Consider the following 56,448-nt stretch of genomic DNA (forward strand, 5'->3'; position numbering starts at 1 on the left):
GTCCCGAACCCCCACCGTCACCCTGGCAGCATGACCACCCCAAACAACCCCATACCCGGCACCACGTCCTTGACGGAGGACATAGAGACACCCCCGCCGCCCGAGGGACCAACCGGAGGGGGCCGTACCGATTGGTTGGATGATCATTGTCTGCGTACTGTCCCGATGGGGCCCCGGCGGGCGCTCGCGCCACCGATGTCCCATCGGACCTCATGCTTCGACAGAGAGCGAGTGAGCAGACAGATGCAGCCGACCCCGACCTTCGTGCTGGTGCACGGTGCCTTCGCGAACTCCTTCTCCTTCGCGCCGCTCCAGGCGGAACTCGGCCTTCTCGGGCACCGCTCCGTAGCCGTCGACCTGCCCGGCCACGGATTCGGGGCGAGCTACCACCGCGCCTACCAGGCACCGCAGGATCCCGAAGGCCTCGCCGCCGCGCCCGGCTCGATCCGGGGCGTCACGCTCGCCGACAACGCCGCGTACCTGATCGGCGTCCTGGCACGGGCCAAGCAGAACGGGCCGGTCATCCTCGTCGCGCACAGCCGCGGCGGGGTCACGGCCACCGCCGCCGCCAACGCGCGGCCGGACCTGATCGACCGCATCGTCTACGTCGCGGCCTGGGCCCCGGTCGACCTGGAGGTCGGCGGCTACTACGCCGAACCGGAGATGGCCGAGGTCGATGCCGCATCCCTGAGCCTGGCGCTGGCCGGCAACCCCGCAGAACTCGGTGTGCTGCGCGTCAACTTCCGCACCGCGGACCCGGCGGCCCTCGCCGCGTTCAAGGCGGCCTTCCTTGCCGACGGCACCGACGAGCAGTTCCTGACCTTCCTCAACACCTTCCAGCCCGACGAGAACCTCGACGTCGGCACCTCGGCCGACCGGGCGCAGGCCGCGACCTGGGGTCGCATCCCGAAGACCTTCGTGCGCCTGGCCGACGACGCGAGTCTGCCGCTGGCCATGCAGGACCGGCTGATTCGCGAGGGTGACGCCCTGACGCCGGACAACCCCTATGACGTCCGCACCCTCGACGGCAGCCACCTGAAGTGGCTGGTCGACCCGGCGCCGGCGGCCCGGGTGCTGGGCGAGATTGCCGCGCTCACCGTGTCGGCCTGACGGTCCCGGGCCGGGCCGGGCCGCGGCCGCCGCCCCCGTGCCCGTGCGGGGCCTCGGCTCGACGCCGTCGGCAGGGGCGGGGGCGCGGTGCCACGCCATCACGGTGCCGTGGGATCATGCGCATCGCAGCTTGAGGAAGGCGGCAGCCGCATCACCGTGTTGCGCAGGGCGGCGTCCGGTGTGCGGGTGAGCTGCCGGCCCGTGTGCCCCGCCGGTCCTCACGCGGGCCGGGCGTAGCCGATCAGGGCGACGCGGCCGACCGCCTACGGGGGCGAGGGGCGTGCGCGGCTCGTGCACGTCGGATGGAGCACGGCGGAGCGACGGGTCGCGTCGGGCAGCGCGGGAACCGGTTCGAGCCCGTCGCGGAATCGGCGGCGCAGGCCGGCCGGGGGCGGGTCCACCGGCTGGCCGCTGCCGATCGCTCGCATGCCCGCTGCGCCTGCGCCCTGGAAAGCGGCCGCGCAACCCCGAGCCGCGCCCGATCCGGGTGACCCGCGAGAAGGCCGGCCGGGGGGCCGTCCGCCTCCTCCTGGCCGAGCGCGGCGTGACCGGGCGTCGGGAACCGCACCCGCATGGTGCTGACCTGCTGACCTGCTGACCAGCGGACTCGCTGATCAGCTGACCTGCATCGACGGGTCGGCCCTCCGATGCCTCGCCGCGGACGCTCTGCGGAGCCCCGCCCGGAGTGCACCTGATCACTTCCACGCCGCGGGATGCGGCCGGAGCCCGGACCGGGGGCGGTCGTCCGGGCTCCAGGCCGGAGTCTTCCGCCCCGGCGACTTCGTGGAGGCGTTTCAGGCGGAGGCCAGGGCCTCCAGAGCGGGGACCGTCTCGGCCGGGGTCGGCAGAGCGGCGTTCTCCGCGCGGAGGCGGTCGGCGGCCTCGCGCAGGTCCGGGTCGGCGGTCAGCCGGGTGATGAGCGCGGCGTCGACGTCGTCCGAGGCGGAGCGCAGGGCGGCACCCGTCGCTGTGAGGGCGTCGGCGTTGGTGAAGTGGTCGGCGCCCTGGGGGAGGAGGAGTTGAGGCAGTCCGGCCTGGAGTGCGGTGAGCAGGGTGCCGGAGCCGCCGTGGTGGATCAGTGCGTCGGACGCGGTCAGCAGCTCGGCGAGCGGGACCCAGGGCAGGGGGCGCACGTTGTCGGGAAGGGTGCCGAGCGGCGCGAGGTCGGTGTCGCCCACGGCGAGCAGGAACTCTGCGTCCACCGAGGCGGCGGCCTCGATCAGGCGGACGATGGCGCGCACGCCGTCCATCTCGGTGAGCACCGTGCCCAGGGTGACGGCCACGCGCGGGCGGGCGCCGCGACGGAGCAGTTCGCGGGGGACGAAACCGCCGCCGTTGTACGGGATGTAGCGCATCCGCAGGCCGTCCGGGTCACCCCCGAGGGAAGCGGGGACGATGTTCAGGGCGGTGGTCTCGGCAGGGCCGGCCACCCCGTACGTCTCGTACGCCTCCGTGAAGTTGGCGGCGAGCCGGGCGACCATGTCGTGGCCGGAGGTGACGCCGAAGTTCTGGATCACGGACGGGATCTTGAGCTTGGCGGCGACGAGCGGGGCCGAGGCCTGGAAGGAGTCGTGGACGAGCAGGTCGGCGCCCCAGCTCTCGGCGACGTCCAGCAGGCCGTCCACGGTGGAACGGGACAGCAGCGCGAAGCCGTGGGCCGCCCTGTCGAGGATCTGGTCAGAGGTCAGGTCGGTCGTCACGTAACGCACCTCCTCACCCGTGGCCTGTTCGAACACGTCCCGGATGGTGCGGCCGTCGCCTATCTCGACGACCGGAAATCCTGCCTGGCGCAGCTGGTGCAGCGGCTGCGAGCCTGCGAACAGCACTTCGTGCCCGGCGGCGCGTAAGGCCTGCGCGGTCGGGATCATCGGAAAGAGGTGGCCGGCCGAGGCCGGGCCTGTGAAGAGGATGCGCACGGTTTCTCCTTGCCAATGTCTGCCGGTCGAGGACGAGCGGTGCGGGCTCGCCCCGGTTCCATCCGATGAACTGCTATGACCGCACGCGGTGTTCCCCGGAAGAGATCGAAAACCAGACGTTCTGGGAGCTTCGTGGGGAAGGCGCCCCCACCCCCGGTGGGCCTTGCCGATCATGCCGGGCTTGCCGGACCCCCGGGGCGTCTCTTTCGGGTCTTGCCGGGCCCGCGCCGCCCGGCACCGCAGCTCACCGCGTTGTCGGGTCGCCCGGGACGTCCAGCGGGCCCGACCGACACGTTCCGAAGGAGACCACTGGCTGTTCCCGCGCTGCAGAGGAAGTCCTCGACAGTGCGGTTACCGGTGTTTCCTCGCATCACAAGGGGGGTTGGGGCCGACGATGCGGGATTCCCCCTCCACCGAGAGCCGGCTGTCCAGCGACGCAACCTCCCTCCTTCTGCCGGGGGCGCGGGCCGGGTGGCCGCACCAGAACGACGTGACGGTTTTCGTCGGCCGGCCGGCCGGCCCCGGAAGGTGAAACGAGTAGGCCTCACCTCCGGCCCGGTCGTGGCCACGGCCTGCGGCTCGGAGTCCCTCGGGACGACCGGATCGCCGATGCCGATGCCGATGCCGATGCCGTGCCGGTGCCGAAACGGACGTACGTATCCCCGCCACCGGGCCGGGCCGTGGTGCCGGTCGGACTCGGGCTGCGGACGGGGTGGCGCCGCCGGGCGCATCCCGGGCACCGGAGCGGCGGGGGCGCCGGACGCGGCCGGGCGTCCGCCCTGGTCCGCGCCGCCGGAGTCACAGGCCGCGGATGAGGAAGCGCTGCGACGACACACTTCCTCGGGGGTGGGGGCTGCCGGTTCTTGCGGGCGGTGCGCACGACTGACGGCCCCAGTGCGCCTGCACATGGCTCGAATGGTGCCGCCGACGCTGCGGTTCGGTACTACGGGACGACCGGAATCCACCGTCTTCGGGACCGTTACATGCTTCTGACGTGAAGGACAGCGTTGCGTTCCCCCGGCCACGGGCCCCGTCCGCTCTCGGGACACGCCGCCCTGGCACGCGGGGCTGGTACTCCCAGGGGGCCGGGTGGCGGTCCACGCCGTCGAGCACAGGACGGGGCGGCCCGTGCCGCTTTTGCACGGCGCCGGTGCGACCACCGCGAGGCCGAGGCCTGCTTCGAGCCGGCCCTCGACGCAGTGGCGGGACTGCGGCGGATCCATCCCTACCTCCCCGGGACGGGCCGGACGCCCGCACCCGAATTCCCCTGCCGGGAAGCCGACTTCGTCAACACACTGCTGCGCTTCGCCGACGAGGCCTCGGGCGGGACCTCGTACCTCCTCGTCGGCCACTCGGCCGGCGCGTACTTCGCGCAGGCGAAGGCTGCACGGCGCCCGGCCCAGGTCGCCGGCCTGGCGCTCGTACGCCCCCTACCGCCCGGAGTGCGCGAACCCCGAGCGCCGCGCGGTCGTCGGATCGGGCAACCTCGGCGACGACGCCTTCCGGCGCTACTTCGTCATCCAGACACCCGTCATGCTCGAACCGTATTGACGCCACGTGGCGTCGGCCGCGGCCCTCGCCGACCGGGCGGCGCTCGAGCGTATCGGTGAACGCCGGGCGCTGACGCGCACCCCGAGCCCGCGCCCGCGTACCCCGGGCTGCCCGTCGTCGTGGCCGGGCGGCTGGATTCGACGGTCGGCCTTGCCGCCGCGGTCGACCTCGTCCGCCACTGCCCGCACGCCTCGCTCATCGTGGTCGACGACGCGGTACACGCCCTGCCGCACGAGCAGCCGGAACGCTGTGCGCCTTCCTCGCCGAGTGGCTCATGCGCGTCGAGCACCGGCTCTCCCCCGTGCGTGGCCGGCCGGCCCGCGACGACGTTTTCCGGACGTTCGTACGGACCGGCGCCTCCTCCGTGACAGCGCGCCGCGGTTCGGGGCATGCGCGGACATGGCTGCGACGCGCAGACCGTGTGACACACCAGCGAACAGGAAGGAACGGCCATGCTGATAACGGTCACCCGCTCCGGAGGCTTCGCCGGCGGCCTGGAGAAGCTCAGCGCACTCGACACGACCGGACGCGCGGACGCGGCGGATCTGGAGGAGCTCGCCCAGAGGGCCGTCGCCCCCGTGCCCGACGGTTACCGCTACCGGATCACCGTCGACGACGAGGTGCTCGACCTCCAGGACCCCTGCCTGTCCGACGCCCAGCGGACGTTGATCCGTACTGTGCTCGGCGTAGGCGCCTGACCGTCCGCGGAGCCACAACTGCGAGGGCTACGAGGGCGGTACGCGCCGCCGCGGGGTTCCGGCCCGCGGCGGCGCGTCCACCAAGGGCTGCCCGGTCGTCCCCCGCCGGTGCACGACGACAGCTACGGCACCACCCCGCGTCGTCGGAACGCCCGGATACTCTCGGTAGGCGGACGCTTCTCGCCATGCAATGCACCGCATCCGACGCCGCGCGCGCTGATCCGCCGGGGGATGACGGGACAGCCCTTTGCCGTCACCGGCGCGGCCGCCTTCGGCACCGCCGATGACGCCGGACGCCGAGGCTCCGCAAGCGGATCGCGGCCCGGTACTGCGCCGACGGAAGGTGCCACCGAGCCCCGCCCGAGGGCGCTGGGCCCGCTTTCGGACCGAGGGCCTGCCTGCTGCGGGAGCGTGGCCTCGGCGCCCCACGCACCGCAGCGGGTCTCGGTCGCCCTGTTGGGCGCATCCGCACCCTGCGCGAGGCGGTCGAGGCTGGGCGGAACGGCCACGCGCAGTCTGCCCGTCGGGTCCCCTGCAGCCTGATGCAGGACCGGGCCTGACCGTCCATCACGCTCATGCTCAGGCTCAGGCGCGACTTTCGGCTCAGGCTCCCGCGACAGTGCAAGCAAAAGACTTGGGCACCTTGGCGCTGCGGCTGACCTGCATCTTCATCCCCCATGACCCGACGTGGCGTCAATAATGGCTCGACGTGGTGCCATTCATGAGCCATTATGGCGTCAAGGGTGGCGCACCTGTTGGCCGGACAGGCGGTGGGCGCGCGTTCGTGGGAGGGGTCGCATCATGGGGACAGTGCAGAGCCGGCAGCAGGGCACGCAGCCCGGCGCCATCACCGCCTTCGCCCGCTTCGCGCTCTGCGGCGGCGGGGTGGGGGTCGCTTCCAGTTTCGCCGTGGGAGCGCTTGCCTCCTGTGTTCCCTGGGTGCTGGCCAACGCCCTGATCACGGTGGTCTCCACCCTCCTCGCCACCGAGCTCCACGCGCGCTTCACCTTCGGCGCGGGCGGCCGCGCGAGTCGGCGCCAGCACGCGCAGTCGGCCGGGTCCGCGGTGGCCGCGTACGCCGTGACGTGCATGGCGATGGTGGCCCTGCGGCAGCTGGTGGCGGCGCCCGATCCCCTGCTGGAGCAGGTCGTCTACCTGTCGGCCTCCGCGTTCGCGGGCGTGGCGCGGTTCGCGGTGCTGCGCCTCGTCGTGTTCGCCCGGAACCACGCGCAGCCCGCGGGCAGCCTCCACGGCGCCCGCCCTCGGCCCGCGGCCGGGGCCCGCGTCGTCTCTGCCCCGGCGAACCCCGCGCAGCTCTGCCGCGCCGCCTGACCCGTACGGGGGTGCGGCGGGGGAGCGCTGCGCGCAGGTGGCCGTCCAGGGGTGCCCGTCAGCGGGCGCCCCTCTGCAGGTGCCCGTCCATCGCCCCACGCTGCGCTGACGTGGCGTCGGCCCGCGCGCGCCGCCATCCGCCCCCGTGGCCCCGGCTCCGTGCGGCCCGGTTCGCCGTGCGCGGCCTCCCCGGTGCCGCCCGCCGCCTGCTCGTCTCCGCGACCTCCTGAACGTCCGTAGGCGTTGGACCAGGGCCGTTCGGCCGTCGTGGGGAGAGGGAGTCCTGAAGGGCAGAGGCGAGGCGGCTCTAAACGATTGCCGAGTTATGCCCAAAAGGTCACTTTCTGCGGCATGAAACGGTCGGATAGCAATGACGCGGCGCCTGGCGCGGCCCGCCGACCGTCGGCGGCGATCCCGGTGCGCCGAGAAAGGAACGTCTCGTGATCCGCACGCGCTATGCCGTTGCTCTGGCCACCATGGCCGTTACCGCCCTGGCCGTCACCGCAAGTCCCGCCTCGGCGGCACCCGGTGACACGGTCAACATGTGCGCCAGCACGCTCACCCCGGACGGCTGGGTGGACGTCCAGTGGTGGAACAGCGGCGGGTGCGGCTCCGGCTTCACGCCCAACATGAAGCAGATCAAGGACCTGAGGGGCTACCCCGTCGGCACCCAGGTCAACGCCTGCGCGTCCACGTGGCCGCCCGCGGGCTGGACCATCACCAACACCTACTACTCCAGCGGCTGTCGCTACTCCGCCGTCCCCAGCTTCAACCCCAACACCTGGACGCTGAAGCGCACCTCCTGATCGCCCGCCGCCGTGGTCGACTTCCCCGCAGGTCGACCACGGCGGCCGGGCCAGAGCCGACGGGCGCGGTTCAGGGCCGTCGGGCGCGGTTCAGGGCCGGCGGGTCCGGTTCAGGGCCGGCGGGCCCGGCTCCGGGTGCGCGTCGCGACGTATCCGGTCAGGGAGGACAGGGCGAGACACAGCGGCGAGTACACCCGCAGATCCATCGCCGTGTACCGGGCCGGCGCCTGCTGGAGGTCCAGGCCGGATACGACCAGGCCGCCCAGGCCCCGCGCGGCCAGCACGGCCGATACGGTCCACAGCCCCGCCCGTACCGGACGGGCTCGGCCCAGGGCGGAGGCAGGGCGGGCGCCGGCCAGCACGAGGCCCGAGGCCGCGGCCAGCAGGCCAGCGACCGCGGCCGTCGCCGCGGCGGGCGGCAGCGACTCCTGCTCGGTGCCCACCACCACCTCGGCCAGTTCGGCCGGGGAGCCCAGCGGCCACGGCGAGCGGATCCAGACCGCGTGCAGTGCCGCGGCTGCGGCCAGGCCGCCGGCCGCCACGGCCGCCGCCGCCCGGACGGAGCGCACCGCCGCCGCCGAGCCGCTGTCCATGTCCGCCCCCGCAGCAGTTCCCGTCGTCGTGTCCATCGGTGCCCCTTCCCCGTGATGCCCGCCAGCAGATCCAGACAGTGGTGTATGGATTTTCCATACACTACTGTACGGAACATGGCGAAGGGGCGAGTGAGCAAAGAGGACTGGACCATGGCGGCGCTGAGGGCGTTCGCCCGCGGTGGCGCCGCCGCCGTGGCCGTCGATGTCCTCGCCCGCGAACTCGGCGTCTCGCGCGGCAGCTTCTACTGGCACTTCGAGAACCGCGACGCCCTGCTCGTCGCCGCTCTGGAGACCTGGGAGCGGCGTGCCACCACCGAGGTCATCGCCGCCGTCGGCGCCCACGAGGACCCCTGGACGCGTGCCCGGACCCTGCTGCTGGAAGCCCTCGGCGACGAGGGGATCGCCGGCCTCGAGCCCGCGCTGGTAGCCGCCCGCGACGCCCATCCGGCCGTGGCGGAGGTGGTCGACCGGGTGACCCGCACCCGGATCGGATACCTGGAGGTCGTCTTCGCGGACCTCGGGCTCGCTCCCGGCGACGCCCGCCACCGCGCCCTGGCCGCGTACGCCGCCTACCTGGGCTGGCTCGACCTGCGCCGCACCGCACCGGACATTGCACCAGAGGTGACGCCCGGCACGCCGGCCGCCGAGGCGGCACTGGTCCACCTCGTCTCCATGCTGGGGACGCCGCCTGTGCCGGGTGGGGTCATCGGTCGCGGGGGGAGCGGCTGATCTGCGCGGCGCATCGCGCCTGCCAAGCGGCGGGCGCGGCGCCGCGGATCCGGGCCGGGGCCGCGCCTGGCTCAACCGGAGCGGCCGGCCTTTGCCGCCGCGGCACGGGTGCGGACCGGGGCCGGGTAGTCCGCACCGCCCTGCCCCTGGACCGGATCGCGCCGCTCGTCGGCCTGAGCGGTGCCACGGCCCTGGTCCGCGCGTTCAGCCGGTGGGAGGGCATGCCGCCGGGGGCGTACCGGCAGCCGATACCGGTCCGCGTCCCCGGACCGCGCCGGGGAAGGGGGAGGGAGCGGGCGCGGGCGCGGGGTGCGGGGTGCGACGTCCACATCGGGTGGGACCCCGGCCGCGCGCCCGGTGCTAGATTGTCCGGCGGCCGACCCCAGGCCCCGGACGAGATGCGCCGTACCCGGTTACGCACGACGACGCGCGAGGTGCCGCACGAGCGGCGCCGCCCGCTGTCCGCACCCGGGCAGTGTCCTCGTCGAGCAAGATGGGCCGAACGCCATGACCGTGCCACTCACCCGCAGCCTGTACCGGACGACCGCGCACGCCGCCGGGGGCCGCACCGGATCCGTCCGCACGGACGACGGGCGCCTGGACGTCCGCCTCGCCCCGCCGCGCAAGAAGGTGCCCGGCACCACCAACCCCGAGCAGCTGTTCGCGGCCGGCTTCGCAGCGTGCTTCACCTCCGCGCTCGCCGAGGTCGCCGCCGAGTTCGGGGCGGACGCCTCCGCCGCGCGGGTGGCGTGCGAAGTCGAGCTCGGTACGACGGACACGCCCGCGGGATACGGCCTCGCGGTGTGCCTCACCGTCAGCCTGCCTGGATGGCGGGCGGCCGACCTCCGCCCCCTGCTGCACCGGGCGGACGAGGTCTGCCCGTACTCGCAGGCGGTACGCGGCAACGTACCGCTGACTCTGCTGGCCGTGGACGACCACGACGGCCCGACCGCCGCCGCCGATGACCGCGCCTGACGGGGAGCGGGAGCCGGGCAGGGAGCCCGGGGACGGCGTCCCGGTACCGGAACACGGAGCCTGGCGGCGCCGCGGCGTCAGCCGCAACGGCGGGCCGCTCGTCGAGGACCGGGACGACGAAGTGGTGTGGCTCCAGGCCGGGCCCTACTACGCCGACAGCCGGGGATTCGCCGGTACGACCTCCTTCGACGGCTCCCAGGTGCGCTTCCACCACCTCACCGGTGAGCCCGGCGACGACACCGGCACCTTCCGGTGGCACGGTGCGGACCTCGTCGAGCGGGGGGCCAACCCGGACGGGAGCACCTTCCTGGAGATCTGGACCCCATTGCCCGGGGCGGAGGGCGGCACCGGCTCCTGGTCCGGCCCGGACCACCACGTGGTGCGCGTCGGTCGGCACGTGGTGCACGTCGACTCCCGTGCGGGTGCCTACTGGCGGCTCTGACCGTGGCGGCTCCGGAGCTCCGCAGCTCCGGAGCTCCGCAGTCCCCCGGGCCCCGAACCCGGTCTCGGCCTCGGCTTCTTGCCCGAACACCCTGAACGGACGCGACGCGCAGCCGTCCGTGCGCCACGAACGGGCAGGCCCTTCGGAGACCGAGCCGCCCACCTCAAGCTGCCCGCCCCCGTCACCCCGTCACGACGGAAGGCTCATCGGAGTGGGGCGGGCCGGGCGGCAGCGGTATGGGCAGGCGCGCGGCTCACCGGCCGGCGGCCGGGTCCCTTTCCGGCTCCAGCATGCGTGTCAGGCGGGCGGCGAAGAAAACGGCCGCCCCGGCCGCGACGATGCTCAGGCCGTCGGCCACCATGCCCAGGGTCACCGCGTCGAGGAAGGACCCGAGTTCGTCGGCCCGCCGGTGGCGCACGCTCGCGTACCGGCCCAGCAGGAGCGAGCCCGCGAACGACGCCCACCAGAGGTTCAACGGCCAGAAGGGGCCCTTGGCGCCCCGCAGGCCTACCGTCCAGGCCTCGGAGGCGATCCGGTAGGGCAGCCAGAAGCAGGCCACCGGAACGAACCAGCCACCGATCGCCCAGCCCGGGCCCCGCCGGAACGCGGTGGGCGCGAGCACACCGGCCCTCTGCCGGATGCGGTGGAACCAGGTGATGAACACGGCCGCGCAGGCGAGCAAGGCCATCATCTGGAGCTGGTCCACCCTGAAGAACAGCGTGTCGACGGCCTGCCACCGGTCCTCGGAGAGGAAGGCGGACTCCCCGTCCCCTTCCACCGCGGAGTGCGCCCGGAAGCCGGCGTACAGGGAGAGGGCATCGCCTGCGGCGGCTGCCGTCAGCACGGCGTGCAGCACCCCGAGCAGCGCACGTCCGGGACCGGGGGCCGGGTGGGCCATGGGCGGTCGGGGGCGCAGAACGCCGGGATCGGAGACGGACATGATGGTGTGGACCCCCCACGGGCACGGAACGACGGCACCAGAAGCTGAGCGCGCAGAGGGAGACTACGCCAAGGCGCCCCGACACCCCACGGAGAATCCGCAGGTCGGGAGGGCGGGCAGGTCGACGACCCGATGGGGGACGTCCTCGAGCGCGCTCTGGACTTCGGCGACTGGTACGACGAGGGGGACTGACGCCCCGTCGCCCCACCGCTCCGCGCGCCTCCGTGGACGGTGGGCCGCTTCCGCCTGGACGGTGGCGCTCGGTGAGGGCCGGGGACCGGCATCGGCACCGGCCTCGCATCGGCACCGGCACCGGCACCTGCACCAGGCCTGCCTGCCCCGCGACGCATGGATGCTGAGTTTCCGGTGATACGCGCGGGACCAGGCGGTCACGACGGACCGCTCCTGCCGGAAGGAAGCCGGGCGTGACCGACATCTCCCGTACGGACGTACTCCTCGATCCCCGCCACGATGCGCCGCTCGACGGACCGTGCCGCTCCGGGGCCCGGGACGTCTTCGAACGGGGTGCGAATGAGCAGGCCGAGACCGCCCGTGCCCGCGAGGAGGCCGCCAAGGCGGTGTGCCACCGCTGCCCCGTTCGGCTCCCGTGCAGGCGCCGGGCCCTTGCCGATCGGGTCCCGCACGGTGTGCGCGGCGGTCTCACCGCGGACGAGCGCCACCTCCTGCTGGCGAACGGCGGCTGAGGGTCTCGGCGGCAGCACCCGACGAGGCGGCAGCACCCGACGAGGCGGTGGGACCCGACGAGGCGGTGGCACACGACGAGGCGGTGGCGCGAGGCCTGTGGGAACCCTGCCCCCCCCGCAGTGGCCCAGCTTCGGCCGCCCACCTCGAACGCCTCCGCGCGGCATCGCCGCCGCCCGTCGGCTCCTGCGCCGGCTCCTCCTCCTGCGCCACCGAACCGGACAACGCGTTTCCCGTCGTCACACCCTGACCGGCCACCCCGCGGCCGGCCAGCCTCCAGGGCGTGTCGTATTAATCGCGTTATGTCCCAAATGTTCGGCAGGTGGCGGGGAGTGACTCCCGTCACTTGCAGTGACGGATGGGACATGGCTTCCGAGGACTGGGGCAGGCGCGCCCGAGCAGCACCACCGCGGGTAGGCCGCGGTGGCGGGAATCGGAGGTACAGCGCGTCGTGTCCGAGCAGCAGACCATCCACATCGCCGGGACCTGGCGTTCCGCCGTATCAGGAGCCACCCGAGAGGTACTCGACCCGGCGGACGCCACGGTCCTCGCCGTCGTCGCCGAGGGCGGCACCGCGGACACCGACGCGGCCGTCAGCGCCGCACGCTCCGCCTTCGACGGAGGGGAGTGGCCCCGGACCCCCGTCGCGGAGCGGGCCGCGCTCCTGCGCCGCACCGCCGACCTGCTCCAGCGCGACCGCGAACGCATCGCACTGCTGGAGAGCCGCGACGCGGGCAAGACCCTGCAAGAGGGCCGCGTCGACGTGGACTGCGTCGCCGACGCCTTCCGCTACTTCGCCGACCTCGTCGCCGGCGAGAGCGCGGGCCGCGTGGTCGACGCCGGCACCCCCGACGTCCACAGCATCGTCGTCCACGAGCCGGTCGGGGTCTGCGCACTGATCACCCCGTGGAACTACCCGCTCCTCCAAGCCTCCTGGAAGGTCGCCCCCGCCCTCGCCGCGGGCAACACCTTCGTGCTCAAGCCCAGCGAGACCACCCCGCTGTCCACGGTGGCCCTCATCGGCCTGCTGACCCAGGCCGGTCTGCCGGCCGGCGTCGCGAACCTGGTCACCGGCCCCGGAGACCCCGTCGGCGCACGCCTGTCCGAACACCCCGACGTCGACCTCGTGTCCTTCACCGGCGGTCTCACCAGCGGTACGAAGGTGATGCGTGCCGCGGCCGACTCCGTCAAGAAGGTCTCCCTCGAACTCGGCGGCAAGAACCCCAACGTCGTCTTCGCGGACGCCTGCGCCACCGAGGAGGGCTTCGACACCGCCGTCGACCAGGCCCTCAACGCAGCCTTCATGCACAGCGGCCAGGTGTGCTCCGCAGGGTCCCGGCTCATCGTCGAGGAGAGCGCCGCCGAGCGCTTCGTCGCCGAACTCGCCCGCCGGGCCGACCGGATCCGCCTCGGCCGCGGCACCGACCCGGGCGTGGAGTGCGGGCCGCTGGTGTCCGCCGCCCAGCGCGAACGCACCGAGGAGTATGTGGCCTCCGCCCTCGCCGAGGGAGCAGTGCTCCGCTCCGGCGGCGTACGGCCCGACGGGCCCGGCTACTTCTACCGGCCGACCGTGCTCGACCGCTGCCACCGGGGGATGCGCGTCGTACGGGAGGAGGTCTTCGGGCCCGTCCTGACCGTCGAGACCTTCCGCACCGAGGCCGAGGCCGTCGCGCTCGCCAACGACACCGAGTACGGCCTCGCGGGCGCCGTCTGGACCTCGGACCCGGGTCGCGGCCGCCGCGTGGCGGGACACCTGCGCCACGGCACCGTCTGGATCAACGACTTCCACCCCTACCTCCCGCAGGCGGAGTGGGGCGGCTTCGGCAAGTCCGGCACCGGACGCGAACTGGGTCCCTCGGGCCTGGCCGAGTACCGCGAGACCAAGCACGTGTACCAGAACCTCGCCCCGCGCCCCGTGCGCTGGTTCGCGGGCTGAAGGAGGAGCACAGCCATGACCACCCCCACGCACGTCCCCACCCCCGCCCCCGGCCCCACAGGGCACGAGTACGAGCACGAGTACGACTACGTCGTCGTCGGCGGCGGCACCGCCGGCTCCGTGATCGCCTCCCGCCTCACCGAGGACCCGGACGTCACCGTCGCCGTCATCGAGGGCGGCCCCAGCGACGTCGACCGCCCCGACGTACTCACCCTGCGCCGCTGGATGGGCCTCCTGGGCGGCGAACTCGACTACGACTACCCCACCACCGAGCAGCCCCGCGGCAACTCGCACATCCGCCACAGCCGCGCCCGCGTCCTCGGCGGCTGCTCCTCGCACAACACGCTGATCGCCTTCAAGCCGCTCCCGTCCGACTGGGACGAGTGGGAGCAGGCAGGGGCCGAGGGCTGGCACGCGTCCGCCATGGACCCGTACTTCGACAAGCTCCTCAACAACATCGTCCCCGTGGCCGAGAAGGACCGCAACGCCATCGCGCGCGACTTCGTCGACTCCGCGCAGAGCGCCCTGGGCGTCCCGCGCATCGAGGGCTTCAACCGCAAGCCCTTCCACGAGGGCGCCGGATTCTTCGACCTCGCCTACCACCCCGAAGACAACAAGCGCTCCTCCGCGTCGGTCGCCTACCTCCACCCCGTCATGGACGAGCGCCCCAACCTCCGCATCCTGCTGGAGACCTGGGCCTACCGCCTGGAACTCGACGGCACCCGGGCGCGCGGAGTCCACGTACGCGCCTCCGACGGCACCGAATCCCTGATCACCGCACGCCGTGAGGTGCTGGTCTGCGCAGGCGCCGTGGACACCCCGCGGCTCCTGCTGCACTCGGGCATCGGCCCGCGCGCGGACCTCGAAGCCCTCGGCATCCCGCCGGTGCACGACCTGCCCGGCGTGGGGGAGAACCTGCTCGACCACCCCGAGTCGGTGATCGTCTGGGAGACCGACGGCCCGATACCGGAGAACTCCGCGATGGACAGCGACGCGGGGCTGTTCGTCCGCCGCGACCCCGAATCCGCGGGGCCCGACCTGATGTTCCACTTCTACCAGGTTCCCTTCACCGACAACCCCGAGCGCATCGGCTACGAACGCCCCGCCCACGGAGTGTCGATGACCCCCAACATCCCCAAGCCGCGCAGCCGCGGCCGCCTCTACCTGACCAGCGCGGACCCCGAGGTGAAACCGGCCCTGGACTTCCGCTACTTCACCGACGAGGACGACTACGACGGTCGCACCCTCGTCGACGGCATCAGGCTCGCCCGCAAGATCGCCGCGACCGAGCCGCTCGCCGGCTGGCTGGGGCGCGAGGTCTGCCCCGGTCCGGAGATCACCGGCGACGAGGAACTGAGCGCCTACGCCCGCTCCGTCGCCCACACCGTCTACCACCCGGCCGGTACCTGCCGGATGGGTGCCGCCGACGACCCCGGGGCCGTCGTGGGCCCGGACCTGAAAGTCCGCGGACTGCAGGGCATCCGCATCGCGGACGCCTCCGTCTTCCCGACCATGCCCGCGGTCAACCCGATGATCGGAGTGCTCATGGTCGGCGAGAAGGCGGCCGAACTCCTGGCCCGGGACGGTGGTGCCCGATGAACCGGATGAACCCGACGGGCACCACTGCCCCCGCCGCACCCGGCAGCACCGCGGCCGCCGGCGACCCGGCCCGGTCCCCGGTCTTCTCCGTGAACGGCCTCTGGAAGGTCTTCGGCCCCGACAGGGCCGCCGCGAAGGTCCCCGGCTCAGCCGACGCGGGCCTGCCCGCCGCCGAACTGCGCGAGCGCACCGGCTGCACCGCTGCCGTCCGCGACGTCACCTTCGACGTCCGCAAGGGCGAGGTCTTCGTCGTGATGGGCCTGTCCGGGTCCGGCAAGTCCACCCTCGTACGCTGTCTCACCCGGCTCATCGAGCCGACCGCCGGAAGCCTGGCCATCGACGGTGAGGACGTCCTGGCCATGGACGCCACCCGGCTGCGCGCCCTGCGCCGCCACCGCGCCGCCATGGTCTTCCAGCACTTCGGCCTGCTTCCGCACCGCACCGTCCTCGACAACGTGGCGTACGGACTGGAGATCCAGGGCGTCGGACGCGGGGACCGCCGCACCAAAGCCGCCGAACTCGTCGCCAAGGTCGGCCTGGACGGCTTGCAGGACCGGCGCCCCGGCCAGCTCTCGGGCGGCCAGCAGCAGCGCGTCGGCCTGGCCCGCGCGCTCGCGGCCGACCCCGAAGTGCTCCTGTTCGACGAGCCGTTCAGCGCACTCGACCCCCTCATCCGGCGCGAGATGCAGGAGGAGGTCGCCCGGCTGCACCACGAAGAGGGCCGCACCATGGTCTTCATCACCCACGACCTCGCCGAGGCCCTGCGCCTGGGGGACCGGATCGCGCTGATGCGCGACGGCCGCATCGTCCAGCTCGGCACGCCCGAGGAGATCGTCGGCTCGCCGGCCGACGACTACGTCAGGGACTTCGTCCGCGACGTCCCGCGCGAACAGGTGCTCACCGTCCGCACCGCGATGCGTCCCGCCGCCGCGGGCGAGGCCGACCAGGGACCCGCGCTGGCCCCCGCCACCACCGTGGCCGAGGCCATCCAGGCCGTCGCCCGCAGCGGCGGACCGGCCCGCGTCGTCGATGGCGGCCGCTGCCTGGGCATCGTGGACGACGCCGGGCTGCTCGCCGTCGTGGCCGGGCTCCCCGCCCCGACGGGACGGGGGGTGGCGGCATGACCTGCCCCGAGCGTCCCCCGACCCGAGTCCCCGACCTTGTGCGGTGGTGCGCATGACCGCGACCCCGACCCCGACCCACGCACAGGCCGGCTCCCGGGCCGTGGTCCCCGCGCAGGCCCGGAAGTCCTCCGCCCGGCCCGCGGGTCCGGCTTCCGCCCACACCGCGCCCGCCGCGCAGGACCGCCCCCGCAGAGGCCTGCGCGGCCCGGCCGCCGGCCGCGCGTACCTCCTCCCGTTGGGCGTCGCCCTCGTCCTGCTGCTCCCGCTCGCCGCGGCCCACCCCGGCGCCGGCACCTGGCCCGCGGCCCTCGTTGTGGACCTCTCCGGCCCGCTGGGCCGCGCAGGCGACTGGATCATCGACCACCGCGACAGCCACCCGCTGTTCCTCTACTTCTTCGGCCACGTCAGCAACGCCGTCGTGGTGGCCGTCCGCGCCGTGTACCTGCTCCTCCTCGCCGCGGGATGGACCGGGGTCACCGCCCTGGCCGCCCTGGTCGCCTGGCGCCTCGCCGGCATCCGCCTCGCCCTGACCTGCGCCGCCGCGTTCGCGGCCTGCGGACTGCTCGGCATGTGGGTGCCGACCATGCAGACCCTCGCCCTGATGGTCGTCGCCGTCGCCGCCTCCGTCGTACTCGGCGCACTGCTCGGCCTCGCCGCGGGACTCTCCCCGCGGGCCGACCGCCTGCTGCGCCCCGTGCTCGACACCATGCAGATCCTGCCGGCCTTCGCCTATCTGCTGCCGATGGTGCTGGTCTTCGGCATCGGCGTGCCCGCCGCCGTCCTCGCCACCGTCGTCTACGCCGCCCCGCCGATGGCCCGCCTCACCGCCCTCGGCCTGCGCGAAGCCGACGCGGGTGTCATGGAGGCCGCCGCCTCGCTCGGCGCCACCGGCCGCCAGCGGCTGCTGACCGCCCGCCTCCCGCTCGCGCGCCGACAGCTCCTGCTCGGCGTCAACCAGGCCATCATGACCGGCCTGTCCATGGCCGTCATCGCCTCCGTGATCGGCGCGGGCGGCCTCGGCGACCGCGTCTACCAGGCCCTCGCCTCCGTCGACGTCGGCGCCGCCCTCGCCGCCGGCATCCCGATCGTGCTGCTCGCCGTGGTGCTGGACCGCACCGCCGACGCCGCGGGCCGCCGGCTCGGCTCCGAACCCGTACCGCTGGGTGAACAGCACCTGCTGCGGCGGGTGTTCGCCGGCTGGTACGGCCGCCTGCTCACCCTCCTCGCAGCGGTGGCCGTCGCCGTCGTCGGCCGCATGGCCGGCACCACCGTATGGCCGGCGTCCTGGACGGTCTCCCTGGCCGGACCGGTGAACTCCGCCGTCGCCTGGATGACCGACCACCTCTACTCCGGCGTGCCCGTCGTCGGGGGCACCGCCGACTGGGCCGCCCGCTTCACCGGCTGGATCCTCGACCCGCTGCGCAGCGGGCTGCAGGCCGCTCCGTGGTGGCTGCTCCTGCTCGTGGCCGGCGCGCTCGCCCTGCTCGCCGGCACCTGGCGCACCGCACTGACCGCGGTCCTCGCCCTCGCCGCCGTCGGGGTGCTCGGCGTGTGGGAAGCCTCCCTGGACACGCTGTCACAGGTCCTGGCCGCCGTGGCCGTCACCCTCGTCCTCGGCTTCGCGACCGCCGTGGGAGCCGCCCGCAGCGCCCGGGCCGAGCGGCTGCTGCGGCCCGTCCTCGACGTGTGCCAGACCCTGCCGCAGTTCGTCTACCTCATCCCCGTGGTCGCGCTGTTCGGCGTCGGCCGTGCCCCGGCCGCCGCGGCCGCGATCGTGTACGCGCTGCCCGCGGTCGTCCGGATCACCGTCCAGGGCCTGCGCGAGGTGGACCCGGCCGTCATGGAGTCCGCCCGCTCGCTCGGCGCGACCCGCGCGCAACTGCTGCGCCAGGTCCAGCTGCCGCTCGCCCGGCCCGCGCTGCTGCTGGCCGTCAACCAGGCGGTGGTCCTGGTCCTCGCCGTGGTCATCATCGGCGGCCTCGTCGGCGGCGGCGCGCTCGGCTACGACGTCGTCCTCGGCCTCGCCCAGGGCGACCTCGCCACCGGCCTGGTGGCTGGCGCCGCGATCGTCTGCCTCGGCCTGCTCCTCGACCGTGTCACCCAGCCCGCGAAGGAGGCCTGACATGAGCGGCACACACCTGCGGCGCCCCCTGCGCCGCCGACGCGGCGCGGCCGCCCTCGCCGCCGCCACCGGACTCGCGGTCCTCACCGGCTGCGGGGCCGCCGACATGACCCGCCAGTCCTCCCCGTACGCGGCCGCGGAAGGCTCCAGGACCGTCACCCTCTCCGTCCAATCGTGGGTCGGCGCCCAGGCGAACACCGCCGTCGCCTCCTACCTCCTCGAACACGAACTGGGCTACCGCGTGGACACCGTCCAGGTCGACGAGGTGCCCGCCTGGGACGCCCTCAGCCAGGGGCGCGTGGACGCGATCCTGGAGGACTGGGGCCACCCCGAGCAGGAAAAGCGGTACGTGGAGGGCAAGAAGACCATCACCCGCGGCGGGGACCTGGGGGTGACGGGCCACATCGGCTGGTTCGTCCCGACGTACTTCGCCGAGGCCCATCCCGACGTCACCGACTGGAAGAACCTCGACAAGTACGCCGACCGGCTGCGCACCCCGGAGAGCCGCGGCAAGGGCCAGCTGCTGGACGGCTCCCCGTCCTACGTCACGAACGACAAGGCGCTCGTGAAGAACCTCGACCTGGACTACGAAGTGGTCTTCGCCGGCTCCGAGGCAGCCCAGATCACCCAGATCAAGCAGTTCGCCAAGGAGCGCAAGCCCTTCCTGACGTACTGGTACGAGCCGCAGTGGCTCTTCGAGCGCGTCCCCATGACCGAGGTGAAGCTGCCCGAGTACACCGAGGGCTGTGCGGACGACCCGGAGAAGGTGGCCTGCGCCTACCCGCACACGCCCCTGCAGAAGTACCTCAACACGCGCTTTGCGCAGTCGGGAGGCGAGGCGGCCGACTTCCTGAAGAAGTTCCACTGGACGAAGGCCCAGCAGAACGAGGTCTCCCTCATGATCGCCGAGGAGAAGCTGTCGCCGCAGCAGGCGGCGAAGAAGTGGGTGGAGCGCAACGAGGACGTCTGGAAGCCCTGGCTGACCTGACGCCCGCCCCCCGGTGCCCTCTCCCTCCGGGGGAGGGCGCCGGCCTCGGTCGATGACAGGCTGTCCCCCTTGAACACCGAGCCGAGCTCGCCTTCGGACTCCGATACGCGGCGGCGAGGTCCTCGACCGAGGGGAGGACGCCCCCCGCTCGCCGACGATGATTTCCCGGCAGGGTCCGAGCCGGATACCGGAGCGCCGGCGCGTGCGGGTCGCGGAGGGGGGTAGGCCGCCGCCGAACCTGCGCTCGGGGGCGAAGGAGTCGTACGACCAGAGCGCCGCGTGCCGGGGCATCCGCCCGTCGGGCAAGCGCCGGCGGCCCGGCGCGGCCGATGCCGCGGAGGCGCGGCCCGGATCCCGGTTCGGTGTCCGCCGGCGATGGGATGGTCCTACCGCAGACCCTGGGAGGGGCCTCGCTCCGGCGCTGAGCCAACCCGGCATCGTCTCGCGGCACCGTGCCCGTGGACGCCGGTGGAAGGGCCGGGCGCGACGTACGGTCGAGCCGACCGGCCGGGCCTCGCCGCCGTCGGGCGCACGCGGCCGGCGGGGTCGGTCGGCACTCCTCGATGCCATGACCGGAACAGGAGCGGCCGTTGCTTCTCTACGCCCAGACCCCCGCGCGGCGGAACCGTCAGATCCTCGCAGACCTGATCGCACTGCTCCTGATCGCCGCCGCGGTGAGGTTCGCCCTGGCCGTCCACGACGCGATCATGATGCTGGCCGAGCCGGGACGGAAAGTGGAGAGCTCCGGCGACAGCCTGGCCGCCGCCCTCGACGACGCCGGGGAGACGGCCGCAGGGGTCCCGCTCGTCGGTGACCTCCTCAATACGCCGTTGCGGTCGGCGGCGGACGCCGGCAGCGGGCTCGCCGACGCCGGCCAGTCGCTGCAGGACATCGTCGGCCAGGTGGCGTTCCTTGCCGCCCTCGGCCTGATCGTCGTCCCCGTGGCCTGCGTCCTCCTGCTCTGGCTCCCCCTCCGCCTGCGCTGGATCCGCCGCAGCGCCACCATCCGCCGCCTCCGCGACGCCCCCGGGGGCGCCGACCTGCTCGCTCTGCACGCCCTCACCGGACCGCCGGGCGAGCTCGCCGCCGTTCCCGCCCCGCCGGAGGGCCTCGCGGACGGCTGGCGCCGCGGCGACGAGCAGGTCATCTCCGCCCTGTCCCGGCTCGCCCTCCGGCGAGCGGGCCTGCGGCCCTGAGGGCCGTCTGGAAGGATCAAGGGCTACGGTGCCCTTGATCGCTGTTCCCCCGCCCGCCGGGGCGTTCCAGCGTCGAGGGTGCGAGGCGTGGCACCCACCGCACCATCCGAGTGATGAGGAGGATCTGATGAGCATGGCCGACGGGGGGCGGCAGTGGCCGGACGAGGTCAGCGTCGAGAACGCGAGGGCGACGCTGCTGCAGCTCCTTGCGCGGGCGGGGGTCCCGTCCGATGACGCGCGGCAGCTGATCGGGCTCCTGGAGGCGGGCGCACTGGCTCTCGCACACGAGGAGCTGAGTGCCGCCCGGAGCGTGCCGGGGGAGGCGGGATCGGCGGAGGACGGCGCCCGAGCGGTCCTGGAGGAGCTCGGCGCCATCGCCGAACGGAGCCTGGTGCGGGCCGTCGGAGCGGAAGGACAGCAGGGCCCCGCGGGGGAGCGCCCTCGGGCCAGGCGCATGGAGGTGGAGCGGGCGCGGGTGGCGGTCACACCCCTGTACCTGTCGTTCACCGCCGTCTCGGAACTGGATCCCGAGGTGACGGACGAGGTCCTGGCCGCCGTACTCGGCACGATGACCCCCCGGCAGCGGGCCGGGTACGCCGGGCGGCTGACGGAGTTCGCGGCGGACCACCGGGCCCGGCTGGAGCGGATGTTCGCCGGGTTCGGACCGGGCAGCGCCATCACCATGCACGGCCGATATTCGCTCCTCCACTCCGCCACGAGCATCGCCGTCCTGGAGCGGCTCGCCGCCGCACCGCAGGAGCTGCGCGAGGAGTGGGACGCCGTCGAGTTGCCGCCCGCGTGGTTGGACGGGCTCACCACCGCCTGGAACGCCCCGGCCTGACCGCCGCCGACAGGCTACGCACGATCACCGCCTACCGGGGCGGCGCCCGGAGCGCCGCCCCGGCCGCCGCCCGGACAGCCTTGCCGGGCGGACCCACACCCCATCCAAGGAATACCTGCGCCGGGCCCCTCGTTTGCCGGTATAGTTGAATCATAAACAATCTTGGGAAGGGGAGCCATGCAGTTCGGGATCTTCACCGTCGGAGACGTCACGGCCGATCCGACGACCGGACGCGCGCCCAGCGAGCACGAACGCATCAAGGCGATGCTCGCCATCGCACAGAAGGCCGAGGAGGTCGGCCTCGACGTCTTCGCCACCGGCGAGCACCACAACCCGCCGTTCGTCCCCTCCTCGCCGACGACGATGCTCGGCTACATCGCCGCCCGCACCGAGCACCTGATCCTGTCCACGTCGACGACGCTGATCACCACGAACGACCCGGTGAAGATCGCCGAGGACTTCTCGATGCTCCAGCACGTGGCGGACGGCCGTGTCGACGTGATGATGGGCCGCGGCAACACCGGACCGGTGTACCCCTGGTTCGGCAAGGACATACGCGACGGCATCGACCTCGCCATCGAGAACTACGCGCTGCTGCGCCGCCTGTGGGACGAGGACGTCGTCACCTGGAAGGGCAAGTTCCGCACCCCGCTGCAGTCCTTCACCTCCACCCCCCGCCCCCTCGACGGCGTCGCGCCCTTCGTCTGGCACGGCTCCATCCGCTCCCCGGAGATCGCCGAACAGGCCGCCTACTACGGCGACGGGTTCTTCCACAACAACATCTTCTGGCCGGCCTCCCACACCCAGCAGATGGTGAACCTCTACCGCCGGCGCTACGCCCACTACGGGCACGGCACCCCCGAGCAGGCCGTCGTCGGTCTCGGCGGCCAGGTGTTCATGCGCAGGAACTCGCAGGACGCGGTGCGCGAGTTCCGTCCCTACTTCGACAACGCGCCGGTGTACGGCCACGGCCCGTCCCTGGAGGAGTTCACCTCCCAGACACCCCTCACCGTCGGCTCGCCCCAGGAGGTCATCGAGCGGACCCTCTCCTTCCGGGACTACGTCGGCGACTACCAGCGCCAGCTGTTCCTGATGGACCACGCCGGCCTGCCCCTGAAGACCGTCCTGGAGCAGCTCGACCTGCTCGGCGAGGAGGTCGTACCGGTGCTGCGCAAGGAGTTCGCGAACCTGCGCCCGGACGGCGTGCCCGACGCCCCGACCCACGCCGCCCGGGTCGCCGCCGCGACCGCGGCTCAACAGACCCCGAAGGAGGAGACGCAGGCATGAGGATCGTCGTCGTATCGGCGGGACTGAGCTCGCCCTCCTCCACGCGGCTGCTCGCCGACCGGCTCGCGGCCGCGACCCTGGATCACGTGGACGCCGCGACCGAAGTCATCGAACTGAGGGAGCTTGCGACCGAGATCGCCCAGCACTTCGTCACCGGGTTCCCGTCCGCCCGGCTGGCCGCCGCGCTCGACGCGGTGGCCGCCGCGGACGGCCTGATCGCCGTGACACCGGTGTTCTCCGGCTCGTACAGCGGCCTGTTCAAGTCCTTCTTCGACCTGATCGACAAGGACTCCCTCACCGCCAAGCCGGTGCTCCTCGGCGCCACCGGTGGCACGGCCCGCCACTCCCTGGTCACCGAGCACGCGCTGCGTCCGCTCTTCACCTACCTGCGCGCGCTCGTCCTGCCCACCGCCGTGTACGCGGCCTCGGAGGACTGGGGCGGGGAAGGGCTGGCGCAGCGCATCGCCCGCGCGGGAGCCGAGCTGGCACGGTTCACGGCGCCCGCCGCCTACCCCGGCCGCAGCGCCGCACTCGACCTCGACACCGCCGCCGCGACCGCACCCCGTTCGCCGGCCGGAGCGATCACCTCGGCGGACCCGGCCGACGGCTTCGGGGTGACGGTGCCGTTCGAACAGCGGCTCGCCGCACTGCGGGTCCCCCTACGTGGGCCCGGGTACGGGACCGAGCTGGGCGAGCGGCGCCCGTAAGCCGACAGCCGACGGCCCACAGCCGCCTGCCGCGCGCCGCCGCACCCGCGCCTGCACGGGGGATGCTGCACTTCCGGCTCTTCTGCGTGTCTCCTCCCTCCATGGACTTTCTGGGCGTGGGCGGCGGGCCGGAGGTTTCCGGGGCCGCGCCGGCCGCGGCCGCGGCCGTCTGCCGCTGTGGTCTCGGGCGCACGGGTGTCAGCGGGTCGCCTGCGGGCCGATGGCCGACGGCAGGCGTTCGACCGCGGTGCGCGGCAGGCCGGCCGACTGAACGCGGCACGGCAAACACGTCGTTCACCGTGTCCGCGGCCGTCCTTGATCGTTCGAGGTGGTGTGAGGGTTGGCGCTGCCCGGATTCGGGCTATCCGCCGCGGGGCGACCGGCATCGTTTTGGCGGTGTTGTGTGCCAGCGCGTGCGCGCGACCGTCCCAGCCGAAGCTGCCCACGTCGGAGTCGGCCCGCAGTGACCTGATCAAGGCCGCCCAGCAGCTACTGGTGAACCGCTGCCTCACAGCCCGCGGGGCTGCAGGACCACCTCCGCGGCAGGACGTGCTGTTCGGGACTGCCCCCGCCGAGCTTTCGGTCACGCTCGCCACCGGGTACACGGTCCGTACCCACACCGACGGCTGCCTGGCCGAGGCGCACCGCTTCCTCTACGGCGACCAGGCCCGCTGGTTCCGTGCCGAGGTCACCGTCAACAACCTGCGCGCCGAGGCCCAGGCCCGGCTCATGGAAGACCCCGAATACCGGGCGGCTCTCGCACGCCGTGCGGCGTGCGAGGACCACGATGCCCGCTGTATCGGCGCAACCGGCCTGCAAGAGTTGCGCGGCCGGCTGGAGTCCGCCCGCCTCGCCGACGTCCGCGCCGCACACCGCGACGACATCGCCGCCTATGACCGGCTGCGCGATCGCGCCCTGCACCGCGTAGCCCCGCTGCTGTCCGCCGACCACACCCCCCACCGGAAAGGCCACGACCCCTCATGAAGAGCAGGCTGACCACCTCCGCCGCCACCGCGCTCCTCGTCCTCGCCGCGGGCTTCGCCGCAGCCGCGCCGGCCGGAGCGGCCGAATGCCCCGTCGGCGAGTTCTGCGCCTGGACGGACGCCGACCACCAGGGCCAGCGGGCGAACTGGAGCGGCGACGACACCTGGTGGGAGAGCTACATCGCCGACGAGGACTCCTCGTGGGCCAACCACGGCATCTCGGGCCCCGGCATCAAGGACCACGTGCGGGTGTACTCGGCGAGCGGTCTGGGCGGCCACATGACCCTCTGCCTCACCCCCGGCCAGGAGGTCGCCCACAACAGCGCTGCCAACGACGACGGTGACTCCCACACCTGGGCCATGAGCTGCTGAGAGACGCCCCCACACGGCCGCGGACCCCCGGGCCGGCGGCCGTGTCACCGCGCGGGACCGCTCCAGCCCGAACGCGCTCCTTTCCACCGGCGGCCCGCAGCCCCGGCTCGATCGGCGCCCCGGCGGCCTCGCCGTCCCGCTCTGCCGCCCACTGCTCCCCGTCGAGGTCGGCGGCGGAGCCGGACAGCACACCGGCGCACGCGTACCGGGGCTCGACGACGCCGATCGCGCGCCTGACCCGCTCGGCGCCGGGGCGAGGGCGACGAGGTACGGCCCGCCCTCGCCTCCACGGCTCACCTGCGCTACGGGACCTCACATACGGCTCGCCGGTCCGGCACCGAGGCGCGAAAGGCGCGGGACAGCACAGGACGATGCTGGGATTCCTTATTTCAGGCGGCACGGCTCGGACCGGGAGACTAGGGTTGCGTCAGTGAGTCCGGGTCCAACCGTCGGCCTTCAGCGAGGTCTTCCAAGGATCCAGGCACGGGTGGACCACGCAGGGTCCGGATGTCCTGCGTGTGCTGCCAGTGGCCCGAGGACGAGCAACCCAAAGGCATGGCCAAGCCGTTAGAACGCTACGAACAGCCAGAGAATCAGCGACAACACCTGAGTCTCCAGTCACCGGCACGGGAACTCAGTTCAGCCACTCGATGTGGCCGAACTGAGCAATCCTGCGCAGTTCGGCCCAGCGAACAAGGGGATGCCGAACGGTGGATTCAACAGTCGTTCTTTGGGTGCTGGCCTGGTCCGGTGTGGCAACGTTCTCGGTTTGGGCGGCCCGGGAGTTCCTGACCCAGCTACTGCCCCTGATCGACGCCTGGCGTCGGGTGAGGGACGCGCTTCGGCGGGACGCTGACTCCGGTGAGTAACACCGGACAGCGCCCGTACGGCTGCCCGGCGGCCCGGTTCCTCCCAGCGATGAAATCGTTGTTCGGGTTCATCGCTCACCGCTCACGGTCAGCCGCAGCGGTTCGGCCGGCAGGCCGCAGACACGCTCGTGCAGGACCTCCTGCGTTACAGCCCGGCCGGAGCGAAGGCGCTCGGCATGCCGTCGCCCGCGCCGCACCTGGTGCCCAAGAAGGTGTTCCGCCTACGGGCGGGTGAAGAGCGGTTGCTCTTCACCCGCCGGAGCTGCGCGGTTCCCGCGTGCCGGCTCAGGTGTAGATGAGGAGGTGGTCGCAGGTGTCCGTACCGGACGGGAGAGAGGAGTCGCTGTTGAGGACGTAGAAGGTTCCCGTGTAACCGCTCGCCGTCCTCTTCGGTACGACGATCAGGGTCTGGCCCGCCATGTCCAGACCGAACCGCCGCACCACGTTGACGTTCAGCAGCTCGAAGACATTCTGCGTGAGCGTGTCGAGCCGCAGGATCCGGTACGTGCGGTCGCCCGATCCCATTTTTCCCGTCACCAGCGCCTGGAACTGCGCGTCTCCCCACTGCGAGGGCTGAAGGGCGACACGCCCCGCCGCCTCCAGGGCCTGCAGCCGCTGTTGCGTACTGGCCTGGACGCCGGCCATGTGGATGTGCAGCTGGTTGAACTGACGGGCGGCCCGCGAGTTGATGCCCAGACCGATGTTGGGGAACTGGACCGGGACGTCTCCTCCGGGGCGGCCGGTCTCCCACGCTTCGTGCCAGTAGTTCGCGGCGTTCGGCGTCACGATGAACGGGCACTCGATGCCCGTGATGCGGCAGCTGGGCAGGAGGAGGTAATTGTTCGGGGACTGCGGTCGGCCGTGCAGCACCACGTAGTTGGGCATCGTCTTCAGGCAGGTGGGACGGATACCGGACGGCGGGACGATCCCCTGCGTGCAGTACTGCACGTCCTGCCACAGCGGGTCGGTGTCGGCGGGGCTGCCGCAGAGGGGTTGGAGTTGCGAGGGAGGGCACGGGGCCTGGCCGGACCCGGGCGGGTTCGGGTCCGTGGGGCAGGGGCAGCACGGACCAGCGCCTGCCGCGGAACCCGGATGCGCCGCCGCGGCCGCGTTGCCGGCCGCCCCGGTCAGAAGTGCTCCTGCACCCAGGGCGCCGGAAAGGGCCACGAAGTGACGCCGAGGCATGTCGTTGGTCTTGGCGGAGTCCTTCACAGGTGCGCGCTCCGATGTTCGACGATCGCTGATTCGCTCACAAAATAGGCGGTGGCCGGAGCTTTTCCCGGCAGGCGAAGGGGGGGAGGAGCGGCCATTACCCCGGACGGCGGCGGAGCCGCAGCGTCAGGGCGGGGTCGAGAACGAGCAGCAAGGCGCGCGTGTTCGCGAGGCGCTGCTCGCCGGCGGGCTCAAATCCAGTCGCCTCCGGAAAGAATCAACAGGAGGAACAGGAGTACGACCGCGGTACCGCCGAGGCAGGACCACGCAAAGGCCCTCGCGACGCCGTTGCCATCCGGCGGTGGCGGTGGGCGCCGATAAACGTATCCGGGCGGTGGTGGTGGGCCGGGCGGCGGAACCTGGATGGCCATGAATCCCTTCCTGGGGGACAGGGCGCGTATGCGACAGGCGTCAGGAATGTGCGCGTCGCGGCGGGTGGACCATGGCTGCGCAACAGACGGGAGCGAACTCTGTGCGCCTGCTCCTGAGCCGGGTTCATAGACTCGCAAGAAGAATGAACATGTTCAAGCCGCTGGGTTCCGCGTGCCGCCATCCTCGGCCGGATCGGGCCGAGCGGGGAGGCGAGAGGGGCTGGGGGCGTCGTGCCGACTGCGACGCGGACGGCCGGCCGTTCCCCGCTCGCCCCCTCACCTCGCTGATGTGCTGCCGGAGCCTGTCCACGATGTTCTGCACCAGGTGGTGAACATCGCCGAACGTGCCGCCGGCTCGGGCGGGTGGCCCCGGATGGTGGGCCGGGTTCGGCCGTACCGTCAGAAGTGGGCGCGGGCAGGAGGCCCGTTGACCACCGTCCCTGGAAGTGGCAGGGGGCGGCGGCCAGGGCCGCCGCACGGCCGGCAGGATTGCTTCGCCTCGGGCCGTGAGGCCGTCCCGAGGCGCGTCCCCTGCCTCGCATCGGGCGGGTTGCCGAGGCCACAGCACCTGCGCCCCTTCCGGGTGGGCGGGTGGCCCAGCCGCGTCTGCCCTGCCGCGTGCTCAAGCGGTGAGGAAGGCACCTTCGCGGCAAGCGCGGCAGACGAAGACGTAGCCCAGCTGGCCGCCGAGGTTCATCGCGGTCTGCGCGGAGATGCCTTCCTCCAGATGCGCCGCGAACTCCATCGTGCCGGCGCAGGAGGGACATGCGGGCACTCGGTCGTCCTCAAGGTAGGAGGGGCTGCCTCCGACCGAGCCGAGCACTTCGCGCTGCTTCCCGAATCGTTCTTCGGGTTCCCGCTGCCATCCCGAGCGGGCAAGGTCGTACGGGTCAGGCGCGAGTTCGTCGTGGTCGTGGTTCTTCCCGGGGCCGAGCGCCACGGTGTGCGGGCGAATGGCCGAGGTAGCGGGCAGGAGCGTCACTCCCGTCGCGGGCACAGCCACCGGCTGCAGTCCATCACGGGGAAAAAGGTGTACCCGGGTCGCGCCGGAAGCCGGGTCCCAGAACTCACATGCGCCGGGGTCGTTCTGGCACACGAATACCGACAGGACGCCGTCGTCGACGGGAAGGTGAGCGAAGAACTGCAACGGCCCTCCACAGGAGGAGCCGCACATGGGCCACGTGAATCCCGCAGGAGCGAGCGGCACGCCCCCGGTACGCGGGACGTCGGAGTCGGCCGGTGCGGCGCCATCGTAGATCATCAGAGTTGTCTGCATGGGGGCAACGCTACGGGCGGCATACGACATGACCGGTCGCGTCGTCGGCGGCCCCGTCTATGGCCTTCGGCAACTGCATCGACCGCTCTCGGTCCCGCCCTCCGGCGCACCGAGCGCCTCTGAGCATGCGCGGCATCCAGCGCGGGCGCAGCGGGCCTGCGGATGGAGGATCCCGGCGCTAGATCGCCACCCGCCCCCGCGAACGAAGGTCTCGCCGCGAGGTTCCGCGCCGTGGCGGAGGACCGCGGAACAGCTGTGTCACCTGCTGGCAGCGTCGCGCAGTGCGAGGGTGGTGCGGGCGGCGGCGGCGAGGTCGGTCTCGTGGACGTGGCGTACGCCGACGAGGTTTGCGGCGTCGCTCCATGCGCACATGGTCTGGTCGCCGTCGGGGCCGCTCACGTGGCCGCAGGCGAGGCCGCCGCCGTGCCGTCCGGGGTCGAAGCGGGTCACGTCGCGGGCTTTCGCGCCGGCGAAGTAGTTGCGGAACTCCTGCGAGATCGATTTGGTGGCCTTGGACTCGGCGACCTTGGGGTCCCAGTCGGCACTGGTGACCAGGACGAACAGGTCGTATGCGCCGTTCGCGTCCTGGTCGTAGAAGCCGGTCCCGATGCTGTGCGGGAGTTCGCGGCCGGCCAGTGCCTCGGTCTCGGCGCGTGTGGCGTCCTCCCCGGTCAGGAGGCGGAAGCGGTCGAAGAGCTCCGGCAGGACGATGACGGGGTACTCCTCGGTGCCGTCCGCGGCGCGCGTCTCGACGGCGCGGGGTTCGGGATCGTAGGCGGCCGCGGACTTCACGCTCGCGGCCGCGGCGATGAACACGCTCACGCCCGCGATGAACCAGGTCCGCTTCCTCTTCCCCCGCGCAGCAAGCGCCGGATCAGTGCCCGGCGAGGTGGACTCGGCGCGCCAGGCACGGGTCAGCCACCACAGCGCGCCGATGCCTGCAGCGGCGGCGGACAGGTAGGCGAAGGCTTCGCCGACGGCGAAAGGCTGCGAGGTGGGGTCGATGGAAGCAACGATCACGCCTCGGATCGTACAGGTGACCGAAACATGCTGAACTGCAAGGACGTCACGGGCCCCGTTCCATCCCGAATCCATGCCGGAATGCAGCGCGCGGGACAGAGCCGGCCCCCGCTCCCGGGACGCGCTACGGCCGAAGCCGCCCCCGCCGCCGGCCGCCGCACGGTCGGGAGGGCGCAGCGCCATGGCTGGCGCAAGGTCCGCTCCTGTCCGCCCCCGCCTCCGCGACCGGCCGGCCCGGGCAGCTCTACGTCAGCCTCGTACAGCTTGTCGTTGGGAGAACGGTCCAGTCCCGCGGGTACGTCGCCCTCCGCCCCCAGCCGTAGGAGCACCTGGCCTGCGGGCGGGTGCTCCGGGGGGAAGCCGACCCGGACTTGTATGCGGAGTCCGTGCGCGATCTTTGGTGTACCGACCGGCCGCTCGCCGACGCCGCCGAGCGCGTGCGCCCGCTGGAGCGGTTCCCAGAGCTTCAGCCGGAAGAGGAGGGGATCACCGATGTCGCCGACACCTACGCCTTCTCCGCTGTCCTCTGCCTGCGGTATGCCCTGTCGGGGCGCAGGACGGGAAACGCTGATGACGGGGTGTCCTGCGGCTACGCAGCGCTCACCGCGATGGGCATGCTGGACCGTAAGGTGGCGGGTGCCGGCTTTCTCGCCGAGGAACAACGGCTCCAGTCCCTTGCGCTGAGCGGTGACGCCTCAGGCCTGTGGGACGCGAGCGTCACGTCAGGGCGGGAGAGGTTCCGTGCAGTGTTGGGCCGACTGTCCCGCTAGGCATGCTCCTGATCGCTGCCGGTGAGATGCGGCCTCTGGTCATGCGCTGTGCCCACCCCGTCGGGTCGAGCCGGGACAGTGCCTCGTCATATTGACGAAGCAGTGGACTGCTCCCCGCGCACTCGGAGATGACCCCGCCCTCGCCGATCGGGCCGGGATGGTGGTAGGCAGCTCGCGGTCGCGCTGGGCGAACTTTGAACATTGACGGCCGTCAGGGGCTGATGATCAGCCCCACCGTCGCCAAGGCGCCGCCCGCGAGGCCCAGGAGGGCCATTCGCTGGGCGTTGCGCACGTAGCCCAGGCGGCGCTTGCGCTCCCTGCGGACCGCGACCTTCGTCCCCAGGTGCACCCGCCTGGTGTTCTGCGGGTCGAAGACGAGGGGGTAGCTCTGTCCGACGACGTGGGCGTGGCCCACGTTCGCACCCTTTTGGTGCCGACCGGAGCCTTCCGGGGCCTGCCACTCGTAGACAGCGCTCGCGTAACCGTTGGTACCGAACGGCACTAGGCTCACGAGCTCCGCTCGCACCTCGACGCCGGATTCGTACAGCTCGTTCATCTTCTTGAGCTCCGCTCCTTCGCCTTTGATCAGCACCAGGCCGAAGAAGCAGAAGGCCGCGGATGCGAGGGCTGCAAGGACGAGCACGGTCATCACCAGGTTCACAGACGGACGGTAAGGCACCACAGGTTCAATCCGAAAGCCCCGCAGACTCTTCACCAGCAGGGACTTCGCCACCTACGATCACGCGCATGTCGATCTCTTCGCCCGTCCCCGTCCTCCGTGGCGACAGGGGCATCGAACTCCGCTCCACCGGTGAGGAACTGCTGCTGCGGCGTCCGGACGCCGAGCTGCGCATACCGTTCGCCGCGATCGCCCGGGTCCACGCCGAACGGCGCGACATCCTCCTGGAGCTGACCGCTCCGGCGGGAGTCGATCCGACGGTGTACCGCGTCAGCGATGTCAGCGCGGCCGCCGCAGGCGTCTTCGCCGACGCGGTGAACGCCGCTCTGCCGGAACAGACCGCGGACGAGGAGTCAGTCGACGGCTCCACGCTTGTCGTGATCCGGAGCCTGGTCATCGGTGACGAGGGCGAAGACGCAGCGGATGAGAACCTGGTCCAAGTCGGATTGCCCTCCCATGGCATCCGGCTGATGTACACCGGCTGCGCGGCCATCGCAGCCCTGGCCGTCGTCGTCGGTGTGCTGGGCGGGGACTGGAGTCGGGCCATCGCGACGCTGCTGCTCGGGGCGACGGGCGTGGCCTGCTCCTACTTCGGTGTGATGCTGTTCGCGATGGTGTGGCGGGACTGGTACCTGCCCCGCTACGGCATCACCGTGGAGGGCCGGCAGGTGTTCCGGGAGGACGACGGCGACACCGTCCACGCGTTCACGGCCACCGACGGCGTGACCCGCTACATCATCGGCCACAACAAGGGGAGGGCTGCCCGGATCGCCTACCACCCGAAAAACCCCGCCTACGCCGCCGTCTGCCCTTCGACGGGCGACATGGTGCTCATCCTCGTCGTTTCGACGGTCTCCGCCGTCATCGCGGGGTTCATGAACTACGGGACGTACCAGCTCGTGCTCCCCGCCTTCACAGGCTGATCCTCGTCCTGCGCGTCGGGTCGTGCCGCAGCGGCACGGACGGTCGAGGCGTCTAGGAGGGAGGAAGGACCGGGTGCTGGACACCGAGGAGCTCTCCTCACACGCCACGGACTGCAGCCGCGCACGCTCCCGCGCTGCCCTCCCGGTGTCGGTCGACCCGCCACCCTGTGCGCACCTCACCCCGCACTGGACTACTGGCTCGGAGGGCCTCCCTCCTCGATGAGCAGGCGCAGCAGGCAGGGAAGGGCATCCTTCGACGGCGGCGACGGCATTACGCGCGGCCTCGGCACGCCGGTGGACCTTGGCGAGGGCGGGCGGGGGCCGCGCGGGGCGAACGTCGAGGTCGTCGGGTGTGTCGAAGGCGGTGGTGGCCATCGCTCTGCGCACCAGCGACCAGACGGCCTCGACGGGATTCGGGTCGGGTGCACAGGGCGGAAGCCGGACGGTGGTGAGCCAGTCGTGCTCGGCCTCGTGCCGCTTCAGCCGCGCGGACAGATGGGTGTTGAGGTTGTCCCGGACCACCGCGATCGGGCCGTCGAGCTGGATGTGCCCGCACCAGCCGGTCGCAGTAGTCCTTCCGGAAGAAGCTCTTGCGTGCGCCCTTGAGTAAAGGGTGGGTGCGGGACCGACGGATACCCCAGGTGCGGGCGAGGGGCGGCGTCATCGAGAAGCCGGCTTCGGCCTCCAAGACGATCCAGGCCCCGGATGCCGCCGCGAGCTACTCTGCGGCCACATTGGCAGCTGCCGTTTGGTATCGCTGACGCTGAACGACTGGCTGCAGGCCGCAGGCTGGGTGGGCTCACCAACTGGTCTGTTTCTGCCATTCTGTAAGCTGTTCGGCGAGGGTGGATACGGCGTCCTTGTCGCATGACAGGACAACGGAGAGTTTCGTGAGCGTCACGCCTCCAGGTCGCTCGGTGTAGGCCCCCCGCTGGCCGGCGCGCCACAGGCATCCGAAGAAGATTCTTCGGGCGTCGCCGTCCTCGGAAAGCGCGCTCTCGGCGGATTCGATGATCAGAATTCGACTGCCCGCCGAAAGCCAATAAAGATCGCGCACGCAATCGTAGAATGCGTTCCAGTTCCATCCGAAGTAGTCAGGGAACTTCAGCACTTCCCAGAAGTGCTGGAACGTCGATGCCTCGTCGGGCATCTCCTGACCGTTGAGACGCGCAACGTACACACTGCCTGACGCAGGCAGGAGGTCATCGAGAGGCACACCGCCTCCTGGCGCGACGACATGCATCCATGGGGCGATCCGGATCGCCGACATCTCTTCCTTCATCAATCCACCCGTCGGGGGTCCGGTCCACAATGTACGTCTGATAGTGAGCCGGAGTGTAGTAGGTGGACCCGCCACTGATCCGAACGCCCAGCGTTCACCACCCGGTTTGGGATTATCGGGTGACAGGCAAATGCCCTATGTTCCCTGATAGGCGATCGGATTTCCCGAGGGATAGCGGATCACGGATGGGTAAGCAAGTAGCCGCCGTTGTGTCCGTCATTCGCGGACTTCTCGGTGAACCAGCGTCGGCCGGCAGTGCTCCGCCCACGTCGTGCTGTTCAAAACTGATGGTGCGCGAATGGCGAAAAGACGCAAGGCTGGGACGTTCGTGGCCAGTGGCGCCCCGTTGCACGAGGTCGTGCTCCGGGCCCGTCGGCGCCGGCCTGGCAGGCGTCCAGACCGGCGGACGGGGCCGACGTCACGCAGGGACGCCGAGCGGCGGGTGCTCGAGCACGCGGGGCTTGTACTCGACCAGCTGGATGCTGCCGTCGAAGGTGCGGTGATCGGTCATCTCGAGGGCAACGTCCGGATAGCCGTCATAGATGCGTTCTGCGCCCGTGGCCCCGGTGATCACCGGGAACATCACGACGCGGAAGCGGTCGACGAGTCCGGCTCGCAGCAGGGACCGGCACAGGCTGAGGCTGCCGATCGTGCTGAGGAGACCCGAGCCACTCGACTTCATGGCGCGGACCGCCTCTACAGCGTCGCCGCGGACGAGCGTGGAGTTGGACCACGTCAAGGGCTCCTCGAGTGAGGAGGAGAACACCACCTTGGACGCTTGCGTGAGCTCGTCGACGGACGCCTCTTCCTCGGGCCTGAAATCGCCTTGGCCGGACGGGACCTCGCCTGCGGCGAAGCCCGACATCAGGCGGTAGGTGTTCGCTCCCATCAGGTAGGTGGCCTCGGGTTGATCGCCGAGCCACGCGAGGTACTCCGGGCCCTCGAGGCCCCAGAACCCGGGCCATCCCTCTCCCGATGCGTAGCCGTCGAGGGAGGTGATGAAGTCGACGAGAAGCTCCGACATGGCGGTGTCCTTTCCTGGGGTGTCACGAGCTTGGACCGGCCGGGAGCGACAAACTCATCGCCGCGCTGTGAGTGACGGAAAAGACCCGGGCCCGACGTCACGCTCGGCTGAGCGAACTTTTCAGCCGGGCCACAGGCACGGGCGCCGGGCCACCGACCGGAAAGGGGACTGTCCGACCCCTGTGGCAGGGTGACCCGAAGGACGGGGCGGCCGTCCGCGACGGACCGGAAAACCCAGGGAGCAGCACGTGAACGAGCGCAACACCGCCCCGACCGGCCCCGTTCGCGGCAGGGAGCGCAGACGCTCGGACCTCGCCGCGGTCACGGCCTGGTGGCGGGGACTCGGCGACGATCGGTTCCTCGCGCTTCCGCCGCCGACCCGAGGCCGCCACACCCAGACCGACGGTCACGAGGACGCCGCCGAACTCGCCGGGTCCCGGGGGCTCACCGGTCCCGTCACCTTCGCCTACTGGCACTGGCAGTCCCACGTCCGGGCCTTCGACCGCTCCGGCGCCCTGAGGGGCGAACTGCTGCTGCACTGGGGCGGCGAGCACGCCGCCGTCGCCGCCGGGCTCGGCGCCGGACCCTCCGGCTTCCGGATCGTCGACGGCGGGCCGCAGGGTGCGTTCGGGCTGGACCGGATCACCCACCGGGACGACGCCGGCCTCCCCGACCCCGCGGACGTCGACGGCGTACGCCAATTCCTCGACGCGCTCGACGAGCCGGTGGACCGCAGCACAGCCGTCTTCGGGTACCGACCGCTTTCCACCGTCGAGGCAGCGTGGCTCCACGAGCGGCTGCGTGACGCCCCGGACCTCATTGCCGCGGCCCGGTTCGCGGTTCCGCTGGAGCGGCGGGACGGGCTCACGCCCGACGAGACGGAGCGGCTGCTGGGCCCCTGGCGTGAGGAGTACGAAGGACGGCTCACGGAGTGGGCCGCCTGGCGGGAGCTGCTCCACGCCCTGCTGCGCCACGGCCACCGCGAGGCGTGGGACATCGTCTCCGTCCTCGGCTCCCGGGCGGTCGGTGAACTGGCCAGAGTGCCGTCCGAGCCGGGACTGGCCGTCGTACGTGCGACGGCGCTCGCCGGCGACCGCGCCGCGGTCCGCGCCTGGCTGGCACTGCACCGTTCGCTCCGCGAGCCCGATGCCGTACGGGCCGCGGCCGCCCTCGCGGCGGAACTGGTCGGGCACGGCGTGCCGGAGTCCTCACCGCGCGGACTGTACGAGGCGCTGGTCGGGGCCGTCACCGCCGACTGGCGGCGGGAGACGGGGGCGAACCACCGGGCCGGCCAGTCGTACTCCGCCCTCGCAGCCGTCCGCTTCGCCACCGACGAACGCCTACCGCGCGCCCTGCGGGTCCTCGCCGCGGACGCCGCCCGCGACCGGGTGGACCTCGTACGGGAGGAGATGCTCGGGCCCGGCCGCACCGTGCTGCCCGGCGTCGGCACCGCCGACGTGTCGGCCGCCGTGGACCGCTACGACGCTGCACGGGACGCGCTCCTGTCCGGCACCGGTCCGGATCTCACCGCCTCCGAGGGCAGGCTCGGCGACGTGTGGCACCGGTACCGGACCCTCACCGGCGGCGACGTGCGCTGGCTGCGGGACAGGGTGGCCGACCCGGCCACCGGCCTCCAGGGACTCGGCTTCTGCCTGGAGCTCCTCCTCGCCCACGGCCTCGCCACCGAGTCGGACGTCGAGGCGCTGCTGCCACGCCGGTTCAAGGAACTCACCAGGAAGTACCGGACCACGTACACCGAATGGCGCCACCCCCTCGTCACCCTGACCTGTCTCGCCCTCGACCTGGACCATCCGGCGGCGGGAAAACTGGTTGCCTGGTGGAACGGGGCCCGGCCGGTCTGGAAGGACGAGCTGCGGCTCCTCACCCACCTCGGCGCCCCCGACGAGGCCAAGGCCGCCGAACTGTGGGACTTCGTCACCTCGCCCGCCCACGACGTGGGCCAGCTGATGACCTGGGTCCTCGTCCGCGCCCGCCTCGACGGGGAGCACCCGCTGCTCGTGGCGGACAGGCTGCTCGGCACCCCGGGGATCAGCGACTACGTCCTGCACCGCTTGCTGATCGGCGTGGCCGACCCCGGGCAGCCCCTGTGGCACTACGCCGTGGACCCGCGCAGCCGGAGCTGGTGGCAGCGCGCCCTGCAGGTCGCCGACCACCCCGGGCTCTCCGCGGAGGCCCGCGCCATCGGCCTGCGGACCGCCCGCGAGCACTTCCTGATCCTGCACCCGGACCAGCTGAACCCCGCCCCGACCGAGGCGGAACGCGCGGTGGCCCTGGCCTGGATCGACCGGCGTGCCGACGGATGAGGCGGCGGATGTGGCCGCGTTCGGTGGTGGCACCGGACTGCGGCTGCGACCCGAGGCGGACACCGGCTCGGTCCGAAGCGGCATTCCACGGCGCCCATCGGATCAAGGGCGGCGAGTTCACGGTTTCGGGAGTCGGGGACTGCAGGTGGCCAGCCCACTTCTCCGGGCCGAACGGCTCCCGCGTGCCCGTGGACGGCTCCATCGCGGCCGGGAGGCCACCGCCGGTCATGGGTCGGACCGTGACGGCCGGCGACAGCGGCGGCGGCCTGCACCCTGGTCCTCGCAGCCGGCGCCTCCGCTCCCCCGAAGGCCCCGCGTACCCCTGCGCCCCGAGGCCGCGAGGGCCCCGCGCAGGCCCGGGGGCCCGCGTACGAGTCGTACTCCTGCGGCGCGCCGGAGGCGATGCACCGGCGTGGCGGGCCCGGTGCGCGGCACCATGGCAGGCGCCCCGTATGTCCGTTCTCGTGGAGGAGGTGCCGTGCACGTGGCTTCGCCCGCCGGCGACGGTACGACCCCGGAAGCGTTCAAGGGGCTGCTCGCCGATGCCCGCGCCGCCCTGCCCGGCATCGTGGCACTGCGCCGCAGCATCCACCGCCACCCCGAAACCGGCTCCCACCTGCCCCGCACACAGCAGAGTGTCCTGGCGGCGCTGGACGGGCTGGGTCTGGACCTGGCCACCGGCTCGCGCCTGAGCTCCGTCACCGCACGCCTCGAAGGAGCCCGGCCCGGCCCGACGGTCCTGCTGCGCGCCGACATGGACGCGCTCCCCATGGACGAGATGACCGGTCTCGACTTCGCCTCCTCGGTACCGGGCGCCATGCACGCCTGCGGACACGACACGCACACCGCCATGCTCGTCGGAGCCGCCCGGCTGCTCGCTGCCCGCCGCTCACTGCTGGCGGGCCGCGTCGTCTTCATGTTCCAGCCTGCGGAGGAATCCGGCGGCGGCGCCCGGCACATGATCGACGACGGGGTGCTGGAGACCCCCGACGGCGGCGGGGTCACGGCCGCCTTCGCCCTGCACGTCACCACCCGCTTCCCCGCCGGAACCCTGCACCTGCGGCCCGGGCCCACCTTCGCCGCATCCGACGGCCTGCACGTGACCGTACGCGGCCGCGGCGGACACGCCTCGGCACCGCACCGGGCCCTCGACCCCGTCCCGGTGGCGTGCGAGATCGTCATGGCCCTGCAGACCATGGTCACGCGTACCGTCGACGTCTTCGATCCGGCCGTGGTCACCGTCGCCTCGATCCACGCCGGCACGACCACCAACGTCATCCCCGGCACCGCCGAGATCCACGGCACCTTCCGCACCCTCACCCCGGCCGCACGGCAGCAGGTGCGCGACGGCATCACCCGTATCGCGCAGCACGTCGCCGCCGCGCACGGAGCGCACGCCGACATCACGCTGACCGAGGGCTACCCGCCCGTCGTCAACGACCCCGCCCGCACAGCGGCCCTCCACGACGCCGCGGCCCTGCTCCTCGGACCCGGCCGCGTCCACCTGCTTCCCGAGCCGTTCATGGGCGCCGAGGACTTCTCGTACGTCCTGCAGCAGGTGCCGGGCGCGCTGGCCTTCCTCGGGGCCTGCCCGCCGGGAAGCCCACCGGAGCAGGCCCCCGACTGCCACTCCGACCGCGTCGTCTTCGACGAGGACGCCATGGCCACAGGAGCCGCCGTCCACGCGGCCGCGGCCCTGCGCGCCGGGACCCTCCCCGGTCCGGCCACCTGACCGCGATCCGGCCTGCCTCGGGCCTCAGGGCCCTGATGTCGGCATCCGCGGATGCCACTTCGCGCTGCGGCGCCCCGAGAGGCGGGCTTTCGGGGCCGCCGCGCCCGACCGCCCCCGTACCGCCCGGGCACTTCGCGCCGACCGCCCCGCGAACGGAGTAGCGACCGGCCGCCCGGCGATCCGCCGCCCCGCGGTCCGCATGCCGGTCCCGGGCAATCGGGACCGCACGCGAACGGGCCACCGCCGGACTGCGCCGGCCCCAGCAGCGGGATATCAAGGAGCGTGACGGGGAGCGTCAGGCTCCGGCCGTCACCACCCCACGGCTGAGGAGTGCGTCTCGTGGAGTTCGAGGTCAATGGCACCCGGCGAACGGTCGACGTTGACGACGACCCGGCCGCCGTGGAGGTGGTGCGCGACCGCCTGGGACTGACCGGCACCAAGCTGGTGTGCGCGGGCGGCGTCTGCGGGGCCTGCACGATCCAGGTCGACGGCGAGCCCCGGGTGTCCTGCCTGACCCCGGCGGCCCGACTGGCCGGCCGGCGCGTGACGACGGTCGAGGGCCTGTCGGGCCACCCCGTGGCCCGCGCCTTCGCGGCCGAGGACGCCCTCCAGTGCGGCTACTGCACCCCGGGCTTCGTCGTCGAGGCGGCCGCCTTCGTCGAGGGGTGGCGCGCCGAGCACGGCACCACCCCGCCGGGGCGCCAGGTGATCGCCGAAGCCCTCGCCGGCCACCTGTGCCGCTGCGGCGCATACGAGGGCATCTTCAGGGCGGTGGCCGCGGCCTGCGCGGGCGACCACGACACGGCTCCGACCGGCAGGGAAACGGCTGCTGCGCGCACCGAAGCCCCGGAGAAGACCGACGGATCGGCCCGCTACACCACCGACCTGCACCCCGACGGCCTGCTCGAAGGCGTGATCGTCCGATCGCCGCACGCGCACGCCCGCGTACGGTCCCTCGAGGCCGGCGACCTGCCGCTGGTGCCGCTGCTGCCACCCGACGGCATCGTCCGGTACGTCGGACAACCGGTCGCCGCGGTCGCGGCGCCTGACCGGGCCGCCGCCCGGGCGGCCGCCGCCCGCGTCGTCGTGGACTACGAGGTGCTGCCGGCGGCCCTCGACCCACGCCGGGCCCGGGCCGGCGAGGGCCCGCTGGTCTACGAGGACAAGGCGGCGCGCAAACGGGCACCCGGGTCCGGGGAGACCGCCCAGCTGGTCCCCGCCCGCTGGCGCGGCAACCTGCGCGGCCCGTCCGCCATGAGCAAACGCCCCGCCGCGGCCGTACGGCGCATCCAGGAAGCCCGGACGAAGAACCCCGAGCGGGTCGTGGAGGGCGTGTTCACCACCGCCGCCCAGACCCACACCCCCCTCGAACCCCACGCCTGCCTCGCCCACTGGGCCGACGGCACTCTCCACATCCAGGTGTCCACACAGTCCGTGAAACGCGTGGCCGAGCTCGCCGCCGAGCGCTTCGGCGTCCCCGTGGAACGGGTCGTGGCACGGGCCGTCCACGTGGGCGGCGGCTTCGGCTGCAAGATGGGCCTGACCTCCGACGTCGTCGCCGCGGTCGAACTGGCCCGGCTGCACGGCTCCCCCGTACGCGTCGTCCTGGACCGGGACGAAGAGCTCACCGACGGCGGATACCGGCCCGGTACCAGCATCCGGCTGGCGATGGCGGCGGACGCCTCCGGCGACCTGAGCGCCCTGGCCATGGACGCGGACAGCGACGGCGGGGTCTCGGTGGGCGGCTCCGTCGCGGCCCTGGCCCGGTTCATGTACGGCAAGGCCCCCCGCCGGCTCCGCGACTTCGACACGCTCACCCACCGGCCCCCGGGCGCCCCGTTCCGCGGCCCGGGCGGCCCCACCATGTGCTGGGCCCTGGAACAGGCCGTCGACGAGATGGCGCACCGGCTCGGCCAGGACCCGATCGCCCTGCGCCGCCGATGGGACGGCAACCCCAAACGGCATGCCCTGTACGACTGGGCAGCGGCGCTTCCGGTCTGGACGGGCCGCCGCGGCGGCACCGGGCGGTACCGCCGGGGCGTCGGCGTCGCGGCGGGCAACTGGCTGTACTTCCTCGACCCCGCCACCGAGGTCGAGCTCACCGTCGAGGACGGGGTCGTCGTCGCCCGCTGCGCCGTACAGGACATGGGCACGGGCTCGCGGACCGTGCTGCGCCGGGCCGTCGCCGACGCCCTCGGCCTGCCGGAGACAAGGGTGCGCGCCGACGTCGGCCACAGCGACACCGTGCACGGCCCCACCTCCGGCGGCAGCCGCACCACCCCCTCCCTCGTGCCCGCCGCCGCGGACGCCGCCGCCCGGTTGCGCGAAGCCCTCGGCGGATCCGACGTGGCCGGCCGGCTGTCCGCGGCGCACGGCGTACGGGTGACCGGGCGGCGCCCGCGCGACCGCCGCGGCTATGTCACTCCTTTCACCCTGGGCGGGATCGCCGTCGGCCGCGGCTTCACCGGTTCGGTGCAGGTCGCCGAGGTCGAGGTGGACACGCGCCTCGGCCGGATCCGCCCGCTGCGCGTGTGGAGCGGAATCGCCGCGGGCCGCATCCACGAGGACCGGCTCGCGCGCAACCAGTGCGAGGGCGCCGTCGTCCAGGGCATCGGCTACGCCCTGTACGAGGAACGGCGCACCGACCCGCTCACCGGCCGGGTGCTGACCGAGAACCTCGAGGACTACCGCATCCCCGGCATCGGCGACACCCCGGAGATCACCGTCCACTTCCACCAGGAGGGCTTCGAGCACGTCCCCGGCGGCGGCGTCGGCCTCGGCGAGATCGCCACCCTGCCCACCGCGGCGTGCCTGGCCAACGCCGTTCACGACGCGACCGGCTGGCGCCCGTACGACATGCCCATCCGCCCCGACCGGCTCCTGGAAGGACTGGGCACGTGACCTCCGAGCCCGATCGCACCGACCTCACCGGCCTCGCCGACGCCGTACTGGCCCACGGCGGGGAACTGCGCGCCGGCGGCACCGACACCGGCGCCCGGCAGCGCAGTGGTGTCTCCACCGGTCCCTTCACCGATCTCGACGCCGCCGCCGACCTCCACGGCACCACCGTGCTGCCCGACGGCGGGCTGCGGATCGGCGCCCTGACCACCCTCGCCGCGCTGGCCGCCGATCCGCAGGTGCGAGCCGGCTGGCCGGCCCTCGCGGAATCGGCCGGGACCGCGGCCACCCCGCAGATCCGCGCGGCGGGCACCTTGGGCGGCAACCTGCTGCAGCGCAACCGCTGCTGGTACTTCCGCAACCCGCACGTCAGTTGCCTCCAGAAGGGCGGCGCCGGCTGCCCCGCCCGCGAGGGCGACCACCACTTCGGCGTCGTCAGCGGAGCGGGCCCCTGCATCACCCCACACCCGTCGACCCTGGCGATGGCCCTGCTCACCTACGACGCCCGCGCCGAAATCCACGACGAAGAGCCGCGCAGCGTCGCCGACTTGTACGGCGACGGTGACCGGCTCCACCGGGCCGACCACCTGCTGCCGCCGCACCGCATCCTCACCGCGGTCCGGCTGCCGGCACCCCTTCCCGGCGAACGCGCAGCCTGCCGCCGGGCCACCAGCCGGGCCCACGCCGAATGGCCCCTGGTCGAGGCCACCGCCCGGCTCGCCTTCGACGGGGCCACCGTCACGCACGCCGCCGTCGCGGCGGGCGGCGTGGCACGCGTGCCCCTGCGGCTGCCGGAGGTGGAGGCCGCGCTGATCGGCCGCGAGGCCACCCCCGAGGCCCTCGCCGCGGCAGCAGCGACCGTACTGGCCCGCTGCAGGCCGCTGCCGCAGACCGGCTACAAGACCACGCTGTTCCGCGACACCGTCCTGGAGGTCCTCGAACAGGCGGCCGGCGTCACGGCCGCCGCCGAGCCCCACTGACCGCATCCCGCACGCCGGACCCCGCGCTGATTTTTTTGGCATCAGAGGCCAACTATTCGCCCGGCCGCCGCCAGGACGACTACAAAGGTCGAGACCGAACCGAAACCGAAACCGAATCCGGCGATGGGGATCACCTCACCCGTCGGCGATCGGAATATGTCGAAGGCGGTGTATGCGCGTGCGTGAGTACAGCAAGGTCGAACCGATTCCGTTCAGATTACTGCAGAGGAGTCCGGGTTCCGGCTCCTCCACCTGATGCAGGCGGCCATGCTGAAACCCGTGTCGTTTTCCTCGGCGTACGCATCGGTGGACGAGTACCGGCTCCTGACGTCGACCATCAGGTCGAGAGCCGCAGATGCTCACGGTATTTTCAGCATGGCCGGCCCGAGGGGCGAGGGTGAATCCCACCTCCCCCTCCGCATTCAACTCCGGGGCTTGTTCATCGAGCTGTACATCGAGCTCCGCCTGCACGGCGCAGAGCCTCGCATCATCGGATTCCGCAACACCTTCGAGAACGGGCAGGCCCCGCCGGAGGCCTACGTGCGCCATGTGCGGGACTCGGCCCCCCCGCCGGGCATCCGCCGAACCCAGGAACTGCCGTTCGGCGGCCGCCGAACGGACCTGGAAAAGGCCGCGGGCGTGCGGCGTTCGCGGATCCTCCTGGGACGCCGCCCCCTGGGCGACGCGGTCATGCGGCTGCACCGGAACCGTGATCCGATATCCACCGCGCACGGAATGCTCGTGCTCTCGGTGATGCTCTGTGAGGCCGCACGATTCCCCGCCCTGGCCGATGCGATGTCACGCATCTGGATGACCGGGGGCAGGCTGCCGGACGCACTGGGCGCCGGAAAATTATCAAAGAGACACCCATCCAAAGGCGTTGGGGCGCCGAAGAAGGAACGAGTCCCCCGCCGGGGGCTCGTTTCCACCCCGTACGATCTGCGATTCCCGTCCTGGGGATCCACGGAACAGGAGCGAATGTGATAGTCAAGCGCGCCGGTCGCCACGTTCTCGCCGCCGTACCCGCCGCCGTGTTCCTGACCCTCGGTCTTTCGGGACCAGCTCTCGCGGAGGGCGGAAAGGCGTACCAGATCGACCTGGCGCAGCTGAACAAGTCGGGCTCCCGCGGCACGGTGATGCTCAGCCTCAACGGCAACCAGCTGACCGTACAGATCGAATCCGAGGGGATGGTGCCAGGACAGCCGTCGGCCCAGCACCTGCACGGTTCGACGAAGGGGCACGACTTCAAGTGCCCGGACGCGACGGACGACACCAACCGCGACGGGATCCTCAGCAACACCGAGGCCACGCACGACTACGGCGACATCAACATCTCCCTCACGACGACGGGCGACACCACCCCCGCCAGCGGTCTCGCCGTGGAGCGCATGCCCAAGGCCGACAACCAGGGCAAGCTCTCCTACAAGCGAACCATGACCGTCGGCCAGGACGTGGTCGAGCACATCAAGGACCTGCACGTCGTACAGCACGGCATCGACCGGAACAAGAACCGCAAGTACGACTTCGAGGGCGCCGGAAAGAGCGAGCTCGACCCGAAGCTGCCCCAGGAGGCCACGGCCCCGACCAACTGCGGAGAGGTCAAGGGCGCGGCCGTCGGATCGCTCCCGGTCGGAGCCATCGAGACCGGCGGCGGCTCCCCGGAGAGCGCGCAGAGCGCGTCGGTGCCGGTGACGGTCCGCGACGGCGTCGCGATCACCGTCCTCGCGGCGGCGGCCGGTGCGGTGGCCCTCTCCCGGAAGCGGGCCTCCGCCGTCCCCGTCCCCGTCCGCGCCGACCGGAAGAGCACCGGGGGCGGCGCGTGAAGCGGACACCCGCGCCCGTCGCGAACACGTCCACCACGAGGCCCCGTCGCCGCAGCCCACGCCCTCTGGCCGCCGCGGTCCTCGGCGCCCTCCTCCTCGTGGGATGCGGAGGCCAGAACGCCGCGAAGCCGCCCGCCCCGCAGGGGCAGGCCGGGCAGGCAGGGGCAACGGACGCCGCCGCACCCGGCGCGCCGGCTCCCGCCGGCGGTGGCGCCGCGGCACCCGCGGACGCATCGCAGAGCGGTACGGGTGGCGGCGCGGGCAAGGCCGGCCCCGCCCTGGCCCGCTCGGAGCCGCAGAAGATCGCGATCCCCTCGCTCGGCCTGACCAGCACGTTGGAAACGCTGCGGCAGAACGCCGACGGCACCATGCAGACCCCGAAGGACCCCGCGCTCGCGGGCTGGTACGAGCCGGGGCCGACACCCGGCTCCCAGGGACCGGCCGTGATCGCAGGGCACGTCACGTGGAACGGAGCATCAGCCGTGTTCGAGAAGCTGAAGACGATGAAGGGCGGTGACACCATCAAGGTGACGCGCAAGGACGGCAAGACGGTCACGTTCAAGGTGGAGCGGGTCGGCGAGTACCCGAAGGCCGAGTTCCCCACGCTGGAGGTCTACAAGAACCTCGACCACGCGGGTCTGCGCCTGGTCACCTGCGGCGGGGACTTCGACCCCAAGAAGCACTACTACGACAGCAACGTGGTCGTGTTCGCCCGCATGACGGACGCCGCGTAGCCGCCCCGGCACGGCAGGGCCGACAGGACGTCCGCCGGCCGCAGCCACCCCACTGCGGCCGGCGGGCCCATCCGTCGGGTCCGGACGGCGGCCGCGTCGCGAAGGACGTTTCATCCGCCGGATCGTGAGCAGGCGAGCCTTCGTCATCACCCTCCCGCGGAAGGAGCAAGCAATGTCCGACGTGTCGCGACTCCCTGGCCTGGCCGAGCACCACTGGGCGTGGCAGGCGGAAGCGGCCTGCCGGGGCCTGGGCTCGCGCAGGTTCTTCCACCCGGCGGGAGAGCGCGGTGAGGACCGCGCTGCCCGCGACGAGGCGGCCAAGGCGATTTGCGCCGGGTGCCCGGTACGGGCCGCGTGCCTGCGGCACGCGCTGAGCACCGGTGAGGCGTACGGGGTGTGGGGCGGCCTCACCGAGGAGGAACGCCGGGCCCACACGGCCCGCAGGAACGTGAGCGCGGCGGCCTGACGGCCACGACCGGCACCGCCCCCTCGGCCCGAGGATCGAGGAACCGGGCGTCGGGGGCTCAGGGCAGGCCGGCACTCAGGGGCAGGGTCGCTCCGGCGCGTACCGAATTGATGACCGCCTCGTGCAGGGCGCGGCTGGCCTCCTCACTGGGGCAGGGGACGGGGCTTCCGGCAAGCGGAAGCCAGTCGGACGCCCCGCTGTACTGCACCGTGACGTGCGCCAGACCCTCGACCTCGGTCCACGTGGTGTGGATGTCGAGCTCACCGGTGAGGACGGGTCCCCCTTCGCCGGTCACGACACCGTCCCGACCGGCGAAGATCCCGCGAGTGGTCCATGATGCCCAGCTCATCCGGCCTCCTTGCCGCACTGCACGCAGCGCACTGCACTCGTCGTCCTGCCAGTGTGAACGCGTCGGCCGTCGCGCGCCCTGTGGGCGCGGTGCCGTTGTGCCGCGGTCACGGAACGTGCACGTGATCCGGGGTGCGCCGGCCCGTACGGGGCACGTAGGGTCGGCCTGCCTCCCGGTGCGGGGGCGCCTGCCAGAACGTGACTGCGGAGGGAACGACGGGTATGGACCTTCTCCCTTTCGCCGCTGTTCACGCCGCCACGGTCGCCGGCTGGCCGACCTCGGCCCGTGAGGTGGGCCTGTGGTGCGGGCGGCAGGAATTCCCCGTACCCCCGGCGACGATCGCCGACTGGCAGCGGGACGCCGACGTCCGGGCCCACGTCCTCGTCGAGGACGAGACAGTCGTGGGCTACGGAGAGCTGTGGTTCGACGCGGAGGAGGACGAGGTCGAGCTGGCCCGGATCATCGTCGCGCCGGACACCCGGGGGACCGGCCGGGGCCGCGAACTGGTCCGTGGCCTCCTCGCCCGGGCCGTCGCGGCGGGCTTCTCCGAGGTATTCATGCGCGTGCACCCGGACAACGAGAGAGCCCTGCGCTGCTACCGCGGAGCAGGGTTCGCGCGCGTCGACCCCGTCCTCGCCGCAACCTGGAACGAGGCCCAGCCGGTCGCCTACGTCTGGCTCCAGGGCGCCCCCGCATCCCCAGCCGCCCGCACGGGCCGCCAGTGACGAGAGGGAGCGCCCGCGGGCCGGGGTGATTCCTCCGTGTCGCATGGATCGGGCACGGCGCCGGTCCGGCTCCGTGCCTCGAGAAGCCGGCCGTCTGCTCGCCGACCTCCTGCTGACGGAAGGGGGTTCCACCTGCGACGTCCACGCCCTCGCCTCGCTCACCGCCGTCCGGCGCGGTTGCGTCCGCACCACCCTGACCGGCAGAGCCCGTCAAACCGTGGCCCTGTACGGGATGGGGCCTCCGCGGTGAACGGGGGACGCCGTACGGCGTCCCGGCGGTCGCTGCTCCACCGGTCGGCCGTCCGTTCGGCGGACTTGCGGGCCCGCACGGGGTCGCCGCCGCTCCGACGGGATACGGATGTCGTCGCCGTACCACGACCGGCCGTCGCCTATCAGGGAGACTTCGATGAGCTGCATCAACCGACGCGACCTCGCTCTGCTGGCCCTGCGGGCCGGAACCGGAGCGGTGCTCATGGCGCACGGCACGCAAAAGCTGTTCGGGTGGTTCGGCGGTGCCGGTCTCGACAGGACGGCGGCGGCGATGGAGCACATGGGCTATGTACCCGGCCGGCAGAGTGCCCTCGCCGCGGGACTCGGGGAGACCGGGGGAGGGGCACTGCTCGTACTGGGGCTGGCCACGCCGGCGGCCGGCGCCGCGGCCGCGGGCGCCATGGCGGGCGCCGTCGCCGTCCACGCCCCCGCGGGCTTCTTCGCGCAGGGCGGCGGCTTCGAGTACCCGGCCTTCCTCGGGTTCACCGCCGCCACCATCGGCCTCGCCGGGGCGGGCCGCTACTCCCTCGACCACGCCACCGGGCACACCTTCGACCAGCGGTGGACGCTCGGCCTGGCGTTCGCCGCGAGTGCCCTGGCGGCGGCGGCCGTGGTCACGAAGCGCGCCCAGGCCCAGGCCCGGGCACAGGAGGAGAGCGGCGAGGAGGAGTGACGGGGCGGGGAGGAACAGACGGGCTCAGCCGGGATGCGACGGCCGGTCAGTTGACGGCCGTGATCCATCGCACGAGGGCCGCGTTGACCGTGTCGTCCAGCGCGGACAGGGTGCGGATGGCAGCCATGTCACCGGGCCGCGGTGGGATGCCGACGGAGGTCAGCGCCGCATGGAGGTCCAGGCGCCGCCGGTCCCACGGTTTCAGGGCCGCGGCGGGGCACGGGTGGGACGGCTGCCTGTCCGTCTGCGGATCCGCCGTGCCGAGGGGAGGCAGAGCGCTGCTGTCGATCTGCGCCTGCGGTGCGGCATCGAAGGGCACGGACTCGGCATGCTCGGCGCCGGGGAAGCGGTACGGGTCGAGGGCCAGCTGAGGGACCGTAACCGCTGACGGGGAACACTGCCAGGACTCCACACGAACCTCCCGGGGTCGGATGCGCTGCTGTCTGCGAAAAGATCGAGGACGCCGCCTCCGGAGGGGGAGGCGGGCCCGACGGCGTGGGGCGGGGTGATGCGGGGGTCGGGGCCGCGTGCCGCGGCAGGCTGCCGCGGCACGCGGTTTCGGGCGGCCGGCAGCTCACGGTCCCCGACGGTGTGGCTGCCGGCCCGGGTCAGCGGCGGTGGTTGTCGTGGTGTCCGCGGCGTCCCCAGGTCTCGGTGTCGACGATGTTGCCCCGGTCGTCGCGCAGGGTGGCGGTGTCGCGCTCGTCCCAGATCTGGCGGCGGCGGTCCTGGTATACGTCGCTGCGGGTGTCGCGTCCGCTTCCGGTGTGGACCCTGACACCGGAATGGCCGTCCAGGCGGAGGCGGTTGAAGCGGTATCGGTTGCCGTCCCGGTCGGTCAGGGTGAAGCCGTGCAGGTTCACCGGGTGGCGGCCGGTGTTCCTGACCTCGATCCATTCGCGGTTCAGGGCGCGGCCGTCGCGGCCGTGGCCGTCGTGCTGGACGTCGCCGATGACGATCGCGGAGTGCCGGCCGCGGTGGCCGTGCCGGTCGTCGTCGTGGGCGGCGGCCGGGACGGCGGCGGCGCCCACCAGGGCGCCGGCCGCCAGGATCGCGGCGAGAACGCGCCGAGTGGCGGGAGAAGCAGACATGCAGATGACTCCTTCAACAGACGGCCCGCCCCGGCCCTTGCGAGCCGGGCGAGTTCCGTGCGGTCCCCGGCGTCCTGCCGGGGAGCCACACTCTGGCCCGTACCCCAGCCAACCGCCACAACTTGTGATGTGTGTTTCTCAATACGGACATGTCCGTAACACTCGCTTGTAAGAGGCAGGCGTCACACGCCGGTTGACGCCGGTCGGCCGGGACGCGGGCGCCGTCCGCAAGACGTCGAAGTGAGAACGTTTCGGCCGGATAAACAGCTCATTCGCGCCATGCCGTGTGCTCTGCGCCGAATGGGGTCGGGGTCCCGTAACAGGCACTTCCCCATACCGCTGGGACCGACCTCGAGGTCGGCGCCCGCCCTGGTGCCCGAAACCTGCGCCGCGGCCTCGTTCCCGGCGGCGGCAGGGTCTTGTCCACCGACCGGCCGGTGAACAGGACCCTGCCGCCGGTGGCCGTTGGACAAGACCGTGCTGCCGGTGCGCCGCTGTTCGTGTTCCGGTTCACGGCGACGGTCGAAACACGGATGTACGCGCCGCGCACGTTTTCGGCGCCCGGGCCGAGCGCGCGCCGGGGCGTCCGGACCCAAGCGGCTGTCGGTCCCGCCGCTGCTCAGCTCTTGCGGGTCAGCGGCTGCCCGGCGAAGCGCACCCCTGACAGGCCGTGGACCATGAGGTTGCGGATGTTGCTGTGGTCGGTGTCGTCAGGGGTCGCCAGCACGCTGCGGTAGTGCTCACCGAACGCCTGCAGGGCCTCCTCGTCGCTCAGCCCTTCCAGCAGGGCCAGTCCCAGCGTCTTGCAGGAGCCCTCGTTCTCCCCTGCTGCATTTTCCAGTTCGCCGTTGCGGAACGCCTGCGGTTGATAGGTGTAATGCGCGGCGACGAAGGCCAAGGTGTCGGCGAACTGGTGCTCACCGGATGCAAGGCTTGCCCGCAGGGGGTTCAGGTCCGTCATGTGGGGTCCCTCAGGTTGGACGGACGAGCCGATTCCCGTCCGTGACCGGCGGACATTACCTCTCTCAGGCCGACCGTCAGGCATCGGGCCACATGTCGGAACGATCGGCATCTATGCAGGTCACGGCGTAAGACTCGGCGAGTCGGAGATCTGCCGAGAGCCGGTTGCCCCGACGCCGCTGAGGCATCCTGCGGAATCCGGGACCTTGCGGCGGTCGCCGCATTTCGCTCCGTGTTGCGACGAGTGCGGGGTGCCCTGCCGGTCTACCCTTCAGGCCCATTGCCTGGAGGAGTAGGAGACGCCCGTGATGCCGTTCATCGATCTGGAGGCGCAGGCCCGGGTCGTGTCCCGTCTCGTGGAGGGGGTGCCCGGTTCCGGGCTGGCGGGGCCGACGCCGTGTCCCGAGTACGCGCTCGGAGACCTGCTGGACCACATCAGAGGTCTCGCCATCGCATTCCGCGACGCCGCCCGCAAGGACTTGGGTCCCACGACCGACACGGCCCCGGATCCGACGGGCCTGTCCCTGCCCGCGGCCTGGCGCGAGGAGCTGCCCCGCCTCCTCGCCGAACTGGCCGAGGCCTGGCAGGACCCTTCGGCCTGGGCCGGCATGACCCGGGCGGGCGGCGTGGATCTGCCGGGCGAGATCGCGGGCGCGGTGGCGTTGGACGAGCTCGTGATCCACGGCTGGGATCTGGCCCGGGCCACGGGCCAGGAGTATGTGCCGGACGAGGCCGCATTGCGCGCTGCCCATGCGTTCCTCCTCGCGTCCGCTCAGGAGGAGCGCGGCGAAGGGGACATCTTCGGCCCCGTGGTGCCGGTACCGGACGATGCTCCGTTGCTCGAGCGGGCGGTGGGGCTGTCGGGGCGGGATCCGGGCTGGACGCCGCCGAGGCCGTCGTGAGGCAGAGCGGTGATCGCGTGCGTGGTGTCAGTGGTGGGTGAGGGTGGCGAGTGCGGCTTGGTGGTGGGGTGGTGCGGGGAGGTCGGTGAGGTGGTGGCCGGGGATGGTGGGTGGGGTGGGGTGGGTGCTGACGTAGGGGTTGGTGAGGCCGTTGGCGAGTCCGGTGCCGGTGGCTTTGAGGCAGGCTTCTTTGCGGGCCCAGCAGCGGGCGAGTGCGGTGGGTTGTTCGTGGGTGGGGAGGTTGGTGAGTTCTTGGGTTTCGGTGGGGTGGAGGAGGTGGAGGACGTCGGTGACGGTTTGGTGGGTGGGGTGTTCTTCGATGTCGATGCCGACGGGGGTGGTGGCGAGGGCGATGTAGGCGTGGTCGCCGCTGTGGGAGAGGGAGAAGTGGAGGGGGTTTCCGGGGAGGTTGGGGCGGCCGTGGGGTTGTCCGCAGCAGGGGCAGGCTTCGCGGGTGAGTTGGATGGTGTGGGGGGGTTGGTGGAGGTAGTGGGCGAGGAGGATGCGCAGGGCGAGGTGTGAGGTGGTGTAGCGGTGGGTGAGGGCGGGGGTGTGGAAGCGGGTGGCGCGTTCGCGTTCGTTGGTGTCGAGGATGGTGTGGGCGTCGGTGATGTGGTGGCCGCCGACGGTGTCGATGGTGGTGTTGAGGGCCCAGACGATGGGTGTGGTGGGGGTGGGTGGGGGTCCGGGTTCGGGCGGGTTCGCGCCGAGTTGGTTGATGTGCTCGATCACGCGTGTGAGGGTAATCGAGGCGGTCGAGGGCCTCGGCTGAGGAGGTGCGATGCGGGGGATGGGTCGGGGGGCCGGTAGGGGTGTGCGAACCGGCCTTCATCTTCCGCCGGTGCCAGGGCGGCGTTCGATGGGGATCCACAGTTGGGAATCGGTCGTCATACCGGTCTCCACGGGCCGGGTGCGCAGGAGTTCCGGGCCGGGCCGGCTGGTGTAGGGGTTCGAGGGGAACCACTGCGTGAACACGTCACGCCAAAGTTGTTGCAGGGCGCCCGGGTAGGGGCCGCGGTCGTCGAACACGGCCCAGGTGCCGGCTGCGATGTCGAGGATGTCCAGTCCGGCGGCGTTCGTTTCGGGGCGGGTCGCGACACCGACCCAGTAGTCCACCGCGGAGCCCTCCTCGCGGCTGTCGGTGAGGTGTACCGCGGCGGAGAGGATCCCTTCCGGTTCCAGGCCGGCGAGCGTCTTCTTCATCCGTGCGATGCTCTGTTGGTCGAGACTTTCGACGTGTGCGGTCGCGGCCGTGTTGAGCCCGTCGTGCACGAGCGGGACGGTGGCCTTCCTGCCGACGATCCGGAACGGCTCCTTTTCCACGATCCGGTAGCGCATGCTCGTGCTCCCTTCGACGATGACGCGGAACGACATGCGCGGTTGTGCGGTGGGTACCGCACCCGTGCGGCGGGCCTCGCCGGGACCGACGCCGTGTACGGAACGGAAGGCTCGGGCGAACGCTTCGCCCGAGCCGTATCCGTAGCGGACCGCGATGTCGAGGAGCGTCCGTTCCCCGGCCAGCACCTCGGCCCCGGCGAGTGTCATGCGTCGGCGCCGGACGTAGAGCGGGAGCGGCATTCCGGCGAGGGCGGAGAACAGCCGCCGGAAGTGGTATTCGGACACGGCGGCGATCCGGGCCACCTCGGTCATGTCGATGTCCTGGTCGAGGCGGGTTTCCAAGTGGTCGAGTGCCTGGTTGAGCCGTTCCAGCACGCCTGTGCCTCCTTGTTCCGGATCTGCCCCACGGGATCGCCCAGCCTGCCACCGGCCACAGGGGTGCGGGCGTTCGGCGGCGGGCTCCGATCCCGTGTCGCTCGCGCCGCGCGGGCCCGCGGCGGCCATCGGTGTTGTCGCCCCGGACGGTGACGGCCGACCTGGAGGCTGCCGTGGCCGTTGCTCCGGCGATTCACGCCCCCGGCGCCAACCGCTCACGGCCGAGGACGCTGCCGTCGCGGTGCAGGGCGGGACCGGCTACCCGGGGTCGGAGAGTTCGAGATCCCGGATCCTCCACGGGGGAAGCCCGCCGTCGATCAGCTCTTGGGCTTCGCGGGCGTTGCGGACGAAGATCCGTTGGAAGGCGAGCTGCGGTGACAGGACGGCGAGGGCGGGGCATGGCCGAACGATGCCGTAGAGCCCGCCGCCGTGAACGGGCACCCCGTACGCGAAGGCCGGTACACCGTCCCGCGCACCGGGGTTGCTCAGCACGACGCCGTCCTCCTCGGCTTCCTCGCAGACGGCGGCGAACAACTCCTCGACCTGCACGGTCGAAAGGCGATTCCACCACGTGGCCGCGATCCCGGCCGCATTCCGCTCCAACGCCGTCCGCCGGGCCCGTTCCAGCGCCTCACGGGCGAGCCGCTGCTCTTCCTCGGCCTGACGCCGTTGCGCCGCCTCCCGCCGCGCCACCCCACCCCGATCCGCCTCCGCTTCACGGGCCTTCCGCCCTCGCTCGGCGGCCTCCGTCCGGCGGCGCTGGTTCTGAGCCGCTCGCTCGTTCCGCCTGCGAGCGGCTTCCGCCGCCCGCTTCTGCCGCTCCGCTTCGCGTGCCTGTGCCGCTGCCTCCTGCAGCACCCGCAACCGCTCGTACTCAGTTTGCGCGTGCGCCGACTTCCGGGATGTCCACCACAGGTCGCGGACGTAGATCTCGTGGACGTCCTCCACGATTCGTGACACCCGCCGGTAGTCGGGCAGGGCACGGCGAGGGATGAGGGAGCCCCGAAGTACCCAGTCCACGAAGCGGGGGAGCGGCTCGACTTGGAACTCCCAGCAGCCGTCGGCCGCATTGAAGCCGGCGAGTCCGTCGTCCACGATCCACGGGCCGGGTTCGTCCTCCCCCGGAGGACGAACCCGTATGGACGGGACCTCCCCCATCCACAGCGGCGTGCGACCGTGTGGCGACACCCAGCAGACGTCAATGCCGTGCGCGCGGTAGCGGGCCGTCCGCGCCCGGATGTCGTCCACGGTGATCGGGGAGAGCTGGGCCTCCCACGCCATGCGGCGTTCACCGTCCGCGGAAGTGGCCATCACGTCCGCGCGCCACGTCCCGTCAGGGGCCGGAACCTCGAGTTCGACGTGCCATCCCGCGGCGCGGACGGCACCGGCCAGCTCCAGCTTCAGCAGGTGGTGTTCCCACGACTCCTCGGCCAGTGCGCATTCCGGGGGCCGGCCCGCGTCGTGGGCGAACATGCGCACGCGTCGGGGCCGCGGCGTGTGTTTGGCGTGAACACCCCACCCGCATTCGGGGCAGGTCAAGCCGGGCCGGGGGCGGGCACGGTAGATGTCGGACCACACCAGTCCGCCACCGAGGTCGGGCTGTGAGACGTCGAGTCGGCCAGCCTCGGGGTGCAAGGCCGTCAAAGCCATTCCAAGCTCCTTGAGTTCAGGCAACCAGCGCTGGTTGCGTGCGGCGTCCCCAGGATCCGACAACGGGCTGCGGAAGCCCCCTTCAGGGTGTGCCTGGGGTAGGACGCCCGGTGCGCGCAGCGGTAGCGGCCGGGGGACACGCCCTACCTGGCGTTGCAGGCCTGCCCAAGAGCTTCGGCCGAGCCGGAGCCGCCCGCCGGCGCGTGGGGCGCGCCGCGCCGTGCCCGGCGAGCCGGATGCCGTACGGACATGGGCCGCCCCCGTGGGGAGACCCATGCCGGACGGACGTGTCCCCCAAGATTTGTGACAGGAAGAAGGCGCGGGGGTCCCCGAAGAGTCCGGCGGCCGCGACCGTGGGTGCATGACCCTTTCGCGCAGCTTCCGCGCCGGCACCAAGACCGACGTCCCGCTCGACGGCAACGGCGGTCCGGTTCGCGGCCTCCTGGCCTGGTGTGCACGGCGCTGGCCCACCTGGCTCGCCGGGGCCCTCGTATTCGCCACCTTCGCCGACGGTGCCGCGCCGCTCGGGCTGCTCTCGGCCGTCCTCGTCGTCATGCCGCTGTGTTATCTGGCCTTCGGGGCCGCACGGCGGGAACTCGGAACGGAGGGCGCGCTGACAGTCCAGGTCACCGGTCTCCTGGGCTTCACCGCCGTGGCGCTCCTGGCGCTCGTGGTGAGCCTGCCCGGCGCCCGCTACGTCGTGGCGGTCGGGTGGTTCGCCCACGGTGTCTGGGATTTCGTGCACCATCGCTCGGGCAGGGTCGTTCCGCGGGCCTGGTCGGAATGGTGCGGCGTCGTGGACGTCCTGGGAGCAGCGGCGATCCTGCTGACCTGACCGTGCGGCCCCTGGCGCACTCGGCCGGATCGCCTCCCGTTTCCTTTTCGTGGCGCCCCTGAAATCCCACCACCGGGTGGTGGAGAGGACGCTCGACGGTCGCCTGCTCTGTGGAAGACCCATAAGGGCTGCCAGGCGCCGAGCAGGGTGTGTGAGACTTCCTCCGAATGATCACTCGGGGGGAGTTGCGCGTTGAACACGCTGCTGAAGAGGGTTTGGACAGGGCTGGTCGCAAGCTTGATCGTTGGTCTGGCCGTCGCGGTCCTGCCGGACCACTACCAAATGGACGACGAGGGGCACATCCAGCTGCGCGCGCCCGCGCCGACGCCGTACCCCTCCGAGGGGGCGCCGACACCGGAGTCCACCGCACCACCCCTGGCACGGGACGCCGTGGACGAGGTGATCCGGACCGCGGTCAGGGCGGCGGGCCTCGACCCGGCGCAGGGCCGTCCGACCGTGGCGCCCGGCGGCAACTCGGACAGGACCGGCTGGATGGCCGTCCGCGAGAAGACCTCCGCACAGTCGGAGATGAACGCGATCTGCGCCGACCTGGAGCGCCAGGGATGGACGCTGAACCCGAACGGCGACCGCCCCGAGCTCTCGCGCAGCTACAAGCGCGGGGGCTGGTACCTGCTGGTGAGCACGCGCGGGAAGACGCAGGCGCCGTCCACCACCTCGGCCCTGACGGACTCGCAGACCTACCTGACCCTGACCGGGCTCCAGCTGAACCTGTCCGACATACCCCTGCCCGAGATCACCGTCCGCATCGGCTGACCCCTCACAGAGAACCCCACACCCTCTTCACGGGACACCCGGACACCCCGGGCCCGGGCCACTCGGCCGAGCCCGGGGGCGGGAACACTCGTCCCCCCGCATCCGTCCGGATGCGACAGCCCCGCGTCAGAGGCCCCTCTCATGCCGCGTGCTCTTCGGCGAAGAAGCCGGCCAGCACGGGGGCCAGCACCGTCGGGTCCACTGCGTGCTCCTGGCCGGGGAAGACCCGCAGCGTGAAGTTGTCGCCCGCTGCGCAGAGTTCCCGGGCACCGGTCAGCATGTGCGGCGCGCCTGCGTCTCCGCTGCCCACGAGGACGGGCATGGTCACGGAGTCCCAGCGGTCGAGGGGCAGGGGGCGGCCGGACATGGTGTCGCCCATGATCCGGCCGTCGTAGGGGAGTGTGGGGGCTACGGCTTCCATGCCCGCCCAGAACGGGGCCTGGCGCATGCCCGCGACGACCTCGTCGGGCAGGCCGACCGCCGCCGTCATGAAGTAGGCCACCGCCTCCCCGTACGCCTCGCGGCCCACGAGCTCGGTGAGGTGCTCCACGTAGTGGGCGGGCAGCGGGGGCCGGCTGTCGTCGGTGACGAACGGCGGCTCGTACAGCGCGAGGCGCGATACCGATCCGCTCAGGGAGGCGGCTGCCTCCAGGGCGAGGACGGCACCCGAGGACATGCCGAAGAGCATCGCCGACCCGTCGGCGGGCCCCTGGATCAGCGCGTCGAGGTCCTCGATCTCACGCCGCACGTCGTACGCCGGCCCGTCCCCGCTTCCTCCCCGGCCCCGGCGGTCGTACGTGATCACCGTGAAACGCCCGGCCAGCAGGCCGGCGAGTGCGGCGGAATCCCCACGCGTCATGAAGGCGCCGCCGACGAGCACCACCGCAGGGCCCGAGCCCTGTCGCTCGAACGCGATGGCCGTGCCGTCGGCCGAGAACACCTTGTCCATGTGAAACCCCCATGTGAGCGCAGCCCAGGCAGAAGCCCGACCTTTCGGAACTGGACGGTACAGTACTCATATGAGTACTGGTCAGTCCAGTACTCTCCTCGGAAGGGAATCCGCCGAACCGAGCACAGAGAGGGGAATCGATGATGGACAGCCGGTCAGCGCGCAAGCACCAGGCGATCCTGGACGCCGCGACCGCCGTGTTCCTCGACAAGGGATACGGGGGCAC

At 72.3% G+C, this 56,448-nt stretch carries 53 protein-coding genes, 1 pseudogene and 1 riboswitch (1 of these 55 only partly in view); of the genes and pseudogenes, 36 read left to right on the top strand and 18 right to left on the bottom strand.

Annotated features, from left to right (window positions below):
* Positions 1–243: 243 nt before the first annotated feature.
* A complete protein-coding gene (locus ACZ6JS_RS34665; protein ID WP_469304058.1) occupies positions 244–1,110 on the top strand; it encodes an alpha/beta hydrolase in 867 nt (288 codons plus the stop codon).
* A gap of 794 nt (positions 1,111–1,904) precedes the next feature.
* Here the strand turns inward: ACZ6JS_RS34665 and ACZ6JS_RS34670 are convergent.
* Positions 1,905–3,026, bottom strand: coding sequence for a nucleotide disphospho-sugar-binding domain-containing protein (locus ACZ6JS_RS34670; protein WP_469303971.1), 1,122 nt, complete (start codon positions 3,024–3,026; stop codon positions 1,905–1,907).
* 1,199 nt (positions 3,027–4,225) lie between these two features.
* On the opposite strand from ACZ6JS_RS34670, the gene ACZ6JS_RS34675 reads away from it, so the two are divergent.
* The 4 genes from ACZ6JS_RS34675 to ACZ6JS_RS34690 all read left to right on the top strand — a co-directional run bounded on the left by ACZ6JS_RS34675 (position 4,226) and on the right by ACZ6JS_RS34690 (position 7,413).
* Positions 4,226–4,636 carry an alpha/beta fold hydrolase gene (locus tag ACZ6JS_RS34675; protein ID WP_469303972.1) on the top strand — a complete coding sequence of 137 codons (411 nt, stop codon included), beginning with the start codon at positions 4,226–4,228 and terminating at the stop codon, positions 4,634–4,636.
* A gap of 393 nt (positions 4,637–5,029) precedes the next feature.
* Complete coding sequence (locus tag ACZ6JS_RS34680; protein WP_350997202.1) at positions 5,030–5,275, top strand: protealysin inhibitor emfourin; 246 nt, start codon at positions 5,030–5,032, stop codon at positions 5,273–5,275.
* 801 nt (positions 5,276–6,076) lie between these two features.
* Positions 6,077–6,607: a GtrA domain-containing protein gene (locus ACZ6JS_RS34685; RefSeq protein ID WP_469303974.1), complete on the top strand. Its 531-nt coding sequence runs from the start codon at positions 6,077–6,079 to the stop codon at positions 6,605–6,607.
* 440 nt (positions 6,608–7,047) lie between these two features.
* Positions 7,048–7,413, top strand: coding sequence for a hypothetical protein (locus tag ACZ6JS_RS34690; protein WP_469303977.1), 366 nt, complete (start codon positions 7,048–7,050; stop codon positions 7,411–7,413).
* A 110-nt stretch (positions 7,414–7,523) separates the two neighbouring features.
* Here ACZ6JS_RS34690 and ACZ6JS_RS34695 read toward each other — a convergent pair whose 3' ends face one another.
* On the bottom strand, positions 7,524–8,042 hold the full coding sequence (locus tag ACZ6JS_RS34695; RefSeq protein ID WP_469303979.1) for a DUF3995 domain-containing protein: 519 nt from the start codon (positions 8,040–8,042) through the stop codon (positions 7,524–7,526).
* A 78-nt stretch (positions 8,043–8,120) separates the two neighbouring features.
* Between ACZ6JS_RS34695 and ACZ6JS_RS34700 the strand changes: the two genes are divergently transcribed.
* The 3 genes from ACZ6JS_RS34700 to ACZ6JS_RS34710 all read left to right on the top strand — a co-directional run bounded on the left by ACZ6JS_RS34700 (position 8,121) and on the right by ACZ6JS_RS34710 (position 10,152).
* Positions 8,121–8,735, top strand: coding sequence for a TetR/AcrR family transcriptional regulator (locus tag ACZ6JS_RS34700; protein ID WP_469303981.1), 615 nt, complete (start codon positions 8,121–8,123; stop codon positions 8,733–8,735).
* A gap of 369 nt (positions 8,736–9,104) precedes the next feature.
* Positions 9,105–9,167: riboswitch (guanidine-III (ykkC-III) riboswitch) on the top strand.
* A 75-nt stretch (positions 9,168–9,242) separates the two neighbouring features.
* The gene (locus ACZ6JS_RS34705; protein WP_469303982.1) at positions 9,243–9,710 is read left to right on the top strand and encodes an Ohr family peroxiredoxin; all 468 of its coding nucleotides are present in this window, start codon (positions 9,243–9,245) and stop codon (positions 9,708–9,710) included.
* Complete coding sequence (locus tag ACZ6JS_RS34710) at positions 9,697–10,152, top strand: hypothetical protein (protein ID WP_469303984.1); 456 nt, start codon at positions 9,697–9,699, stop codon at positions 10,150–10,152. Before ACZ6JS_RS34705 ends, ACZ6JS_RS34710 begins: the two co-directional genes overlap by 14 nt.
* A 253-nt stretch (positions 10,153–10,405) precedes the next feature.
* Here the strand turns inward: ACZ6JS_RS34710 and ACZ6JS_RS34715 are convergent, their stop codons facing one another.
* Positions 10,406–11,092, bottom strand: a complete 687-nt coding sequence (locus ACZ6JS_RS34715) for a DUF4328 domain-containing protein (protein ID WP_469303986.1) — start codon at positions 11,090–11,092, stop codon at positions 10,406–10,408.
* Between the two features lie 425 nt (positions 11,093–11,517).
* Between ACZ6JS_RS34715 and ACZ6JS_RS34720 the strand changes: the two genes are divergently transcribed.
* The 12 genes from ACZ6JS_RS34720 (at position 11,518) to ACZ6JS_RS34775 (ending at position 24,949) form a co-directional block, all read left to right on the top strand.
* Positions 11,518–11,796 carry a WhiB family transcriptional regulator gene (locus tag ACZ6JS_RS34720; protein WP_469303987.1) on the top strand — a complete coding sequence of 93 codons (279 nt, stop codon included), beginning with the start codon at positions 11,518–11,520 and terminating at the stop codon, positions 11,794–11,796.
* 449 nt (positions 11,797–12,245) lie between these two features.
* Positions 12,246–13,730, top strand: a complete 1,485-nt coding sequence (locus ACZ6JS_RS34725) for an aldehyde dehydrogenase family protein (protein ID WP_469303988.1) — start codon at positions 12,246–12,248, stop codon at positions 13,728–13,730.
* A 15-nt stretch (positions 13,731–13,745) separates the two neighbouring features.
* On the top strand, positions 13,746–15,329 hold the full coding sequence (locus ACZ6JS_RS34730; RefSeq protein ID WP_469303990.1) for a GMC family oxidoreductase: 1,584 nt from the start codon (positions 13,746–13,748) through the stop codon (positions 15,327–15,329).
* A gap of 5 nt (positions 15,330–15,334) precedes the next feature.
* Positions 15,335–16,453 (top strand): quaternary amine ABC transporter ATP-binding protein, encoded by a 1,119-nt coding sequence (locus ACZ6JS_RS34735; RefSeq protein ID WP_469304060.1) that lies wholly within the window; start codon positions 15,335–15,337, stop codon positions 16,451–16,453.
* A gap of 52 nt (positions 16,454–16,505) precedes the next feature.
* Positions 16,506–18,575 carry an ABC transporter permease gene (locus ACZ6JS_RS34740; protein ID WP_469303992.1) on the top strand — a complete coding sequence of 690 codons (2,070 nt, stop codon included), beginning with the start codon at positions 16,506–16,508 and terminating at the stop codon, positions 18,573–18,575.
* Between the two features lies 1 nt (position 18,576).
* Positions 18,577–19,563, top strand: coding sequence for an ABC transporter substrate-binding protein (locus tag ACZ6JS_RS34745; protein WP_469303994.1), 987 nt, complete (start codon positions 18,577–18,579; stop codon positions 19,561–19,563).
* Between the two features lie 590 nt (positions 19,564–20,153).
* The gene (locus tag ACZ6JS_RS34750; protein ID WP_469303996.1) at positions 20,154–20,759 is read left to right on the top strand and encodes a hypothetical protein; all 606 of its coding nucleotides are present in this window, start codon (positions 20,154–20,156) and stop codon (positions 20,757–20,759) included.
* Between the two features lie 127 nt (positions 20,760–20,886).
* Entirely contained in the window at positions 20,887–21,600 is a 714-nt protein-coding gene (locus tag ACZ6JS_RS34755) for a hypothetical protein (RefSeq protein ID WP_469303997.1), read from the top strand.
* Positions 21,601–21,777: 177 nt separating this feature from the next.
* Positions 21,778–22,887, top strand: a complete 1,110-nt coding sequence (locus ACZ6JS_RS34760; RefSeq protein WP_469303999.1) for an LLM class flavin-dependent oxidoreductase — start codon at positions 21,778–21,780, stop codon at positions 22,885–22,887.
* Positions 22,884–23,594 carry a CE1759 family FMN reductase gene (locus tag ACZ6JS_RS34765; protein ID WP_469304001.1) on the top strand — a complete coding sequence of 237 codons (711 nt, stop codon included), beginning with the start codon at positions 22,884–22,886 and terminating at the stop codon, positions 23,592–23,594. Before ACZ6JS_RS34760 ends, ACZ6JS_RS34765 begins: the two co-directional genes overlap by 4 nt.
* Before the next feature lie 549 nt (positions 23,595–24,143).
* Positions 24,144–24,578, top strand: a complete 435-nt coding sequence (locus tag ACZ6JS_RS34770; protein WP_469304003.1) for a hypothetical protein — start codon at positions 24,144–24,146, stop codon at positions 24,576–24,578.
* The gene (locus ACZ6JS_RS34775) at positions 24,575–24,949 is read left to right on the top strand and encodes a peptidase inhibitor family I36 protein (protein ID WP_469304005.1); all 375 of its coding nucleotides are present in this window, start codon (positions 24,575–24,577) and stop codon (positions 24,947–24,949) included. The genes ACZ6JS_RS34770 and ACZ6JS_RS34775 overlap by 4 nt, the downstream gene beginning before the upstream one ends.
* A 1,154-nt stretch (positions 24,950–26,103) precedes the next feature.
* Here the strand turns inward: ACZ6JS_RS34775 and ACZ6JS_RS34780 are convergent.
* From ACZ6JS_RS34780 to ACZ6JS_RS34790, 3 genes are all read right to left on the bottom strand, one after another.
* Positions 26,104–26,703 (bottom strand): CDP-diacylglycerol diphosphatase, encoded by a 600-nt coding sequence (locus ACZ6JS_RS34780; protein ID WP_469304007.1) that lies wholly within the window; start codon positions 26,701–26,703, stop codon positions 26,104–26,106.
* 1,320 nt (positions 26,704–28,023) lie between these two features.
* A complete protein-coding gene (locus tag ACZ6JS_RS34785; RefSeq protein WP_469304008.1) occupies positions 28,024–28,707 on the bottom strand; it encodes a YwqG family protein in 684 nt (227 codons plus the stop codon).
* A gap of 228 nt (positions 28,708–28,935) precedes the next feature.
* Complete coding sequence (locus tag ACZ6JS_RS34790) at positions 28,936–29,697, bottom strand: hypothetical protein (protein ID WP_469304009.1); 762 nt, start codon at positions 29,695–29,697, stop codon at positions 28,936–28,938.
* 386 nt (positions 29,698–30,083) lie between these two features.
* Here ACZ6JS_RS34790 and ACZ6JS_RS34795 point away from each other — a divergent pair, with 386 nt between their 5' ends.
* Positions 30,084–30,467 (top strand): hypothetical protein, encoded by a 384-nt coding sequence (locus ACZ6JS_RS34795; protein WP_469304011.1) that lies wholly within the window; start codon positions 30,084–30,086, stop codon positions 30,465–30,467.
* A 211-nt stretch (positions 30,468–30,678) separates the two neighbouring features.
* Here ACZ6JS_RS34795 and ACZ6JS_RS34800 read toward each other — a convergent pair whose 3' ends face one another.
* Positions 30,679–31,128, bottom strand: coding sequence for a hypothetical protein (locus ACZ6JS_RS34800; protein ID WP_469304012.1), 450 nt, complete (start codon positions 31,126–31,128; stop codon positions 30,679–30,681).
* An 86-nt stretch (positions 31,129–31,214) separates the two neighbouring features.
* Between ACZ6JS_RS34800 and ACZ6JS_RS34805 the strand changes: the two genes are divergently transcribed.
* On the top strand, positions 31,215–32,069 hold the full coding sequence (locus ACZ6JS_RS34805) for a hypothetical protein (protein ID WP_469304014.1): 855 nt from the start codon (positions 31,215–31,217) through the stop codon (positions 32,067–32,069).
* Positions 32,070–32,405: 336 nt separating this feature from the next.
* On the opposite strand, the pseudogene ACZ6JS_RS34810 reads toward ACZ6JS_RS34805, so the two are convergent.
* The 3 genes and pseudogenes from ACZ6JS_RS34810 to ACZ6JS_RS34820 all read right to left on the bottom strand — a co-directional run.
* Positions 32,406–32,867 (bottom strand): annotated as a pseudogene (locus ACZ6JS_RS34810) (transposase); the annotation flags it as partial.
* A gap of 1 nt (position 32,868) precedes the next feature.
* The gene (locus ACZ6JS_RS34815; RefSeq protein WP_469304016.1) at positions 32,869–33,351 is read right to left on the bottom strand and encodes a barstar family protein; all 483 of its coding nucleotides are present in this window, start codon (positions 33,349–33,351) and stop codon (positions 32,869–32,871) included.
* 418 nt (positions 33,352–33,769) lie between these two features.
* Positions 33,770–34,375 (bottom strand): dihydrofolate reductase family protein, encoded by a 606-nt coding sequence (locus tag ACZ6JS_RS34820; protein ID WP_469304018.1) that lies wholly within the window; start codon positions 34,373–34,375, stop codon positions 33,770–33,772.
* A 247-nt stretch (positions 34,376–34,622) separates the two neighbouring features.
* On the opposite strand from ACZ6JS_RS34820, the gene ACZ6JS_RS34825 reads away from it, so the two are divergent.
* The 8 genes from ACZ6JS_RS34825 (at position 34,623) to ACZ6JS_RS34860 (ending at position 45,331) form a co-directional block, all read left to right on the top strand.
* The gene (locus tag ACZ6JS_RS34825) at positions 34,623–36,698 is read left to right on the top strand and encodes a hypothetical protein (protein WP_469304019.1); all 2,076 of its coding nucleotides are present in this window, start codon (positions 34,623–34,625) and stop codon (positions 36,696–36,698) included.
* 484 nt (positions 36,699–37,182) lie between these two features.
* Positions 37,183–38,430, top strand: coding sequence for a M20 metallopeptidase family protein (locus ACZ6JS_RS34830; RefSeq protein ID WP_469304021.1), 1,248 nt, complete (start codon positions 37,183–37,185; stop codon positions 38,428–38,430).
* A 339-nt stretch (positions 38,431–38,769) separates the two neighbouring features.
* A complete protein-coding gene (locus tag ACZ6JS_RS34835) occupies positions 38,770–41,331 on the top strand; it encodes a molybdopterin-dependent oxidoreductase (protein WP_469304022.1) in 2,562 nt (853 codons plus the stop codon).
* Positions 41,328–42,308 carry an FAD binding domain-containing protein gene (locus ACZ6JS_RS34840; RefSeq protein WP_469304023.1) on the top strand — a complete coding sequence of 327 codons (981 nt, stop codon included), beginning with the start codon at positions 41,328–41,330 and terminating at the stop codon, positions 42,306–42,308. Before ACZ6JS_RS34835 ends, ACZ6JS_RS34840 begins: the two co-directional genes overlap by 4 nt.
* A gap of 435 nt (positions 42,309–42,743) precedes the next feature.
* On the top strand, positions 42,744–43,292 hold the full coding sequence (locus ACZ6JS_RS34845; RefSeq protein ID WP_469304025.1) for a ribosome-inactivating family protein: 549 nt from the start codon (positions 42,744–42,746) through the stop codon (positions 43,290–43,292).
* A complete protein-coding gene (locus ACZ6JS_RS34850) occupies positions 43,289–44,131 on the top strand; it encodes a hypothetical protein (protein ID WP_469304027.1) in 843 nt (280 codons plus the stop codon). The genes ACZ6JS_RS34845 and ACZ6JS_RS34850 overlap by 4 nt, the downstream gene beginning before the upstream one ends.
* Positions 44,128–44,865, top strand: a complete 738-nt coding sequence (locus ACZ6JS_RS34855) for a class F sortase (RefSeq protein ID WP_469304028.1) — start codon at positions 44,128–44,130, stop codon at positions 44,863–44,865. The genes ACZ6JS_RS34850 and ACZ6JS_RS34855 overlap by 4 nt, the downstream gene beginning before the upstream one ends.
* A gap of 172 nt (positions 44,866–45,037) precedes the next feature.
* Positions 45,038–45,331 (top strand): WhiB family transcriptional regulator, encoded by a 294-nt coding sequence (locus tag ACZ6JS_RS34860; protein WP_469304030.1) that lies wholly within the window; start codon positions 45,038–45,040, stop codon positions 45,329–45,331.
* A 58-nt stretch (positions 45,332–45,389) separates the two neighbouring features.
* Here ACZ6JS_RS34860 and ACZ6JS_RS34865 read toward each other — a convergent pair whose 3' ends face one another.
* Positions 45,390–45,680, bottom strand: coding sequence for a hypothetical protein (locus ACZ6JS_RS34865; protein ID WP_469304032.1), 291 nt, complete (start codon positions 45,678–45,680; stop codon positions 45,390–45,392).
* 221 nt (positions 45,681–45,901) lie between these two features.
* Between ACZ6JS_RS34865 and ACZ6JS_RS34870 the strand changes: the two genes are divergently transcribed.
* Positions 45,902–46,405 (top strand): GNAT family N-acetyltransferase, encoded by a 504-nt coding sequence (locus tag ACZ6JS_RS34870; RefSeq protein ID WP_469304033.1) that lies wholly within the window; start codon positions 45,902–45,904, stop codon positions 46,403–46,405.
* Positions 46,406–46,811: 406 nt separating this feature from the next.
* Complete coding sequence (locus ACZ6JS_RS34875) at positions 46,812–47,348, top strand: DoxX family protein (RefSeq protein ID WP_469304035.1); 537 nt, start codon at positions 46,812–46,814, stop codon at positions 47,346–47,348.
* 46 nt (positions 47,349–47,394) lie between these two features.
* On the opposite strand, the gene ACZ6JS_RS34880 is transcribed toward ACZ6JS_RS34875, so the two are convergent.
* From ACZ6JS_RS34880 to ACZ6JS_RS34890, 3 genes are all read right to left on the bottom strand, one after another.
* Positions 47,395–47,760: a hypothetical protein gene (locus ACZ6JS_RS34880; protein ID WP_469304036.1), complete on the bottom strand. Its 366-nt coding sequence runs from the start codon at positions 47,758–47,760 to the stop codon at positions 47,395–47,397.
* Between the two features lie 196 nt (positions 47,761–47,956).
* Positions 47,957–48,439: a lamin tail domain-containing protein gene (locus ACZ6JS_RS34885; protein WP_469304037.1), complete on the bottom strand. Its 483-nt coding sequence runs from the start codon at positions 48,437–48,439 to the stop codon at positions 47,957–47,959.
* A gap of 619 nt (positions 48,440–49,058) precedes the next feature.
* Positions 49,059–49,400, bottom strand: a complete 342-nt coding sequence (locus ACZ6JS_RS34890; protein ID WP_469304039.1) for a HopJ type III effector protein — start codon at positions 49,398–49,400, stop codon at positions 49,059–49,061.
* 307 nt (positions 49,401–49,707) lie between these two features.
* Between ACZ6JS_RS34890 and ACZ6JS_RS34895 the strand changes: the two genes are divergently transcribed.
* Positions 49,708–50,301 (top strand): TIGR03086 family metal-binding protein, encoded by a 594-nt coding sequence (locus ACZ6JS_RS34895; RefSeq protein WP_469304041.1) that lies wholly within the window; start codon positions 49,708–49,710, stop codon positions 50,299–50,301.
* Positions 50,302–50,328: 27 nt separating this feature from the next.
* Here ACZ6JS_RS34895 and ACZ6JS_RS34900 read toward each other — a convergent pair whose 3' ends face one another.
* The 3 genes from ACZ6JS_RS34900 to ACZ6JS_RS34910 all read right to left on the bottom strand — a co-directional run bounded on the left by ACZ6JS_RS34900 (position 50,329) and on the right by ACZ6JS_RS34910 (position 53,487).
* On the bottom strand, positions 50,329–51,033 hold the full coding sequence (locus tag ACZ6JS_RS34900; protein WP_469304042.1) for a 4'-phosphopantetheinyl transferase family protein: 705 nt from the start codon (positions 51,031–51,033) through the stop codon (positions 50,329–50,331).
* Between the two features lie 96 nt (positions 51,034–51,129).
* Positions 51,130–52,014, bottom strand: a complete 885-nt coding sequence (locus ACZ6JS_RS34905; RefSeq protein ID WP_469304044.1) for an AraC family transcriptional regulator — start codon at positions 52,012–52,014, stop codon at positions 51,130–51,132.
* A 258-nt stretch (positions 52,015–52,272) separates the two neighbouring features.
* Positions 52,273–53,487, bottom strand: coding sequence for a competence protein CoiA family protein (locus ACZ6JS_RS34910; RefSeq protein ID WP_469304046.1), 1,215 nt, complete (start codon positions 53,485–53,487; stop codon positions 52,273–52,275).
* A 538-nt stretch (positions 53,488–54,025) separates the two neighbouring features.
* Here ACZ6JS_RS34910 and ACZ6JS_RS34915 point away from each other — a divergent pair.
* Positions 54,026–54,499 (top strand): hypothetical protein, encoded by a 474-nt coding sequence (locus ACZ6JS_RS34915; protein ID WP_469304048.1) that lies wholly within the window; start codon positions 54,026–54,028, stop codon positions 54,497–54,499.
* A 237-nt stretch (positions 54,500–54,736) separates the two neighbouring features.
* Positions 54,737–55,273 (top strand): DciA family protein, encoded by a 537-nt coding sequence (locus ACZ6JS_RS34920; protein WP_469304049.1) that lies wholly within the window; start codon positions 54,737–54,739, stop codon positions 55,271–55,273.
* Between the two features lie 139 nt (positions 55,274–55,412).
* Here ACZ6JS_RS34920 and ACZ6JS_RS34925 read toward each other — a convergent pair whose 3' ends face one another.
* A complete protein-coding gene (locus ACZ6JS_RS34925) occupies positions 55,413–56,222 on the bottom strand; it encodes an alpha/beta fold hydrolase (protein ID WP_469304051.1) in 810 nt (269 codons plus the stop codon).
* 140 nt (positions 56,223–56,362) lie between these two features.
* Here ACZ6JS_RS34925 and ACZ6JS_RS34930 point away from each other — a divergent pair, with 140 nt between their 5' ends.
* On the top strand, positions 56,363–56,448 hold the start of the coding sequence (locus tag ACZ6JS_RS34930; protein WP_469304053.1) for a TetR/AcrR family transcriptional regulator. 526 nt of this gene lie beyond the right edge of the window; the window shows 86 of its 612 coding nt (coding positions 1–86); it begins with the start codon at positions 56,363–56,365; its stop codon lies beyond the right edge, outside the window.

Source organism: Streptomyces sp. NPDC046349 (assembly GCF_055587885.1).

What these genes read in the sequence shown, in the direction of transcription:
- ACZ6JS_RS34665 (WP_469304058.1), top strand. Translation starts at nt 244, where the DNA reads ATGCAGCCGACCCCGACCTTCGTGCTGGTGCACGGTGCCTTCGCGAAC.
- ACZ6JS_RS34680 (WP_350997202.1), top strand. Translation starts at nt 5,030, where the DNA reads ATGCTGATAACGGTCACCCGCTCCGGAGGCTTCGCCGGCGGCCTGGAG.
- ACZ6JS_RS34685 (WP_469303974.1), top strand. Translation starts at nt 6,077, where the DNA reads ATGGGGACAGTGCAGAGCCGGCAGCAGGGCACGCAGCCCGGCGCCATC.
- ACZ6JS_RS34695 (WP_469303979.1), bottom strand. Translation starts at nt 8,042, where the DNA reads ATGGACACGACGACGGGAACTGCTGCGGGGGCGGACATGGACAGCGGC.
- ACZ6JS_RS34700 (WP_469303981.1), top strand. Translation starts at nt 8,121, where the DNA reads ATGGCGAAGGGGCGAGTGAGCAAAGAGGACTGGACCATGGCGGCGCTG.
- ACZ6JS_RS34705 (WP_469303982.1), top strand. Translation starts at nt 9,243, where the DNA reads ATGACCGTGCCACTCACCCGCAGCCTGTACCGGACGACCGCGCACGCC.
- ACZ6JS_RS34710 (WP_469303984.1), top strand. Translation starts at nt 9,697, where the DNA reads ATGACCGCGCCTGACGGGGAGCGGGAGCCGGGCAGGGAGCCCGGGGAC.
- ACZ6JS_RS34715 (WP_469303986.1), bottom strand. Translation starts at nt 11,092, where the DNA reads ATGTCCGTCTCCGATCCCGGCGTTCTGCGCCCCCGACCGCCCATGGCC.
- ACZ6JS_RS34730 (WP_469303990.1), top strand. Translation starts at nt 13,746, where the DNA reads ATGACCACCCCCACGCACGTCCCCACCCCCGCCCCCGGCCCCACAGGG.
- ACZ6JS_RS34735 (WP_469304060.1), top strand. Translation starts at nt 15,335, where the DNA reads ATGAACCCGACGGGCACCACTGCCCCCGCCGCACCCGGCAGCACCGCG.
- ACZ6JS_RS34740 (WP_469303992.1), top strand. Translation starts at nt 16,506, where the DNA reads ATGACCGCGACCCCGACCCCGACCCACGCACAGGCCGGCTCCCGGGCC.
- ACZ6JS_RS34745 (WP_469303994.1), top strand. Translation starts at nt 18,577, where the DNA reads ATGAGCGGCACACACCTGCGGCGCCCCCTGCGCCGCCGACGCGGCGCG.
- ACZ6JS_RS34755 (WP_469303997.1), top strand. Translation starts at nt 20,887, where the DNA reads ATGAGCATGGCCGACGGGGGGCGGCAGTGGCCGGACGAGGTCAGCGTC.
- ACZ6JS_RS34760 (WP_469303999.1), top strand. Translation starts at nt 21,778, where the DNA reads ATGCAGTTCGGGATCTTCACCGTCGGAGACGTCACGGCCGATCCGACG.
- ACZ6JS_RS34765 (WP_469304001.1), top strand. Translation starts at nt 22,884, where the DNA reads ATGAGGATCGTCGTCGTATCGGCGGGACTGAGCTCGCCCTCCTCCACG.
- ACZ6JS_RS34775 (WP_469304005.1), top strand. Translation starts at nt 24,575, where the DNA reads ATGAAGAGCAGGCTGACCACCTCCGCCGCCACCGCGCTCCTCGTCCTC.
- ACZ6JS_RS34780 (WP_469304007.1), bottom strand. Translation starts at nt 26,703, where the DNA reads ATGCCCAACTACGTGGTGCTGCACGGCCGACCGCAGTCCCCGAACAAT.
- ACZ6JS_RS34785 (WP_469304008.1), bottom strand. Translation starts at nt 28,707, where the DNA reads ATGTCGTATGCCGCCCGTAGCGTTGCCCCCATGCAGACAACTCTGATG.
- ACZ6JS_RS34805 (WP_469304014.1), top strand. Translation starts at nt 31,215, where the DNA reads ATGTCGATCTCTTCGCCCGTCCCCGTCCTCCGTGGCGACAGGGGCATC.
- ACZ6JS_RS34815 (WP_469304016.1), bottom strand. Translation starts at nt 33,351, where the DNA reads ATGAAGGAAGAGATGTCGGCGATCCGGATCGCCCCATGGATGCATGTC.
- ACZ6JS_RS34820 (WP_469304018.1), bottom strand. Translation starts at nt 34,375, where the DNA reads ATGTCGGAGCTTCTCGTCGACTTCATCACCTCCCTCGACGGCTACGCA.
- ACZ6JS_RS34860 (WP_469304030.1), top strand. Translation starts at nt 45,038, where the DNA reads ATGTCCGACGTGTCGCGACTCCCTGGCCTGGCCGAGCACCACTGGGCG.
- ACZ6JS_RS34865 (WP_469304032.1), bottom strand. Translation starts at nt 45,680, where the DNA reads ATGAGCTGGGCATCATGGACCACTCGCGGGATCTTCGCCGGTCGGGAC.
- ACZ6JS_RS34870 (WP_469304033.1), top strand. Translation starts at nt 45,902, where the DNA reads ATGGACCTTCTCCCTTTCGCCGCTGTTCACGCCGCCACGGTCGCCGGC.
- ACZ6JS_RS34875 (WP_469304035.1), top strand. Translation starts at nt 46,812, where the DNA reads ATGAGCTGCATCAACCGACGCGACCTCGCTCTGCTGGCCCTGCGGGCC.
- ACZ6JS_RS34885 (WP_469304037.1), bottom strand. Translation starts at nt 48,439, where the DNA reads ATGTCTGCTTCTCCCGCCACTCGGCGCGTTCTCGCCGCGATCCTGGCG.
- ACZ6JS_RS34890 (WP_469304039.1), bottom strand. Translation starts at nt 49,400, where the DNA reads ATGACGGACCTGAACCCCCTGCGGGCAAGCCTTGCATCCGGTGAGCAC.
- ACZ6JS_RS34895 (WP_469304041.1), top strand. Translation starts at nt 49,708, where the DNA reads ATGCCGTTCATCGATCTGGAGGCGCAGGCCCGGGTCGTGTCCCGTCTC.
- ACZ6JS_RS34910 (WP_469304046.1), bottom strand. Translation starts at nt 53,487, where the DNA reads ATGTTCGCCCACGACGCGGGCCGGCCCCCGGAATGCGCACTGGCCGAG.
- ACZ6JS_RS34915 (WP_469304048.1), top strand. Translation starts at nt 54,026, where the DNA reads ATGACCCTTTCGCGCAGCTTCCGCGCCGGCACCAAGACCGACGTCCCG.
- ACZ6JS_RS34925 (WP_469304051.1), bottom strand. Translation starts at nt 56,222, where the DNA reads ATGGACAAGGTGTTCTCGGCCGACGGCACGGCCATCGCGTTCGAGCGA.